The following is a 41,458-nucleotide window of genomic DNA, read 5'->3' on the forward strand; positions in this document are numbered from 1 at the left end:
AAGTTTGTTATTCGATTCAATCTTGCGATTGTATCGGGCAGTTTCGCTCGTTGTTCAGTTTTCAAAGAACAATCTTTTCTTTCGCTCCAACCAAGTTGTCTCGGCCGGAATTAGAATATACCATGACCTCGATAGATTGGTCAAGCCTTTTGCAAAACTTTTTTTCAAAAAGATTAATTAACTCTCCAGCTGCCCCATCTGTTCGATGTCGCATCGGACCGGATATAATAAAAACAACTATATAAAGGTGGTGTGCTTCATGAAGCTTACTGTGATGACTTTCAACCTGAGAGTGAATGTGTCCTTCGACGGGGACAATGCTTGGCCTAACCGCAAGCAGCAAGTCGCCGATACGATCTTGTCGTATAACCCGGCGATCATCGGCACCCAAGAAGGCAGATACGACATGCTCGAGGATCTAGACGGCCTGCTGCCGGCATATACCCGAATCGGCGAAGGCCGAGCAGGCTACAGAAGCGGCGACGAAAGTCTGGACGAATGCTGCGCGATCTATTACGACAAACGCCAGCTCGCCTTGCTTGAAGAAGGACAATTCTGGCTGTCGGAGACACCCGAGCGGCCTTCCGGGAAAGCTTGGGACGCCGATTATCCCCGATTCTGCACCTGGGCTCGGCTGGAATCTGTTCATCATTCCGGACATCAGCTTTATCTCTTTAATACCCACTTCGACCATATCGGCGAGATGGCCCGCGCCCGAAGCGCGCAGCTGATTCTGGACAAGATCGTTGACATCATCCAACCTTCCGAAGCCCCTTGCATCCTGACCGGCGATTTGAATTGTCACCCCAATGATGCCGCTATCCGCTTGTTGGCCGAACAATTAACCGACGCTTATGGCGCCATTACCGAACCCTTAGGACGGACCTTCCACGCATTCGAGGGGGGGACCCCGGGCGAGCCGATCGATTATATTTTTACAAGCCCTAATGTGACGGTAGAGGAGACCAGCATCATAAGAAGCAACATAAACGGTCGATATCCTTCCGACCATTACCCTGTCGTCGCCAAGCTCTCATTGTAATTCATTAGCGAATGCACCCCATTAACAAGGAGGCTCCATTTTTATGAGCAGTACGAACTTACCGCATCAAAGCGAGGAGCTCGAACGACTTCGCGTTTTGTTGCCGGGCTGGGTGAAAACAAGCAAAACGATGTGCCAGGCCGGCAAGGTGGCCTCCTATATCCCGGAGCTGTCCAAAGCTCCGGCGGATGCGCTTGGCATTCATGTCATCGACTTTTCCGGCAATTCCGTAACTGCTGGCGATTGCGGACTGTCCTTTACGATGCAAAGCATATCCAAAGTTTTCACCCTGCTGCTTGCCTTGATCGACCAGGGGCCGGAGATCGTGTTCGACAAGGTGGGGATGGAGCCGACGGGCGACAACTTTAATTCCATGCTGAAGCTCGAGCTGGTACAGCCGAGCATTCCTTTTAATCCGCTTATTAACGCTGGAGCGATTGCCATATCGTCTCTGATCGGGGGTGACGGTCCCGAAGAGAAGTCCGATCGCGTTCTGCGGTTTTTCCGCCGGTTAGCTGGCAACCCGGAACTTGCCTACGATCTCGACGTCTACCGCTCAGAGGCGCTTAGTGCCGATCTAAATCGCTCCATGGCTTATTTCCTCAAAGATAAAGGCGTCTTGAAGGGAAAGGTCGACGACGTCCTCGACGTTTACTTCCGCCATTGCTCCATAGCCGTAACCTGCAGCGATCTGTCCCGAATGGCGTTAGTGCTCGCGAACGACGGAACGGACCCCCTGTCCGGCGAGGTGCTGATCCCACGCAGATACGTCCAGATCGCCAAAACCTTCATGGTGACTTGCGGCATGTACAACGCCTCCGGACAATTCGCGATCGAGGTGGGCCTGCCTGCCAAGAGCGGCGTCGCCGGCGGCATTTTAACCCTCGTTCCGGGTCGATATGGCATTGGCATCGTCGGACCATCGTTAAATCCGAAGGGCAACAGCATCGCGGGCGTCCACCTGCTGGAGACCCTATCCCAGTCCCTTGACTGGAGCCTGTTCTAGAACAAAAAAACCTCTCGCCCAAACAAATCGGGATGAGAGGTTTTTTACATTATTGTTCGAAGATGGCATATACCTTCCAGGAGCCGTCTTCGGTTTTTTTCATGTAATAATGGCCATCGCTTGATACGGTCTCCGCCTGTTGCTGTCCATCGTATGCATACTTGAACAACCAGGAGCCTCCCGTCGACTTCACGATGGCATAACGGTCGGAGGCGGATACCAGCTCGATGCTGCGTTCCCCCGTCTCCTCGACGCTGATGGCAATGCCGTCGCCGACGAGCTCCTTCATGCCCTCAATATATTGCTCCAGCGAGGTGAGCTGGAATGCCGTATATTGTTTCCCCAGCAAGGACGACAGTCCCTCCAGTTCACCTTGATTAATGGCTGCAAGCTCCGCTTCGTCCGCAGTCAGAATAACGGATTCGAGCTGCTCGAAGCTTGGCAGATCGCCGTCCTGCTGATTTAATGCCCTCTGAAGCATGACGACGGCCTCCGCTCGCTTCGCATGTTGAAAGGGCTTGAACTCAAGCTCCGTTATGCCGTTTACGATGCCTGCCCCGCTCGCTGATGCAATGGCATCGGCTGCGAAATAATCGTCGGCGGGAACGTCCTCGAATGGCGCAGCCTCCGATTCCGCTCCATCCTCCGTCTCCGTCACGTCCGGGAAAGCGCGAACGACCATTGCCGCAATTTCGCCGCGTTCAATGAGCTGATCCGGCTTAAATTCTGTCGTTGTTATGCCGTTTACGATGCCCAGCGAGCTCGCGATTTGCACAGAATCGGCGTACCACTCCTCCGACGGAACATCCTGGAAAGCAGCCTGCGCTTTATCGCTCTTTAGTCCCAGCGAGCGTACGAGCAGCGTTACGAATTCCGCTCGGGTGATGCTCTGCTCCGGCCTGATCTCTACCTCGCCTTCGTCCGTGCGATATCCTTTTAGAAGATCGGCCACGACGAAGTTGTCGAGCTCCCGGTAAGCCCAATGGTTCTCTATATCGACGGGAAAATACATTTCAAGGGTATGCTCTGGAGCCGCGCTTGCAGCCGCAGGCAATATCGATGCAGCAATAAGCATCCCTGCCGCCAAAGCGACTGTGCCTTGCTTCATTGATTTTTTCATAACGAAGTCCTCCTTCAACTGCAGGATTGTTGATTCCTTAATTGCGAGTTCAAAAAGTTCGGTTTTCAGCACCGAGAAGATGGAATGAAAGTAGAAACTGAGGAGCGGAGCGTAGTGGAAGCTACGTGAGCACCGGAAGTTTCGCTTGCGTTCCATATTCGATGTCGAGTACGCTTCTTGGCATACTTCGTGATCAAAAGCGGACTTTTTGAACAACCTCTAAAGAAGGATATCAGAATCCGCAAGGTAGGACTACAGGGAAATACAGGTCGTTTATTCCGAATAGAACACTTTGAAAATAATATCCTGATTGTAATTGCCAAAGCCGCTTCCGAATAAAGTAACGCCGCCTACATGCTCGGCATCCGGCTGAACGCCGATACGGAACGTCCATTGGTTCCGATGCAGGGCGATCTCTCCCAGCGTCACGTTCGACATTCGCTGCCCGTCGATGTACGTCCCGTCCTCCTGTATCCGAATCAGCTTTAGCAGTCCGTATTGATTGACGGATTCAGGCCACCAGCTGGGCGAGAACTTCCCTCGTTTGTTCCCATAGTCGCCAGGGCTCGTCCATGTGCCAAGCTCGCATGCATTCAGTTGGAAGCTAATATCGGAAGGCCAATGCTCATTGACGCCCGGCGCCTCGGAGCCGATCTCGAGCATAATCTCAAGTGCCTCCGGCTGTTGGGAGGTCAGCAAATAATTCGGTATTTTGTATTCCACGAAGCCATGTCCGAACCATAAGATGCCCGCGTTCATTCGTTCGGGATCCAGGAAGTATCTTGGATCGTCGAATTGGCCGATAAAGTTCTCTCTCGTGGCGATGCCGCATGTCGGATGAATGTCGCATTCCGTGTAATGGCCGATCGGGATCATGGTCTCATGCGATTTCATCGCTTGATCACGCTTGTGCGGGAGCTCGATTCGAATGTTTTGCTCCGCCAGCTCGCACATCTTGTGGGTGCCGCCATCCTTGCGCACCATGCGCGTATGCAATAATCCGGCAGCCTCGAGCTTCCGGATGTGCATCGTGACAATGGCGCTGCTCAGGCCAAGCGCAGCGGCTATATCTTTGACGTTCATGGCCTCCGCCGAAAGCAAATTCAATATCGCAAGCCGCACTTCGGAAGCCAGCGCTTCGTATAACGGCAGCCACTTCGCATCCGTATTCGCCTGTATCATCTATCCAATCCCATCCTTCCGCATGCTACTATCATACAACAAAAGAGGACGGATAAGCAGCATCCCGGCTCCTTCTCCGTCCCCGTGAGAGTCGTCATTCAATTAGGATTGCAGTTTCAGGCGAATAACGTTCCATGACGCTTTGTTCAAAATGCTCTCCAGCTTGCCGCTTGCTTCCATTGTCGACCGTCCATCGGCATGGGGCCGCACTTGGTCAGGACGATGCTCCGTATTCGTCGCAAGCAGATCGTCGTTCTCGAGGACGATATGCTCTACGATTGATGCCGCGCCGAAGCTTCTCAGATCGATTTCGAACGGAATCGCTTCCTCAAGCGAACGGTTTACGGCGAACACAGTCACTTCGCTCTTTTCTTCGTTGTAGACGGCGACGGATTCTACGTACGGCACATCCGTGAAGTCTGCGCTGTCATACTTCGGCGATTGAATGAGCGGCACAAGCACTTGACCGCGCCCAAACACGCTTGCATGCATGTAAGGATAATAGATCGTCTGCTTCCATGCGGGACCGCCATTACGCGTCATAATAGGCGCGATGACGTTGACGAGCTGCGCCATGCAGGCCATCTTGACGCGATCCGCGCGCTTTAACAGGCTGATCAGCATACAACCGACAACAAGCGCGTCTTCGTGCGTGTAGACATCCTCGAGCTGCGGCGGAGCGATCGACCATGGGTCCAGCTTTCTGTCGTGATCGTGAGAATGGAACCATACATTCCATTCGTCGAAGGAGAGATGAATCTTTTTCTTGCTCCGCTTCTTCGCTTGCACGTAGTCGGCCGTAGAAATGACCGTATGGATGAACTGATCCATGCCGACGGACTGGGCCAGGAAGTTTTTCGCGTCGCCCTTCTGATTGCCGAAGTATTGATGGATCGATAAATAATCGACTGTATCGTAAGTGAGATCCAGTACCGTAGCTTCCCATTCCGGGAACGTCGACATCGTCCGGCTGGAGCTTCCGCAAGCGACCAGCTCGATTCCTGGATCTACAAGCCTCATCGTCTTGCCCGCTTCGCTCGCGAGACGTCCGTATTCTACCACCGTCTTGCTGCCGATCTGCCAAGGTCCGTCCATCTCGTTGCCCAGACACCAGGTCTTTACGGCATGCGGCGTTTCATATCCGTGCGAACGTCTCAGATCGCTCCAGTAAGAACCCGATGCATGGTTGGAGTATTCCACCAGATTGCGGGCATCGTCGATGCCGCGCGTCCCGAGGTTGACCGCCATCATGGCTTCCGTACCCGCCTTGCGGCACCAGTCCATGAACTCGTTGAAGCCTATCCAGTTCGGCTCGATCGTCCTCCATGCCAGCTCCAGCCGTCTAGGACGATCCGCTACGGGACCGACTCCGTCTTCCCAATTGTAGCCTGATACGAAATTGCCTCCCGGATAACGGACGATTGGCACCTGCAGTCCCTTCACCAGCTCAAGCACGTCCTTCCGGAAGCCCTGCTCGTCCGCGTCGGGATGTCCCTCTTCATATATGCCCCCGTATACGGCTCTGCCCAAGTGTTCGATAAACGAACCGTATATCCGATCGTCTACCTGTCCGATTATAAAGTCTTTGTCCACGATCATCTTCGCCCGTTGAGTCATACCTTTTCCCTCTCCTTCGTTCAAGTTCATGTGAGTTGATAGCTCTATTAAACAACATCACATGAATTAATTCAACACCTAATTTTAACTATATTGAATTCATGTTTTAATTAATTCACATGAAAGATAATTGCACATTCTCCTCGCAAAAAAACCATCAACCTTATGGTCAATGGTTATAGGCATAGCGGCAGAACCGATTCAACCGATGATATGATAGCCGGCATCGACGTGAAGAACTTCGCCGGTAACCGCTCTGGACAATGGACTGAGCAAAAACAGGGTGGAATCGCCAACCTCGTCCTGATCGATATTCCGTCTGAGCGGAGCCTTCTGCTGGATCGTCGACATAATATCGTTGAAGCCCGATACCCCCTTGGCTGCGAGCGTTCGAATCGGTCCCGCGGATACCGCGTTCACACGAATGCCGAATTGGCCCAGATCCTCTGCCAAGTAGCGAACGCTGGCTTCCAGCGACGCCTTCGCCACGCCCATGACATTGTAATTGCGCACGACCCGTTCCGCTCCAATATAGGATTGAGTCACGATGCTGCCGCCTTCGCTCATCCACTTCCTCGCTTCGCGGGCCACGGCAACGAGCGAATAAGCGCTGGCGTCCTGGGCAAGAAGGAAACCTTCGCGAGACGTATTGGCATATTCCCCCTTTAACTCATCTTTGTCCGCGAAAGCAATAGAATGCGCGACTCCGTGGATGATCCCAACGCGCGCCCCTATTGCGTCGAAGGCAGCCTGTATGCTGGCGTCCTCCGAAATATCGCAGCTTACGGTCATAAGCGGCTCAATGCCCTCCTCCTCCAGCAGCTGGGACAGCTTCTGAAAGGAACGTTCCTTCCGGTAGGTAAAGATGAGGCTCGCTCCTGCTTTATAAAGCGATCTGGCGATGCCCCATGCGATGCTTCTTTCGTTCGCTACGCCCATAACGACTATATTTTTGCCCGTCATCCAATTGCTCAATGCGATCACCTCGGATAAGTTATATGCTTGAAATTAGTACCTGGATTTAGTACCAGATACCAATTTATAAATATTGAACTTATCTTATCAATCTTTAACGTTTGGTGTCAATCCGCACTTTGTCAACAAACCGGAGGAGGAAGGTGATAGAATAGGTGCATCCATTCATTATTAACAGCTGAGGAGATTGCTCATGAAGATCCATCCGATTACCATTCTGCGCACGACGGGCCTGCTCGACGGGATATCGCTGCTCTTGCTGCTTGCCGTTGCCATGCCATTAAAATATGTATGGGGACATGACGAAGCCGTGACCATCATGGGTAGCGTGCATGGCGGCATATTCGTCTTGTACGGACTCTCTATTTTGTATGCCGCCCTGAAAGTGAGATGGAGCTTGTTATGGCCGCTTGCCGCATTCGCCGCCGCCTTCGTTCCGCTCGGCAACTTTGTATTGGACTGGCAGCTCAAAAAAGCTCAGTCGAAATATGCCGTGGGATCGATCAACGTTACGCTGCTCGTATACAGCATCGTGTTCTTCTCGTTCTTCGACTTGTTTGCGCAGTTGCCCGTCATGAGTACGTTCGCCACTTCGGTAGGAGCCAGCGCCTTCGTGGCCGGCTTCGTCATCGGCTTGTATTCCTTGTCCAATACGATCGGCAACATTCTGTCCGGCTTTTTGACGGACAAGCTCGGCCCCTTCCGAATGCTCATGGTCGGCTTGCTCTTGTCCAGCGGGGCGCTGCTGCTCTACCATATCGTCGACAGTCCTGCTCTGCTCATCGCCGTCCGCATTATACACGGCTTCGTCGCCGGTTTGATCGTCCCTGCCGCCTTTACCTTTTCCGCCAATACGACGGCTGGCAACGAACAAGGCAAGAAGGTCGCTATTACCGGCACCTTCGTCGGCTTGGCGGCCATTGTCGGCCCCGCTTTCAGCGGGATTACGGCAAGCAAGACGTCCGTGCCGTTCGTGTTTGCTTGCGTCGCGGCGCTTGGCCTGCTGCTTGCCGTGCTATCCGCGCTGTTCCTCAACCATTTAAAGGCGGCGCCGAACAAACAAAGCGATGGCGCTCTAACGCGGCAAGCAAGACCGTTTATTAACGCAGGCATCGCGAAGGCTTATGCTGGCGCCTTCTTCCTCATGTTTTCTCAAGGCGTAATCGCCTACCTGCTGCCGCTCCATGTCCAATCGCTGGGGTACGACTCAAGGTTAAGCGGAACGCTGATGAGCGTGTTCGGCATCGTTGCCGTACTCGTGTTTGTCCTGCCAACCAATCGAATCTTCGACCGGGTCTCTCCTGCCATTACGATGGCTGTCGGAGTGGGACTGATGGGCGTCAGCCAACTGCTCATCGGGCCATCCTCTTCTTCGCTTGCCCTGTATGGCGTTATGGCATTGTACGGCATTGGTTTCGGTTTCTTGTTCCCGTCCATTAACACGATGCTGATCCGCTCGACGCCGTCCGGACGAAGAGGAAGAGCCTACGGCTACTTCTACGCCTTTTTCTCGCTCGGCGTCGTGGCGGGCTCCTCTACGCTAGGATGGTTGTCCCTGGGCATACAGCAAGGGTTTTTGCTGACCGGATTTATTTTATTGGCGGTAGCCGTTGTATCAGCCGTTGGCAAACGGAGCGAGCAGGCGCTCGGTTCCTAGAATCGCTTCATAACTTCTCCCCCGTCCACATAAGTATGGTATGAACCGTATTTCGGAATCCGGAGGGATATTTCATGAAACAAGAGGAGATTCGCGAGCTCGAACGAGCCATCGATGAAATAACGGAGATCGCCCAAGGTTTCGGTCTCGATTTTTATCAGATGAGGTACGAGATTTGTCCGGCCGACATCATCTATACGTTCGGAGCGTACGGCATGCCAACCCGCTTTAGCCACTGGAGCTTCGGCAAAACATTTAACAAGATGAAGATGCAATACGATTTTGGTCTTAGCAAAATATACGAGCTCGTCATTAACTCCAATCCTTGCTACGCCTTCCTGTTGGACGGCAACTCTCTCATCCAGAACAAGCTGATCGTCGCCCACGTGCTGGCGCACTGCGATTTCTTCAAGAACAACGCCAGATTCGGAGTCTCCAACCGCAACATGGTCGAAAGCATGTCCGCTACGGCCGATCGAATCCATCAATACGAGATGCAATACGGCTCGGAAGCGGTGGAGAAATTCATCGACGCGATCCTCGCGATTCAAGAGCATGTCGACCCAACCCTTATCAAGCCCTACCAACTGGACAAAAAAAGGTACATCGAGATGAGCAGCAAGGAGTTGGAATCCCCCCCTGCCAAAGCTTCCGCTTCCGCAAGCGGGGGATCCTTCGACGATCTGTGGGACCTCGATACGGAAGCAGTGGCGGCTGCAGCGGCGCAGGCTGAAGCGAGAGCCCTGGAGGCAAAGCGGTTCCCTCCGCGGCCGGAGAAGGACATCGTCTGGTTCATCGAAGAATATTCGACCGTTCTGGAGGATTGGCAGCGCGATATTCTGACCATGCTGAGGGACGAGATGCTGTACTTCTGGCCCCAGCTCGAGACAAAGATCATGAATGAAGGCTGGGCTTCCTACTGGCATCAACGCATCATCCGCGAGATGGATCTGACAAGCGAGGAGACGATCGAATTCGCCAAGCTTAATTCTTCCGTCGTCGTGCCGTCCCGCCATAGCCTGAATCCGTATTATCTCGGCCTGAAAATATTCGAGGACATCGAGCGCCGTTGGGATAATCCAACGAAAGAGGAACAAGAGCGGTTCGGCCGCGTGCCCGGCAGGGGAAGGGAGAAGATGTTCGAGGTGCGCGAGCTCGACTCCGACATCTCCTTTCTGCGCAATTACTTGACCAAGGAACTGGTCGATGAGCTGGACCTGTATATTTTTGAAAAGAAGGGGCCGGAGTGGAAAATTACGGATAAATCCTGGGAAAACATCCGCGAACAGCTCGTTTACTCCAAGGTGAACGGCGGTTTCCCCTCCCTTATGGTGAAAGACGGCGACTTCAACCGCGTCGGAGAATTGTACCTCACTCATCAGTACGAGGGGACGGAGCTGGATCTCAAATACGTGGAGCGCACGCTTCCCTACGTCGTGCAGCTGTGGGGCAAAAACGTTCACTTGGAGACGTTTGTGGAGGATAAAAAAATCGTGTTTAGTTGCGACGGAAAAAAAACGAGCCGAAAATTCGTTTAATGCGAAAGGAGCAGTCTCGCGGGTCTACAATCGACCTTTGAGGCAGCTCCTTTTATTTGCTTTGTCGTCTATTGAACCTCGACCGGCTTTTTTTTCGTAACGTGAAGATCGCCGGTATATAGGTGGACGAACACTTCGTTAATACCCGTACGGGTAAATGTGTAGTCTGTCTTAAAAGTGTTGTCTCCGGCAAACTCGGCATCTACGATTTCGGTTTCATCGCCGACGCGGATCTCGAAGGAAACGGTCGCCGACTTGTCCAGCTCGATGCCCGTGAATTGTCCGGCCAGCTTTACAGCTTCGTTCCCTTTGGCAGGCGCCGGATCCGTCGTGACCGCAACGTCCACCGAGGCGGGATCGACGGAAGATGCCGAGCCTCCCGAAGAACATGCGGTCAGCGCCGCAAACAGCACGAGAGCCAGCAGTACAGGAGTAATTCTAGAGATGGGATTCGATGTCATCATGCACCAGCTTTCCAAATTAAAGTTCTGCTCCTATCTTACCATCCCCGCCGGCCGCTTCGCATGCCTCCTACGGGCTATAGCTATGAACAACGAGTGAACATTGTCCGAATCGCCGCATTATGCCATGGATAAGCAAGGTCCGGCCGCAAATACTTCCCATGGCAGAAGTGCTCCAATCGCGGGATAGCGGCAGCGACTTTCGCCCAAGCTACTCATGAACCAATACTCCCATTTAGAAAGGATGTTTACGTTCATGAAGAAAGCAGGCCTGTTCGCAGCATTATTGACATGTTTCACATTGGCTTTCACGGCGCCGACCGCGGATGCCAATCGTTACGAGGGTATCGAGCCAAGCGGTAACGCCAATATGAACGCCACTCGCTACAATGGCACAGAAACGATCGGGGAAGAAATGCGGGAAGGCTACAACAACATGAAGACAGGCATGCAGCGCGCGACCAACCGGGTTGAATACGACGTCGAACGCGCCGCTAACAGCGTGGGGAACGGCATGAATCGCGCAACCAATCGGGTCGAGAACGGGGTCCGCACCTATGATACACGAAATGACAACGGAACGGTCAACAATCGTTACCGCGCCATGAACACGACAAACAATGGTTACCGCGCTACCGCGACGACGACAAACAATAATCGCGGCTGGAGCTGGGGCTGGCTAGGTCTGCTGGGCTTGTTTGGCCTTGCCGGCATGAGAAGCCGTGATCGGGAACGCGATCGGGCGTAATTAATGAAACGAAAGCCTCCATAACCGCGCAGCCGCGGTTATAGAGGCTTTCTTCCTTCATAATGCGTGCTTGTTACCGCTTGATGTGCTGCGGCTTAATCGTCGTGCGGGCGATTTCGTCGGCGATCGCGGAAATTTCGTCGTTCATTGCGATCGACTGCATCCCGTATTGGCCGCCGTTCCGATTCGCGCTTCGCACCCGTTCCACCAGCGAATCATCCGAGGTTACATAATAATCGTATTCCGGATATTGCCACAACAGCTGGGACATCACCTGCTTTTCGACGATACGGCGCTTGCCGGAATCGTCCACCGATAAGCCGACCACAACCGTGTCGCCATGTAACGCGACGATTGCTCCCTCGACACCCGGCACCTGCTCGGCGATCCGCGTCAATTGTTCGCTCCCAACCCTTGCCGTACCGTTCTGCGATCGTAAGCCAAGCGGACCTATTCCTTTCGTTGCTTCCGGGCTCCTGGCTTCATAGCCGTCTCTCCGCTCCGGCGCCGTATCGCCGCAGCCGCTTTGCAGCGCGAGAATACCGGATAGGAGCAAGACGTACATCCCGTTTCTCCAAGGCATCATGGATTCATCCACCTCCGTCGTATGCTCTTAACATTCGCAGAGAGGGATGGAAATTATACATGACTTTCCTTACATCCAAAACGGCTGTTTCTAATCCGCCCTAAGGCTTTTTAAATCCTGCGTAACTTTATCAACCATATGAACGAAGGAAGCAAGCTCCTCCGACAACGCCGCCTGATTGCGCGCTTGCTCCGAGGTCTGCTCCGACTCCCGCCGGACCTCTTTCAGCTTCTTGTCGATTTCCTCCAGCTTCTGCCCAATCCCCTCCATAGCGTTACGGGATGAAGCGGCCAGCTTGCGAACCTCGTTCGCAACGACTTCGAATCCGCGTCCGTGCTCGCCGGCCCGCGCCGCTTCGATCGCCGCATTTAGACCAAGCAGATGTGTCTGATCCGACAAGCCGCGGATAAGAATCCCCATCTCGCTAATGCCGTCAAGCTCGCCGCGCAGTTCCTCAAGCAAAATATGCGATTTATCTTGAGATTGCGAAGTCGATATCGCGGTCGTCGCAATTTGATTTGCGCCTTCGTCGAGCTCTGTTATCAATGATGCCAGCTCCTGCACGGCTCCCGTAACTGTCGTTAGCATGGAGGCACGGTCGTCTGCAAGATCCTGGATTTTGACCTGCTCGTGCATATTGTAGGCTTCGAGTACGAATTGCGAATCCAGATTGAACATCTTGGTCAGTGCGAACACGACCTGCTGCCACCGATCCGGCAAAGCTTGTCTCAACACATCGGTCGCGATATCCAGATATATCATGTAAGTACCCAAATACCAGTCCGTCGTAAGTCCAATTCGCGAGTGCACGGCTCCGATCCGGATCCGATTTTCAATGTAAGCGTCGTCAATCCCGCCGTCGGCAAGCGACAGCCAATAAACGCGCTGCGTTTCTTTTAATCTATCTACAGTGCTGACCCTTTCGATTATGGCAACCAGTTCCGGCTCTTTCCCAATCCTGTCGTAGAAGCGGTCGACGACTTGCTTGACGACTTCCTCGAAGATTGGCCGACAACCCTTCAACAATTGCAGATCCAACTCCGTAATTCCGGTAAAATCCAATTGTTTGCGACGTACAGCATTTACTTGTATCAATATACACGGCTCCTCTAATGTAGTGCGATCACTCCTATTATATCGGCATCCGGCAAACTTCTGTAGAGAATATTTGAAGATTAAGTTCAACTTTCTTGACGACGGACAGCCTCTACCCTCGCTTATGGAGAAGGTAAAGGCTGCGTATAGGAATATTAAATCGGAGAGGACTACTTATCGATTCAACAGGCTTCCCACATAGCGCAAGAGCTCATTCGCGCAGACCGGGCAATAGGAATGTTCGTCGATAAGCCGCTTCGATACCTCGTTAATGCGCTTAAGCTGGCTTTCATCCGGCGTTTTCGTCGATGTCGTAATCTTTACAATATCCTTCAGATCGGTAAACAGCTTCTTCTCCACCGCTTCGCGGAGACGTTCGTGACTTGTAAAGTCAAACTTCCTTCCCTTTCGGGAATAGGATGAAATACGAATAAGAATTTCCTCGCGGAACGCCTTCTTCGCGTTCTCCGATACGCCGATTTGCTCCTCGATGGAACGCATGAGACGTTCGTCGGGATCAAGCTCCTCTCCCGTAAGGGGATCCTTGATCTTCGCCCAATTGCAATATGCTTCGATATTGTCGAGATAATTCTCGAACAAGGTGCGGGCGGATTCCTCGAACGAATAGACAAACGCCTTCTGAATCTCCTTCTTGGCGAGACCGTCGTATTCCTTGCGCGCGATGGAGATAAAGTTTAAGTAACGCTCGCGTTCTTCCTTCGTTATGGATGGATGCTGATCCAGTCCTTCCTTTAAGGCGCGCAGCACGTCGAGCGCGTTAATGCACTGCATATCCTGCTTGATCAAGGCACTCGATATCCGGTTGATGACATAGCGGGGATCGATGCCCGACATGCCTTCTTCGGCATACTCGTTTTGCATTTCCTTCAAATCCGCTTCCTTAAAACCCTCGACCTCCTGGCCGTCGTACATCCGCATCTTTTTGACGATATCCATTCCCTGCTTCTTCGTTTCCTTCAGCCGCGTCATAATGGAGAAGATCGCGGCCGATTTCAGAGCGTGGGGCGCGATATGGATATGTCTCATGTCGCTCTGCGAGATCAGCTTGTCGTAAATCTTTTCTTCCTCCGACACCTTGAGATTGTAAGGAATCGGCATGACGATCATCCGGGATTGCAGCGCTTCGTTTTTCTTATTGCTGATAAACGCCTTGTACTCCGATTCGTTCGTATGAGCGATGATAAGCTCGTCGGCGCTGATGAGCGCGAAGCGGCCGGCTTTGAAGTTGCCTTCCTGGGTTAGGGAGAGCAGGTTCCACAGAAACTTCTCATCGCATTTCAGCATCTCCTGGAACTCCATCAGGCCCCGGTTCGCTTTGTTAAGCTCGCCGTCGAAACGGTAGGCTCGCGGATCGGATTCCGACCCGTACTCCGTTATGGTGGAGAAGTCGATGCTGCCCGTAAGGTCCGCGATATCCTGCGATTTGGGATCCGATGGGCTAAATGTACCTATACCGACCCGGTTGTCTTCCGATATAAAGACGCGTTCCACCATAACGGTTTCGATATGTCCGCTGTATTCCGTCTGGAGCCTCATTTGGCAGGACGGGCATAGATTGCCTTCGATCCTTACGCCAAGCTCCTTTTCGATCTCCTGCCTCAGCTCATGGGGAATGAGATGAAGCGGATCCTCGTGCATCGGACATCCTTTAATCGCATAGACGGCGCCACGCTGCGTTCTCGAGTAACGTTCCAGACCTTTTTTAAGCATGGTCACGATCGTCGACTTGCCGCCGCTGACCGGTCCCATCAAGAGAAGAATCCGCTTGCGTACATCCAGCCTCCTTGCGGCAGAATGGAAGTACTCCTCCACCAGCTTCTCTACCGCTCGGTCCAGACCGAATATTTCCTGTTCAAAAAATTTATAAGTCTTGCGCCCTCCAGCTTCCTCGACCCCGTACGATTCGATCATTTCATACACGCGCGAATGCGCGGTCATTGCCGGGGAGGGATCCTGCCTGAGAAGTTCAACGTATTCTTTGAAGCTCCCAGTCCATGCCAACCTCTCGCTCTCCGCCTGGTATTCGGATATTCGTTTGAAAATGTCCATGCCGTGTCTCCTCCCATCGCTTCCAATCTCCGCTATTCCTTCTCCGCTCGGGAAACATTTCCGCGCCAGCCGCCTTGTAGTCCATTTTTTTGTGAAGTATTAAATACCTATGCTTATTTCACCTGGAAATTGACCATTATTTTGTTCGCTGCTCCGCAAATAATCGACAAGTTGCCGCAAGCCCCTGTTATAATAAGGAGATACGCAGATGCCGGAGCCTGCCGGAAGGAGTTGGGTAATAATGGCAGTTATAAAGGAAGAGGAATTGTACCCTCCTATTAAACGTTATTACGAAGCGAGAGGTTATACGGTAAAAAGCGAGGTGATGCATTGCGACCTGGTCGCGATTCATCCCGAGCGCGACGACACAGTCATCGTCGAAATGAAAAAGACGTTCAACCTCGCCTTGCTTCTGCAAGGGGTTGAACGTCTTCGGCTCCACGCCGACGTCGTGCTGGCCGTAGAACGCAATCGCAAAAAAAGCGGCGCCGTCAATCAACGATTCGGCGACTTGACGGAGCTGTGCCGGATGCTTGGTCTCGGTCTGATGACCGTCACTTTCTATAAGACAAAAGCTCCCGTCATTGAAATGTTATGCGAGCCTGGCGATCCTCCTGTTCGAGGCGCAAGGCATCGCAAGCGTGATCGGCTGCTCACTGAATTCAGGGAACGCAGCGGCGACTACAACGTTGGCGGTTCCACGGGCCGCAAGCTTGTGACGGCCTACCGCGAGAAAGCTCTTCGCTGCGCATACGTACTGCAAGCGCGAGGTCCGTCGGCGCCGAAGGCCGTAGCCGCCGCGACCGGCTTCAGCCGCAGCGGCCAGCTCATGCGCGAGAATCATTACGGCTGGTTCCGCAAGATCGATCGCGGCGTATACGCCTTGCAGCCGCAAGGAGCGGAAGCGCTGACGCATTATGGCGACGTGCTGTCGCGCTGGATCGCCGAGACTAGCTTCGAACCGTGAATTCCCCGATCGCCTCGACCAGGCGTTCTACCCCTTGAACCGTCCGGGCTCCCTTGTTATGCGTGAAATTCAGCCGCGCCGTATTGCGCTTCGGCTCGCCGGCATAGAAGGAGATGCCCGGCACAAACGCCACGCCTTTCCCTACCGCGCATCGCAGCAAAGCCTCGGCATCCATTCCCTCCGGCAGATCTACCCACAGGAACATGCCGCCCTTCGGTTTTACCCATGTCAGATCAGACAATCCGCTCTGCTCCAACAGCGAGTGCATTTCCAGCATGCGATCGCCGTATTCCCTAGAGATCAGCGCGATGTGCGCGTCGAGATCAAAGCTTCTCAGCAGTTGACTTAGGATTTGCTGATCCATCGTGCTGGAATGCAGATCTGCCGCTTGTTTCGCTTTGGCCATCATCCTGATAACCCGGCTGTCGCCGATTGCCCAGCCCGTCCGAAGCGCCGGTGCTACCGTCTTGGAGAAGGTGCTCGTATAGATGACGGGATTGTTCTCTGCCGGACCTGCGATGGAGAACAACGAAGGATAATTCTCCTCGGACTTGAACTTGATGTCGCCATAAGGGTCGTCTTCAATAACGAGAAGGCCGTATTGCTTGCATAACGCAACCATACGCTTGCGGCGCTCCTCGCTCCAAACTTTGCCTGTAGGATTGCTGAATGTAGGAACAGCATACAGCAGCTTGGGTCCGTACTGCTTGATCAATGCTTCAGCCGCCTCGGGGATGATCCCTTCCTCGTCGGAATCGGCGGCGACAACCTGGAGACCGTGCAGAGCGAACACCTGCAGGCTGGCGAGATAGGTCGGTTTCTCTACTAAAACGATATCTCCCGGTTCCGTCAGTACGCCGATCAACAAATCGATGGCCTGCTGGGATCCCGTCGTCAAAATCATTTCATCAGGCGTAGCCGCCATGCCTTTGGCTGCCATACGGCCGCACAGCTGCTCGCGCAGCGGAAGAAAACCTTCCGTTAGTCCGTACTGAAGCGCCCCCGTTCCTGCCGTAAATACGCGATCAGCAGCTTCTCGAACGGCTTGTACGGGGAACAACTCTTCTGCCGGAAGCCCGCCCGCGAATGAAATCATATCTTTCCCTTGAGTCAGCTTCAGAATGTCGCGAACGGCAGATGATTTTAAGTTCGCTACATTTGTCGAAAATCGGTAATCCATCGATTATGCCCCTCTCCTGCATCTTTCGATAATTTTCTACATTACATTACTCATATCCTCTATGTTAACAATGTGTTCACAACTTTTAAAGTTTTCTTTTTCTCCACACTTGGTTATAATATCTATAGTTAACTGGAGGTGTCGATGGAATGCTTGGATTGAACTTTTGGATCGTTATCACCGTGTTCGTGTTGTTTATAGCCGCAATCTTGACGAGCTCATACAACGACGACAAAACCAGCGGGCTATAATGCGCTTTTTTTCCGCAAGTACGAATGAAGCTTCTGAACCAAGATCAGCTTGGCGCAGAAGCTTCATTTCGTTTGCGGGCATCGGCCGACAAACTTGCCGTTAGCGGCTATCGCTTGAGAAAGCCCATCTCTCCCATGCATCCTCCGCAAACGTATCTTTCCTTAAACTCTTGAACTTCGTTCATGGAACCGCAGAACACGCATTTTGGGCGGTACCGCTCCAGAATGATGTGATCTCCTTGAACGAATATTTCCACCGGATCGCCTTCGTTCATAAGATACCGCTTGCGCAACGACTTCGGAAGAACGATGCGTCCAAGCTGATCTACTTTCCTTACCACTCCTGCTGGTTTCATCAGTTTCACCTCTTTATGCCTGAATTTATAGTTTTGCGAAACTTTTGCGGACCACCACAATTAATTAATACGTTCGCTATTTGTACAGATTCGACGACAGAAACAAATTTCCTTCCCCTCAAATTAAGTTGGAATTTTCGAAAAATTAATCCAAACCAATGAAATTGTTTTGTCGCAAAGCTTCATATATGACAATTGCAACTGAATTTGACAAATTTAGGGATCTCACATGATCGGTCCTCATCGGCATCTTCATGCAAGTTTCCAGGTTTTCGTCGATCAATGATTGAGGCAGACCTTTCGTTTCCTTGCCGAACACAAAGAAGTCGCCATCCCGGTATTCGAAGTCCGTATAAAATCGGGTGGCACGCGTGCTCGCGAAATAGAAACGTCCTTCGGGATACAGCTCTCTAACCTCCTGGAAGGAATCATGGTACATAATTTGTACGGAATGCCAGTAATCAAGCCCAGCGCGCTTTAGCGTTCTGTCGTCCGTATCGAAGCCCAGCGGCCTGACCAGATGGAGGATCGTGCCCGTCGCCGCGCAGGTCCGTGATATATTGCCCGTATTCGCGGGAATTTCCGGTTCAACCAACACAATGTGAAATGCCATATGAATTGTTGCTCCCGTCTTCATACTAATCTGGTTAATTTAACATTCGCTTAACGTACCGTTAATCTTAAGCGAAATGTCGTCTCCCATAATGGTACTATAATTGGTGGCAAAGGAGACAAATTGATGCGAAAAAAAGTATTGGTCGTAGATGACGAACCATCTATCTCCATGTTGATCGAGTTCAACTTAAAACTTGCCGGCTATGACGTCAGATGCGTCGGCGACGGAGAGGCGGTATTCGATTTGCTCAAGCCTTTCCGCCCTGATCTGATCGTATTGGATCTTATGCTGCCCAAGATGGACGGCATTCAGGTATGCAGAGAGCTTCGCAAGCAAAATAACGCCGTACCGATCATAATGTTAACCGCACTGCAGGACGTCACTGACAAAATCGCAGGCCTCGACAACGGAGCCGATGATTATATGACCAAGCCATTTAGCCCTCAGGAGCTTATCTCCCGGATCGGAGCCTTGTTCCGCCGTTTGCAGACGCTGCCTGGAGCAACGGAAGAGACTATCTATTCCATCGGCAGACTTAATGTCCTTGCCGATCAACGCGAAGTGATGCTGGACGGCAAGCCGATCGAGCTGACGCCCAAGGAATTCGAGCTGCTGCTGTTCCTCTGCAAGCACAAGGGGAAAGTGCTCAGTCGCCAACAGCTTCTGCACGGCGTATGGGATTACCATTTCCTCGGCGATACTCGTATCGTAGACGTCCATATCAGCCATCTGCGGGACAAAATCGAGAAAAACGCAAGGACGCCGGAATATATTACGACCGTCCGCAACGTCGGCTACAAGCTCAACGGCCCTGCCATGACCGAAACCTCTTCGCTGGCCTGAACAATGTGCCGCATACGCGCCGAGACAAGGAAGCGCCCTCTCCTCGAACATTCGAGGGAGGGCGTTTCTTATTGTTTTTAGCCGTTGCGCTTCTGGAAGTCGGCCATGAACTGAGCCAGCGCCTGGCAGCTTTCCAACGGTACGGCATTATAAGTCGAAGCACGCAGACCGCCAACATCGCGATGCCCCTTAAGTCCAACGAAACCTTCCGCTTCCGATTGCTTAACGAACAGCTTCTCCAGCTCCTCGCTGCCCAAACGGAACGTAATGTTCATGAACGAACGGCTTCCCGTCTGAGCCGCGCCGCGATAGAAACCGCCGCTTTGGTCGATCGCGTCGTAGATCAGCTTTGTTTTGTCGCGGTTGTATTGCTCCAGTTGGCCAACCCCGCCCATGCCTTTAATCCAATTCAGCACAAGACCTACCATATAAACTGAGAAGGATGGCGGCGTATTGTAGAGCGAGCTTGCCTTGGCATGCGTATTGTATCTGAACATGGCAGGAATATCCTTTGGACTTTGTTCAACGAGATCGTCGCGAATGATGACAACTGTTACGCCCGATGGTCCCAGATTCTTTTGAGCGCCTGCATAGATGACGCCGAATTTGCTGACATCAATCGGCCTGCTCAGGATGTCGCTCGACATATCCGCAATCAGCGGGATATCGCCCGTATCGGGAAATTCATGGAATTGCACGCCGCCGATCGTTTCGTTCGAGGTCAAGTGCAAATAGGAAGCATCACTAGGAACGACAATTTCCGACAAGCTTGGCATTCTCATGTATTTGTCGGCTTCCGTCGAAGCCGCGACGACCGTCTCGCCAATAAGCTGCGCTTCCTTCATGGCCTTGTCCGCCCATGCGCCCGTCTTTACATATGCGGCAGGACGCCCCGCCTTCAACAAGTTCATCGGCAGCATCGCGAATTGCGTGCTTGCGCCGCCTTGCAGGAAGAGCACCTGGTAATTGTCCGGAATGCCGATCAATTCCTTCAACAGTGCCTGCGCTTCGTTGTTGACACCCTCGAACAGCGCGCTCCGGTGGGACATCTCCATAATCGACATTCCCGCGCCTTGGTAGTCAACGAATTGCTCTGCAGCTTGCTGCAGCACCTCCAGCGGAATTGCCGCCGGCCCTGCATTAAAGTTAAATGCTCTTGCCATCTTTCTCTCCACCCTTCAGCTTTGTACACGATATGGCTATAATAGCAAGTTTGAACCGCTCCTTCAAGTAAAAATGTCATGAACGAACCCCAAAGTCGAACAAAAACATTAAAAACGTCAAACATTATTCGGATTTGCACAAAACCTAACACCAAAAAACGAGCCCGCTCGGGCTCGTTTTTGGTGTTGCGAATATTAGCAGCCGAAGTACAGGCTGTACTCGTGTGGATGAACGCGAATAGATACGGATTTTGCTTCTGCGCGTTTTAATGCAACGTAGTTGTCGATGAAGTCTTGGGAGAATACGCCGCTTTCTGTCAGGAAGCCGGAATCGGCTTCAAGCGCGTCAAGCGCTTCGTCCAATGTGCCCGGAACGCTGCGGATTTCTTTTTTCTCTGCTTCTGGCAGATCGTAAATATTTTTGTCAAATGGTCCGTAGCCCAGAGCAACCGGGTCAAGGCCTTTTTTGATGCCGTCCAAACCGGCAAGCAGCATAGCCGCAAACGCGAGGTATGGATTGGCCGTGGAGTCCGGCGTACGGAACTCGATACGGCAGCCTTTAGGCGTTACCGCAGCAATCGGGATACGAACGGCCGCGGAACGGTTTCCTTTGGAGAATACCAGGTTAACCGGCGCTTCATAACCGGGAACCAGACGTTTGAAGGAGTTCGTGCTCGGGTTCGTAATGGCGATCAGAGCCGGAGCGTGGTACAAAACACCTGCGATGTAGCTCATGGCGAGCTTGCTCAGGTTTGCATATTCTTTGTTGTCGTAGAACAGCGGCTCGTCGCCGTTGAAGATCGACGTATGAACGTGCATGCCGCTGCCGTTGTCGCCGAACAGCGGTTTCGGCATGAATGTTGCCACTTTGCCCCACTGGCGGGCTACGTTGTGAACGATATATTTGTATTTCATCAGGTTGTCTGCTGTTTTGGTCAGCGTATCGAAGCGGAAGTTGATCTCGGCTTGGCCGGCAGTAGCAACTTCGTGGTGATGACGCTCAACGCGAAGACCCGTTTCTTGCATCAGGCGAACCATCTCGCTGCGGATATCTTGCTGGGAGTCCACTGGTGCGACAGGAACGTAACCGCCTTTAACAGGAATCTTGAAGCCCAGGTTGCCGCCCTCTTCTTTGCGTGCCGTGTTCCAAGCCCCTTCCTCGGAATCAACCGAGAAGAAGGAAGTGTTCATCGAGCTTTCGTAACGTACATCGTCGAAGATAAAAAATTCGGATTCAGGCGCGAAGAATGCTGTTGTACCGATACCCGTTGTTTGCAGGTATTCTTCAGCTTTCTGAGCGATGCTGCGCGGATCGCGCTCATAACGCTTGCCGTCTGGAGTGTAGATATCGCACATTACATTCAAAGTTGGATGGCTCGTGAATGGATCAACAAATACGGATTCCGGGTCAGGCATCATAACCATATCGGATTCTTCGATACCGCGAAAACCAGGGATCGAGGAACCGTCGAAAGCTACGCCGTTTACGAACGTATCTGCGTCCACCTCTGTAGAAGGCAACGTAATATGATGCGCGCCACCGGCAAGGCTGATAAAGCGGAAATCGACAAACTGGATGTTATTTTCTTTAATTTGATCCAAAACCTTTTGAACTGACATCTAAACTTCCTCCATTTCCGAACATTAACTTGTGTTTTAAAGACGAACGTTCAACAATCGCTCCAAACCATGTCGTAATTATAAAACTACCTTTTCTCTCCGTCAATACTTATGTCAGGTATTTTTTATCGCAATGTGAGGAATACTCACAAGTTTAAATTTCTGTTCACAAAACGGCTTTTAAATGCAAAAAAAGAACGCATGGCCATCTCTGCCATACGTTCCGAATCCTTCTATTTAATCCATTCTACAAAAGCGTCTGCGGGAGCTTTATCCGTTGCGAACTCTTTGCCCACAAGGGGAGCCAGTTGCTCCAGCTCCTTTAACAGCTTCGCGAATTGATCCGGGAACAGCGACTGAACGCCATCGCCCGTCATGGAGTTATCGGGATCCGTGTGCATCTCGATAATAAGCCCGTTCGCTCCCGCGGCAACGGAGGCTTTGGACATCGGCTCTACCAATTCGCGTCGGCCCGTGCCGTGGCTCGGGTCGGAAATGACGGGAAGATGGCTAAGCGATTGCAAGACAGGGATTGCGGACAGATCCAGCGTGTTGCGGGTGTATGTCTCAAACGTTCGGATTCCCCGCTCGCACAACATGACGTTAGGATTGCCGCCGGCAAGAATGTATTCCGCCGCGTTCAGGAACTCGTCGTACGTGGAGCTGAAGCCCCGCTTGAGCAGCACCGGCGTCTGAATCGTGCCCAGCTTGCGAAGCAGATCGAAGTTTTGCATATTGCGCGTGCCAACCTGCAGGATGTCGGCGTATTCTGCGCAGATGTCCACGTATTCCGGCGTCATGACCTCCGTGATCGTCAGGAGACCGTGTTTCTTGCCCGCCTCAGCCATCATGATGAGCCCTTCTACGCCAACGCCCTGGAAGCTGTATGGCCCTGTTCTGGGCTTGAAGGCGCCGCCCCGCAGTACTTGGCCGCCTGCGGCCTTGACCAATCTTGCGATCTCGTCGATCTGCTCCGGCGACTCCACCGCGCACGGACCGCCCATAATGACAAGATTGCTGCCGCCGATCTTGACGCCTTTAATATCGATGACCGTATCGTCCGGATGGAAGTCACGGCTAGCCAGCTTATACGACTTGGAAATTTTGATGACGTTCTCTACGCCCTGCATGGAGCGCAGATGCTCTGCAAGCGTAGGCATCGCATTGCCGATGATTCCGATAACCGTCCGATCCGTCCCTTTGGATACATGAGCCTGAACGCCTGTATTTTCGATATAACGAACGATCTCACCTATTCTTTCGTCCGATACGCTGTTCCTAGTAATAACTATCATCGCCATCTCTCCTTTTTAGAGGAAATTCAAAAATTCCGATTTCCATCACGAAGTTTTTCATGAAGCATATCCGACATCGAATCTTGAATTCAGCCGAACCTTCCGTTTCTCACGTAGCGCTGCTACGCTCCGATACTCAGTTTCTAGCTTCATCCAACCTTCTCGGTGCTGAAAACCAAAATTTTTGAATCTCATTTTAATTTTTATAAACCATCCATGAAACTAACTTAACGCTTTCGCACTTAAAAGCTTTTAGGCTTTTAAGCTTTTATGCTTTTAATCGCTAAAGTAAATATACAGGATGGGACGACGTTTCGTCAACCCCTGTCGTAAATCTTTATTTTAGCAAAGAAAGCGGCAAGCGACACCGTAGTGCCCTCGCCGCCTCTCCACATCCCGTTATTTCGCCACTGAAGCGGATTCCGGGCTGCCGCCGCTTTCGTTACTCGACTTGACGCGCACGTTCGGAAGCAGCTTGTTCATATTCACCGTCCTGTTAATCTCCCACGTGGAAGGATCGCGGTAATCGAACTGCTCCAAATAAGCGATCACTTCCTTCGTAATCGGAGTCGGCGTGGACGCTCCCGAAGTAACGGCTACTCGATCCAGGCCGTCCAGCCATTCGCGCTTGATCTCGCTGACGTCCGATACGCGATAGGCCTTGACGCCCGCGATCTCCTCCGACACTTGCGCAAGACGGTTGGAGTTGTTGCTGCGCGGATCGCCGACGACGATGCATAGCTGGGCTTCGCCCGCCTGTCCGGCCACCGCTTCCTGCCGAACCTGAGTAGCAAGGCAAATCTCGTTATGGATCTCTGCATGGGGATACTTCTCCTGCAGCCTCTTCATAATATGGCGAATATCCCATTGCGACATCGTCGTCTGGTTCGTAATAATGACTTTTCCTTCGGGCACTGCCAACGATTCGATCTCTTCTTCGCGTTCGATGAGATGGACAAGATCCGGCGCGACGCCGATGGCGCCCTCCGGCTCGGGATGGCCCTTCTTGCCGATATAAATAATATGATAACCTTCCGCCGTCTTCGCGCGAATCAAATCATGGGTCCTGGTTACGTCGGGACATGTCGCGTCCACTACGGTCAGCCCTTTCGCTCTCGCGCGCTCGCGTACTTCGGGAGAGACTCCGTGCGCCGTAAAGATGACGGTTCCTTCCTCGATCTTCTCCAATATTTCCAGTCGGTTCGCGCCGTCAAGGGTGATGACGCCCTCCCGCTCGAATGCTTCCGTTACATGCGCATTATGCACGATCATGCCAAGAATATAGATGGGTCTGGGCATTTCCAAATTTTTGACCGTCTGCAAGGCGATGACCATCGCGTCGACGACGCCGTAACAATAGCCGCGAGGCGAGATTTTCACAATTTCCATGCTGCACCTGCTTTCTGCGGACCCCTCTGGCCAACCGTTCACTAGTTTCTGAGGTTAATCCTCATCAAGGTCCGTTCCCCCCATTATAGACGAATTAGACCTTGGGGAAAAGTCTATCGGCAGCCAAATGATAAACGTTGTGCCGGCCTGCTCCAAAGTGGTGACTTCAACGGATCCGCCATGCTCATCGAGAATCCACTTGGCGATCGACAGACCCAGACCCGTGCCGACCGTCACCCCGCGAGATTCGTCTGCACGATAGAAACGATCGAAGATATGCGGTATCTCATCCGGATTCATCCCGATGCCGGTATCGCGAACCATCCAGCCCACATGTCCCTCTCTCCGTACCGAGCTCAGCTCCACATGGCCGGACGGCGTATACTTAAATGCATTCTCGATAAATATAAACAGCAGTTGCTGAACATAATCGTGATTTCCGTATACGGCGACATGATCCAGCTTCGACAGATCGCCGACCTTCCACTCCGCATTGCGAGGCAATAAGGCTGCACGGCGAGCGACATCCTCGGTCAGCGCTCTCAACTGCAGCAATTCCTTTTCCATGACATAACCTGCATCCGCTCTTGCCAGCGCGAGCAGATCATTAACGAGCGTGCTCATGCGCTTAGTCTCCGCAGAGATGTCCGATATGGCCTCGGTAGAGATGCCGAAGTGCTCCGACGAAAGCGGTAGTGCAGAAGCTGCCTCGGCTCCGCTGCCGCTCTCCAGCTTCGCCTGGCTCCACATCTTCTCCAGCAGGTCGATATTGCCGCGAATCGTCGTCAGCGGCGTTCGCAGCTCATGCGACGCATCGGATACGAACCGGCGCTGCACTTTATAGGCGTCGTCAAGCTCGTTGTAAGCCCGCTCCAGACGGGATAACATTTTATTAAGCGTATCTACCAGCGTTCCGATCTCATCCTGAGGGCCGCCTTCCGGTATCCGGACGCTTAGGTCGGAGCCCTTCTCGATCTGGCGAGTGGCCGTAATGACCCGTTCGATCGGCCTCAGCGCCTGTCTGGCGATAAGCAGACCTACGGTGAAGGCGATTAGCACGACGGCAACGGACAGAAAGATCAAAATCGTGCGCAACCCGCTCATTTGTTTGTCTTCGTTGAAGGTGAAGGCTCCTACTTGAAGTAGCCCAAGTAGCTTACCTTTCTCCAATGTCTTTTGATAAGTAATCATTTTATACTTATTCTTTCCAATCGTTACATGAGTCACCACAAACCCGTCCTGCGGACTGGATTGGACCTCTGGATAAGGAATAGATACATTGCCTAGCTGTCTCAGATTGCTTGAACCGGTAATTACGCCTTCCTCATAGTTCACAAGCTGCAGGTACATACTTTTCTCTAAAATGCTAGGCAATTCTGATATAGATTGATAGTTCAAATCCAAAGACAATCTCCCTTGCGTAACCGTTCCGTGAACGCCAAGTCTTTCCGCCGTCGACTTCAACTGACTCTTCACGTCCGCGTAAGTATTCCAATTCATGAACACATACAAGCTGATTCCGAACACAAGCAGCGTCGCCGCCAGAAGTCCCGAATACCATAATGTCAGGCGAAGCCGAATGGACATGCGTTATCCCGCCTCTCCCCTCAGCACGTAGCCCGTGCCCCGAACGGTTTGGATAATTCGTTTCCCTCCGCCTTCCTCCACCTTCTGGCGAAGCATCGCGATATAAACCTCCAACACGTTAGATTCGCCGCTGAAGTCGAAGCCCCATATTTTCTCCATGATGGCATCTCTCGTCAGCACCCTGCGCGGATTCTGCATAAAAAACAACAGCAAGTCGTATTCCTTGCTGGTCAGTTCAATCCGCCGGCCGCCTCGAATAGCCTCGCGCGCGTCCATGTCGAGCACGAGATCCTCGAAGCTGAGTCGGCTGCCGGTATCCTCCAGCTTGTCGGACTTTCTGCGAAGCAACGCACGTACCCGCGCAAGCAGTTCCTCCAGAGCGAACGGCTTCACGAGGTAATCGTCGGCCCCGATGTCCAGCCCCTTCACCCGATCCGTAATATCATCCTTGGCGGTCAACATCAGAATCGGCACGGCGCTGCCGCCCTCCCGCACTCGCCGACAAACTTCCCAGCCGTCAATCTGCGGCATCATTACATCCAGTATTAGCAGATCCGGATCGATGCCGAGCAACGTCTTTAGCCCTTCGGCGCCATTTGCCGCCGTCGTGACCTCATATCCTTCGAATGCCAGGCTTCTGCGCAGCATTGATATAATTCTTTCGTCGTCATCCACAACCATAATATGAGATCGCATCATACTCCAGCTCCCTTCCTAACGCGCGTTTGCAGCAAAAAACGCAGAGTTCTGACTCTCTGCGCTTCTTGCCTGCCATTCAAACCATCGTTGCTGCCGTGGATTACTGCGTAACTCCGAACTTGTTTTTATCGCCAATCGTAATCTCGAGATCCATCTTCTGGCCTTGGCGGATAATATTGAACTGAACCTTCTCGCCAACCTCGCGTTTCTTAATCTCTTCGATGAGCGAGGTAGTCGTCGCATATTTCTTACCTTCAACGCCCACGATCAAATCATATTGCTTCAGATCGCCGAGATAAGCCGGAGAATTGTAATAGACGCTTTGGACCAGCGAACCTTCCGACTCCTCGATCCCCAGTTGTTTTGCATAGTCTTCCGTCATGTCCCTAAGCTCGGCGCCGATGAAAGGAACCGGCTCCTTCGGAATTTCCGTATTGTTTTTCAGGTTATCCAACACTTCATTGATCGTGCTTGTCGGAATCGCGAAGCCGATGCCTTGCGCCTGCGAGCTGACGGCCGTATTGATGCCGATAACCTCGCCCTTTACGTTGAGCAGCGGACCGCCGGAGTTGCCGGGGTTGATCGATGCATCCGTCTGGAGCAAGTGTTTGTAATTGCGTTCGCCCTGCTGGTCTTGAATGTCGATTGGTCTTTCCTTGGCACTAAGCACGCCTACCGTTACCGTATGATCGAAGCCGTAGGGATTGCCGATCGCCACGACCCAATCGCCGATGTTGATGTCGTCGGAACTGCCCATCGGCAGCGTAGGAAACGCTTTGTCGCCTTCAACTTTAATGACGGCAAGATCCAGATCATAGCTGGAGCCTAGCAGCTTCGCCGTAAACGGCTTGTCGTAACCTTGCACCGTAACCCGAATTTCATCCGACTCGCCGATTACATGCTGATTCGTGAGAATGTACCCCGTTGATTCGAAGAAGAAACCCGTACCGATGCCCGTCTGCTGCATCTGGCTGTCTTGTCCGTTCTGCTCCTCCTTTTGCTGCGGCGACGTGTAGTTGTCGCCGAAGAACTGACGGAAGAACGGATCGTCCAGCAGACTGCCGCCGCCTCCGCGCGATTGCACTTTCGTGAACGTCTCGATTTTCACGACCGCCGGACTCGCCGTCTCGAACAATTGCGCGATATTGTCGGGGCGAGCAGCAGCAGTGGAAAGTCCCGAGCCTGCTCCTGCCTGGGCGGACTGGCTCGCGCCGTTGCTCTCCGTCTGTGTCGTCACCACCTCGTTCGACGTAAACCAATTGCGGACGTCGGCCGTATACATCAAGCCTCCGACCAAAATGACACCCGCGAGGAAGGAAGCGAACACCGCCTTGAACGAGGTTCCGGTTTTCTTCTCCTTCTTGGCCTGCCACCCGTTCTTGCCTCCGCCATGGGATGGCGTGAACGGCCTGAGCTGCGTTGGCTGCGGAGGTTGTGCCGCAGCTGGCCCGCTATCCGTTGCGGAACCGTAACGATCGGATGCCGCGCCGCTCTCTCTAGGCTCGTAATCATAAGACGAAGCCGGAGTAGAAGAATCAGAAGCGCCGGGGTCGTTAGACATTGGCCCGTAAGAGTAATAATAGGCCGGCTTTGATTCGCGGGGGCCCTCCGGTTCTACCTTAGGACCGCGATCCGCCCCTATCCCCGAGTCTGAATCGTTTTTGCTATAAGTGTCGCCGGGCTCATCGCTGCGTCCCCGGTTGTCGGAAGAAAAAAACTCATCATACCCTTTTTTGTTTTGATCATCCATTGTCGTTCTCCTCCATCCCGTTACTAGGTACTTGTTATAAAATGAATATTCGTTTTGTTATTTCTATCATGCACATTCTACCTTAAAACAAACTTAAAAACACCTGAATTCTAGATAATTTTCGTTTTGAAAAACCATTATTATTAATGTTTTCGCGAAGGGGAAGCATAGTCGCTAACCCGGATAATCCCTGTAATCGAGGTTGAAATAGAAAAAACTCCCTATCGACTCGATAGAGAGCTCTGCTTTAGAAGGGAATAGCGCCCTCCACCTCGCGCATGACAGCTTCGCCGCGTTCCACCCAGCGAGGCTCGATATCGGCATCCGGGTCGATCGGCGATTGGAATTGGTCGAATACCGCCCCTACGACGCGTACGGATGCTTCCGGATCATTGCCTTCATTGTAGAGATGCCTCAAGACGTAAGGCTGTTGAAACTGTATCTGCGCGTTGTTCTCCGACAGCTCGCTGTCGATATTTCCATCGATCACCTGGAAAGGGATTCGCAGCCAGACCTTATTCTCACCGTCGAGAGCGCGGTCGAACGAGCCATGATCGTAGTCCCAGTTGCCGCCGAGCGTAAATTGTCTATCCGTAAGCAGCGCCTGAATTTCCGTAAATTTTTTCTCCTGGCCTTCTACGGTGGAAGAGATTGGTATCATGACATTACCCTCCATCATTTGGTTCCTGCTTGTGGGTAGTATGTCCAAGCATGCTTGCCGTTATGTGTTTTTGGCCCAGCCTTTGCGATGGGCGAGGACGGCAAGCTGCGTCCGATCCTCCAGCTCGCATTTCATCAGCAGATTGCTGACATGGGTTTTCACCGTCTTGATGCTGATATGAAGCTCTTCTGCAATCTCCTTGTTGGATTGCCCATCCGCTATAAGAAGCAGCACTTCTTTTTCGCGCTCCGTCAGCTCCTCGTCGCCAGTCTGCGCATTGCGTTGGCGAAGTCCTCTTGTCAGCGCCTGGGAGACGTCCGCGGTCATGACCGGCATTCCTTTAAACGCTCCGTTAATGGCGTAGATCAGCTCTTCGGCGGATACCGTTTTGAGCACATAACTGACCGCTCCCGCTTCGATGGCTCCATATACCTTGTCATCCTCCAGGAAGCTGGTAAGCATGACGATCTTCATAGAAGGGTAAGTCGCCATAATGCTCCTAGTCGCTTCTATTCCATCCATCTCCGGCATCATGAGGTCCATTAAAATAATATGAGGGCGATCTTCTTCGCTCATGCTCTTGAGCTGGTTAATAGCCCCAACGCCGCTTCCCGCCTCAGCAATCACTTCAAACTTCGGCTCCAGCATCAAATACGTGCGAAGGCCGATTCGAACCATATCGTGGTCGTCTACAATCATAACTTTAATGTTTTCCGCCGCGCTCATCGAATTTGCTCACCTCGGTATATTTTCGGTATCGTAACCCGGACTCTTGTTCCGCTTCCCAGCTTGCTGATGATTTCCGCCGCTCCGCCGAGCTTCTGCGCACGTTCTTGCATAGTAGAGAGGCCGTAAGAGCCTCGCCTTACTTCATCCGCCTTAAAGCCGGCGCCGTCGTCGGATAACATCATGACGACCTGCCGCTCCGTATCGCTTAGCGTCAATGTGCAATTATTCGCCTTGGCATGTTTGACGACATTGGCCATCGCTTCTTGCACAATAAGGAACAACTGATGCTCCTTCGCCTCGCTAAGCTGATCGTTGAGCCTCCATTCCAGCAAGCCTTGCAGCTTGTTCTGCCTGCAATAGTCGGGAAACCACTTATCGAGCGCCTCTTGCAGCGTCTTGCCTTCCAGCTCCATAGGGCGAAGCTGAGCGATGAAGTTGCGCATCTGCTTCTGGGCAAGATTAGACATCTCGATCAATTGCTCCAGCACGGACGCCGCCCGCGCAGCATCCGCCTCCAACAGCTTGGGCAGAGAGGAGGCGCACATATGGATGGCAAACAGCTGCTGGCTGACCGTATCGTGAAGATCTCGCGCCATCCGCTTCCGCTCTTCCAATACGGCCGCCTCGTTGGAAGCCGATTCCGTCAATACCTTTTCTTCGCCAAGCTGTTGAAGCAGCTTCATCTTTTCTTCCATATTTTTGGAAAGTTCATTAAACTCTCTGTACAGTTGGACGAAGGAGTTCGATCCATTTTCGGGTATGCGAACCTCGTAATTGCCGTTGACCGCTTGCTTGATCGCGAGGAATAATATATCCAGACGCCCGCCGAAGCGCTGCGCGGCCCAATAGCCAAACGCAGCGCTCACAAGAATGACGATGATGATTGCCCCGATCTTCAGCTCCGCATGACCAAAATAATCTCCCATGAGATTCCAGAATAGAACAGCCGCCAGCAACGAAACGGAGGAAGCCAGGACGAACATGCCGACCAGCTCCCACTTCCCGCTTCGCAAAAATCGAACCATCATCTCGTTGTCGTCACCCCACCTTAATAACGCGGGTATCGCCGATGAAAGTGCTGACGACCAGCTTAATCTTTTTGTCCGACTCGGAATATTTAGGGGATTTCACGTTCACGTTCGTGAACAAGCCGCCTTCCTTCTGTCCAAGCACCTTTACGTCACCGATGAATGCAGAGGAGACAACCTGAATGCCAAGCTCGTAATCATTGGGCACGTATACCTTTACATCGCCGATAAAGGAAGAAATGTTGACTTTCGTCTCGCCGTAAGGAATATCAGCCTTCGTCAGATCCAGTACCGTGTCGCCGATAAAGTGGGAAATATTGAGCGGCTTGAGCTCCCAATAATCCTGGCCCATATGGATGTCGCCGATGAAACCGGATCGATTCATCACATTGGGGTCGCTGTGATTCCACCACTCCACATGATCCCGCTGTCCTTGATTCCAGCAATCCTTCTTTCTGCCCTTCTTATTGTCATATCCGTCGTATTGGCTATGACGCTCGCCATCGCGATAGCAGCCCGAAGCGCGTTGCTCGCGAGCATGCTCGCCATGGTGCGGAACACTCTGATCTTCCGACGGACGAAATCCCTTCTCCTCCGCTTTGGGCGGGGGAACGACCGTTGGATCGGGATGCAGCGGGGGCGCAGGCGGGACATCCTCCGGATTTTTGCCGTATGGACGAAAAGAGGTCCAGTCGCTCTCGGGAGGAGCCTTCCGCTTCGGCTTTTCCGGCTTCCAGATCATACGGAAACCTACGATGATGACGATGATGGGAACCAGGAACGGCACAATGTCGCCAATCGACCAAGTGAACCATTGCAGGTTGTTGCCCAGGAAGACGAATCCGATGAGCAGCATGACCGCCCCCCACCAGCCGGAGCCTCCGTGGAAGCGGCCGCTAAGCAGTTGGGCCACCCCGAAATACATCAAGATGCAAGGCCAATAAGTAGAAAACAGCTCGCCTATACTAATACTCTCGAAAGGGGCTACCCCCAGTTGGCGAAGCAGGAAGAACAATCCAACCGCAACTACGATCAAGCCGGTAAACAGCCGGCCGGCGAAATTACCGTTCATTCCGCACAACTCCTTATGCATGTAACATAGTTTAATCATTTGTAAACCCAGTATAACGTATCCTCCGACGATCAAGTAGGGACGACCGGTTGAATTTCATCTCCGTCTCCAGACCGAGGGACTGTCACACAATGGGAAAGAACCGTTATACGGGGAGACAGCCGCCGGAGCACATAGGCTTCGGCGGCTGCAATAAATGAAGCTTGAGTTAGATGAGTTATAGCTACCGGACCGACATATCCGCGCCGATCACGCCGACAACTTGTCCGCTGCCATCGCGGATCGGCACGGCTACCGTCACGCACAACTGCTTGGATATAGCGGAGACATAAACTTCGGAATGGAACGGCTGACCGGCTATCGCCCGCCTCCACCATTCTCTGTTTTTCGCGTTAAGCAGTCCAGCCTCAGGAAGCGAGAAAATAAAGGAGCCATCCCCGCGGTTGGACCAGATGGCCTCGACGTCTGTTCGCGAAGCCAGCATCGCGGTCAGCTTGCGTTCATGCGCTGCTTCGTCCAGCGCGGCGAGCTCCGGATCCGCCGCCGCACCGCTTAGCCATTGCTGTACGCCCGATATATTAACAGCTTCCGTGCTCCCGGAGCGCTTGATACCGATCCTTTCCACGGCTGTCGACAGGGCGGCGGAAGAGCGGCCGAGATTTACCCTCACCCGATCGAGCTTGCGCACCTGCTCTCGCTGTTTGTTCGCAAGCGCCAGCGTCTCGTCGACGCTGTTAATCGTTTCATTGACGGAGTTCACAACGTCCTTAAGCATTGCGGTAGAGCCGTTCATATGTATGGTCTGCTCGCTGCTGGCGGTGGCTGTTCGGCTAACCAGCTCGTCCACTTCCGTAATCTTCATAAAGATGGCGTCCATCCGCTGCTTGTTGACAGCCATCTCCGAGACGCTGCGCTCCACGGACTGCTTCTCGCGGTCGACGGCTTCGACGACCTGCTTGACCCCGCCTTCGATCTGCTCCACCATGCCGGTGGACCGTTTGACGGCATCCGCGCTTTGTTCGGCCAGCTTCTTGATCTGTGAGGCAACAACCGAGAAACCTCTGCCGTACTCCCCGGCATGAGCGGCTTCGATGGAGGCGTTAAGGGCTAGCAGGGAGGTCTGGGACACGATCTCGTGTATGAGGGCATTGATCTCGTTAATCTGTGACGTATGCTGAATAAGCTCCAGGATATGTTGCCCCATCGTTGCATTTTGTCGCTTAAGTTCATTCATGGCTTCATCGGTGTCAAGCAACGAGCGGCAAACGTCCAGCACAACTTCCTTCGTCTCCTTGCTCTTTTCGTTTAGATGCAAGGAAGCGCCGCTGATCTGCCCTGCTGCGGAAGCGACCTCCTGCAAGGAGGTGAACGCCTCCTCAATCCTGCTCATCGCGACGGAACTGGATAATCTGAGCTTTTGCTCCTGCGATTGCGAAGCGTCGGCAATAGACGTTAGTTGATCGATTGCGCCGTCTACCTCGTCAACCGCTGCCGTCAGTTGATCGGATATGACTACCGATTCATGGAGCAATATTTTCATTTGGTCCTGCTTGGCGTCTTGGGAGTTAACGGTTGAACCCTTGGTGAACCAGCTTGCCGTTCGCATCCTTCTTCACCGCGCTTTCGTCGAATTATTGGATAGAGAATTAACCGATGTAAGATTTCCCTACATTATATCCCTGTTTTCGACAATTGAAAAGAAAAAAGAGGCGCCGCAGGGGCTCCTCTTTCGTTTCTTTCATCATGTGCGCGGCCGGTAACGGCCTATCGCATGTTATTGGTTTTGTTGATTTTGCTGATTTTGTTGATTTACTTTTTGGTTTGCTGCTTTGCTGTTGGCAGCTTTAGCCTGATTTAACTCTTCAGCGAATTCAGCATCGAACTGATTGTTTTGAACTTGACCTTGACCTTGAGCGGCATTATTGTTTTTGTTTTTAGCCATTGTATTCACCTCCCCGTCCAAGTTTAGTATGGCTTCGCCACCGCAAACTATGCAGTCGTTAAGACTCCAAATACGCTTGCGGAATCGGCTTGCCGACTTGAACGGCTTGATTGATGCTGTGCAGCCAGGACTCCGTCAACTTGCCATTGCCCCGTCTCAGCACCTGTACGCTGACACTCCGCTTCCCCCACTGTTCGTACACTTCCTTGATGGTCTCGAAATACAGATCGATACGCTTGCCCTTGATTGCCGAGCCCGTATCCGCCACGACGCCGTAGCCGTAGCCCGGAATATAAAGCAGCGTGCCAATCGGGAACAGTTTGGGATCCGCCGCGATGGTAGATACCTGGTCCCTTCGCACCTTCACGCCTGAATATGTGATGCCATAGCCGGGGTGTCCCGGACGTTTGCCCGTCGATTCCACGCCTGCCGTGTAGCCTGTCGCAACCACTTCGATCTCGGCCGGCGCCGCGCTTGCCGGTAGAGCAGCAATGGTTGAGGACCAGACAACAACGACGGCAAGCCATACGAGAACGCTCCTGCGAGCCCATCTTAACCATAACAAAAAGCTTGTAGCCATCGGGATACTTTCCTCCTCAGAGGTAAGATTGCCCCAATGGCACAAGCTTTATTCGCTAATGTTTGGTTACTCCTTGGACGAAATTTGTCCTTTTAGCAAAGCGACGAGCTCAGATGTCGGCATCGACCCGATATCGCCTTCTCCGCGTTTCCGCACCGATACGGCTTCGGCTTGCATTTCGTTATCGCCTACAACGAGCATATAAGGAATTTTCTCCAGCTGCGCTTCCCGAATTTTGTAGCCCAGCTTCTCGTTGCGCAGATCGCTTTCGACGCGAATGCCGCCAAGTTGAAGCTGTTCTTCCACCTTGCGCGCATACGCCTCGTAAGCCTGCGATACCGGGATCACCTTCGCTTGAACAGGCGACAGCCAAAGCGGCAGCGCGCCAGCGAAGTTCTCGAGCAGGAACGCTGTCATACGCTCCATCGTACTGATAATGCCCCGGTGAATAACGACCGGACGGTGTTTCTTGCCGTCATCGCCGACGTATTCCAGCTCGAACCGCTCAGGCAGCAGGAAGTCCAGCTGCGCCGTGGACAGCGTCTCTTCCTTGCCCAGCGCCGTCTTGATCTGAACGTCAAGCTTCGGACCATAAAACGCCGCTTCGCCTTCCGCCTCAAAGAACGGAAGCTCAAGCTCTTCTACTACCTCGCGCAGCATACGCTGAGACATCTCCCACATTTCGTCGTTCTGGAAGTACTTCTCGGTATCTTGAGGATCGCGGTAAGAGAGACGGAAGCGGTATTCTTTGATGCCGAAGTCCTCGTACACCTTGCGGATCAAACCGACAACGCGCGCGAACTCTTCCTTGATTTGGTCGGGTCTGCAGAAGATGTGGGCGTCGTTAAGCGTCATCGCGCGAACGCGGTGCAGGCCAGTCAAAGCGCCCGACATCTCGTAGCGATGCATCGTGCCCATCTCGGCGATCCGGATCGGCAGATCGCGGTAGCTGCGCATGTCGCTTTTAAAGACCATCATATGATGCGGACAGTTCATAGGGCGAAGGACCAGTTCCTCGTTGTCCAGCGCCATCAGCGGGAACATGTCCTCGCTGTAGTGCTCCCAGTGACCGGAGATCTTGTACAATTCCACGTTGGCAAGGACAGGCGTGTACACATGCTGGTAGCCCAAGCTTTCCTCGAGATCGACGATATACCGCTCCATCGTTCTGCGTACCTTGGCGCCATTAGGTAGCCACAGCGGCAAGCCTTGACCTACTTCGCGAGAAAACGTGAACATCTTCAACTCGCGGCCCAGCTTGCGGTGATCGCGTTTTTTCGCTTCCTCCAGGAAATGGAGATGCTCGTCAAGCTGAGCTTTCTTAGGGAACGCCGTTCCGTAGATACGCTGCAGCATCTTGTTCTTGGAGTCGCCGCGCCAGTAAGCGCCTGCGATGCTCAGCAGCTTGAACGCCTTGATGCGTCCTGTAGACGGCAGGTGCGGACCACGGCACAAGTCGAAAAATTCGCCCTGATCATACAGCGTAATCTCGGCCTCCTCCGGCAAGTCGCGGATCAGTTCCAGCTTCAGATTATCTTCCAGTTTTGTAAAGATCGCCAGCGCTTCCTCGCGGCTGACGACACGGCGGCGGATATCCAGGTTTTCGTTTGCGATTTTGTTCATTTCCTTCTCGATACCAGCCAGATCCTCCGACGACAGAGTCTGCTCCATGTCGATATCGTAGTAGAAGCCGTCCTCGATCACCGGTCCGATGCCAAGCTTCACGGCTTTCTCGCCGTAGATGCGCTTTAACGCTTGCGCCAGGAGATGCGCCGTGCTGTGACGGTACACTTCAAGGCCGTCCGCGCCGTCAAGCGTCACGATCTCAATCGCAGCATCCTGCTCCAACTTCGTATAGATGTCGACGACTTTGCCGTCGAGCTTGCCGGCTACGGCGTTTTTCTTCAGTCCAGGGCTAATGGAGCCCGCGATGTCTTCGATGGAGGAGCCTGCTTCGTATTCGCGCACGGCCCCGTCCGGGAACGTTACTTTAATGCTCATGTTCAACTTCCTTCCGGATTCTGATAGGTATCAAGCATGGCAGTACGCCGACGCGCACAAAAAAAGCACCGCATCCCGCATAAGGGACGAGTGCTTGCGCTCGTGGTTCCACCCTACTTCGACCATTCGGCTCCGCGCTGCAAGATGCAGGCGGACGGACAGTCCTCGTATGATCTGGTAACGGAGATGTCCGGTACGGCTTACTGGCCACAAGGGCGGTTCAACCGTACAGCTATAGATGGGGTATATCCGACCGCGTCAGGAAGAAGCTTGCAGCCCAGGGCTTCTCTCTCTGCACAGGCGCCATGACGGATACTTGTCATCTGTCGTCGCTGTTAGACGTAACTATATGTCGTCATTATAGAACGTGCAGTCGGTCCCGGTCAAGCGGACAATTCAAATCGAAGTAATATTCGACGTCGAATACGCTTCTTTGAATTACTTCGTCATGGAAAGCGGACAATTCAAATGGAAGTTTAAAAAGTCCGGTTTTCAGGACCGAGAAGATTGGACGAAGCTAGAAACTGAGGAGCGGAGCATAGCAGCGCTATGTGAGCACCGGAAGGTTCGGCTGAGTTCAATATTCGACGTCGAATACGCTTCTTTGAATTGCTTCGTCATGGAAAGCGGACAATTCAAATCGAAGTTTAAAAAGTCTGGTTTTCAGGACCGATAAGATTGGACGAAGCTAGAAACTGAGGAGCGGAGCATAGCAGCGCTATGTGAGCACCGGAAGGTTCGGCTGAGTTCAATATTCGACGTCGAATACGCTTCTTTGAATTGCTTCGTCATGGAAAGCGGACAATTCAAATCGAAGTTTAAAAAGTCTGGTTTTCAGGACCGATAAGATTGGACGAAGCTAGAAACTGAGGAGCGGAGCATAGCAGCGCTATGTGAGCACCGGAAGGTTCGGCTGAGTTCAATATTCGACGTCGAATACGCTTCTTTGAATTGCTTCGTCATGGAAAGCGGACAATTCAAATCGAAGTTTAAAAAGTCTGGTTTTCAGGACCGATAAGATTGGACGAAGCTAGAAACTGAGGAGCGGAGCATAGCAGCGCTATGTGAGCACCGGAAGGTTCGGCTGAGTTCAATATTCGACGTCGAATACGCTTCTCGAGATGCTTCGTCATGGAAAGCGGACTTTTTAAACATCCTTTTAAGGCTGGATCCATTCGTCGAGGGTGCTGGCGCAGGAAGAACATTGCACGCATACGTTGACCTTGCCGTCGAAGATCGTCTCGATCGTGCGGATGACCTGCAGCTCCGGATGCCTCGTATGGACCGTAATCTTTTTGGGAGACACGGAGATAAGCGAGCTGATCACCATGTCCTCGATGTTCATCTCGGTCTCCAGCATCTCAGCGACGATGCGGTCGGCCGGCGGCTTATGTTCCAGCGTCCGAAAGCTTTCGTCGTACATCGAGAAATCGTGACCGCCCTTATGCAGCAGATGAACAAGCGGCACTTTGGAGTCCTGCATCTGGACAAAATACTTCAGAAGCGAGATAAACTCCTGATATTGTTTGTCGAGCACATATTCGTCCAGAGCGTATTCCGCGATCTCGGCCAGCTCCGTACGATACGCATGCAATCGGAACGTCGTGAAGCCCTGAAGTTGAAGCAGCGTCTGATCCTGCAAATAAAGCTCCAGTTCCTCCGCTATTTTGCCTCTCCGGCGCAGTCTGTCGGCTTCGTGAAACTTTCCGCCGAGCCCGTCCCAATCTTTCCCTTGCAGGAGCTCATGGCAATACCGTTCGATGATGGCCGTGTCCATGGCTGGATTGTTGCGATGCTTGTGTCCTATAATGTCCGAGAGCATAGCAGGCTCCAACTGCTCGATAATGTAATCCGCAATGGCCCGAGAGGCGGATCTGTAGACGAATTGTCCGTGCAGCTTTAATTGAAACGCAGGCAGCACAGCCCGGCAGGTAATAATGCCTTCATCCAGCTCATATCGGGCAATTCCTCCCGACGCAGGATCTGCTTCCGTGTAATTATGTAATTCATCGTTCGTATGCTCCGTCATCAAGTCCAGCAACCGCTCGGCGGAATTATGCAGACTTGCCGGCAATGCCACTGTGAACAAGTCCATTCGCGCTCACCCCTTTCCTTCCGTTACAGTATATGGTCCCGAGAGTCCGTATATACAAAGAAGAGATTGGCAGCCTGGATCAATCGCAAATCTTGATTGGCATTCGGACTAATATTTTGTTATATTCATTAGTAAGTGATCAACCACTTATTAATGAACGAGGTGAAACATCGATGGCGAGACCACGCGAATATAGCGACGAACGAATACTGGGAGGCATATACTCCGCTTTAGGCAAGTATGGGTACGCCAAGCTGACGCTTGACAATATCGCCAAGGAAATCGAGATTTCCCCAGCAGCGCTTTCCAAGCGATTCGGATCCAAAAAATCAATGATCTTGTTTTATCTCGAGGCCGTTAATGAAGGGATGTCTGCAAAGTTCGCCGAATTACGCCATTCGCGGAACGGCAGCCTTCAGTCGCTGCGAACGATGTTCGAGGACGCCGTCATGAAAGTGGACGATCCCGTCATGCTCGCTAACTTGACATCCGTCTATATTGAAAGCGTGTCGGATCCCGAACTGCTGGACCGTTCGAGGCGGAGGCTGCGGATTATCGACGAGACGGTCCAATATTTTATCGGTCAAGCGTTGGATCGCGGCGAATTGCGATCGGATAATCCGGAGGCGCTGGCAAGAGTTTTGCAATCGGCTATTGCGGGCTCGCTCTTGATTAGACTTAACGACGATACGCAGCCGCTTAAAAATTGGGTGGAAGAATGTTTCGCTGTGGTGCTGAAGTCCACACCCGCTGCCGCTCCCACCGGAAAGGAGGATCCGCATGCCCGTTAGCCGCATTAACGGTACCGATATCTATTACGAAGTGGCAGGCACAGGGACGCCGATCGTGTTCACGCATGGGCACTCCATGTATCGCAAGCAATGGGAGCCTCAAGTAGCGGCCTTATCGTCCCGCTATCAGACGATTGTCTGGGATGTGCGCGGCCATGGCGACTCCGGCTTGCCGCCTGGAGAGGTCGACCCGGAGGATTTCAGCCGGGACCTAAAGGGACTGCTTGATCACCTGGAGCTCCGATCCGCCGTCCTGTGCGGCTTATCCATGGGCGGACATATTTCGCTGCAAACAGCCGTACGATATCCGGATTACGTGCAGGGACTTATTCTCATCGGTACGCCATTCACCAATACATTTAACCGTTTCGAACGATATGCCGCTCCGTTCAGCCAGTTTTCTCTTCGTTACCTCCCCTTCGGACAAACGGCGAAATGGACGGCAAGCGCCATGTCTAGCCATAATCCATCCAATCGCGACTTCGTGCTTGAGTCTTTCGGCAAGATGACGAAGGATGGATTCCTGCGGCATTGGAGCGGCAATTTGCGCATGGAAAGCAGGGACGATCTTCATCGAGTAGCTTGCCTGACATTGATTCTGCATGGAGAGCATGACAACATGGTCGGCAGGCAGCAGCCTTATTTGCGGGAGCACATACGCAGGGCCGTCTTTCATTCGATTCCGAACGCCCACCATCTGACGAATCGGGATAATCCCGAAGCCGTCAATCGTCACATCGAAGAGTTTATGATGCGGCTAACGCAAGTCTAATGAAATATCCAAGCACACAAAGGGCTTGTCCGAGATGTGAACTTTTAAGGTAGCCCCGTTGTCCTTATGGCTCAAAAATATGAGTAGGCTTGAATATAAAAATCAACAAAAGTAGTTTCACCGGGGTACGTGTGTATGAAAATGCATACACAATCAACCAAATAGGCCGGCGTCTGGCCAAACGTGTATGAAAATTCATACACAATCAACCAAACAGGCCGGCACCTGGAATAATGGCTATCCAAAAAGTCAGTGAAATCGGAATGCCGGACGCCCCGTTTTGGTTTAATGGTAAGTGGCAGGCATCCGACTCGCCACTTTCCTGAAAAAGCAGGTACACAAAAAAGTTGGACGGAAGATTTTTCCGCCCAACTTTTTATTTTGGAGACTTATTGGACAGCCCCGTTCGTATTATTAGGTCAGCCAGATATTACTGGTTGGCCTATTCTTTATGGTCATTCTATGATGGCGGTAGCCGGGAGAACGTGACAGCCCCTGGGGGACAACCCCGTACACAAAACTGTTCTCCTACTACCACCGACCATCACGATTGAGCTGGTTGAGGCGTTGACCTCGTATCACAAGCGAAGCTGTGGAGTTGGAACCATTGTGGGAATGACCGGCTAATTTTTTTGAAAGGAGAACTGGATGAAACCTGTTATTGGAATTGATGTAGCAAAGGGAAAGTCTGTCGTGCAGTGTTTTTTAAAACGTAACCGACCCGTGGGACGAGCAGAAACCATTTTGCATACGCCTAAAGGATTTGAGCGACTCAAGTCCTTGCTTATTGAATTAGAGCAGCAGAGCGGCTTTAAGCCGCAAATCATTCTTGAGCCTACGGGACATTATCATCGTGTGCTTGTTCAGTATTTACAGCGTGAAGCCTTTGAAGTCATCCTGGTAAATCCTTTGCAGGCGCAGCGAGCTAGAAGAACGGGCTTGCGCAAAGTAAAAACCGATGAATCGGATGCCTG

General features: G+C 52.4%; 37 protein-coding genes and 2 pseudogenes. 11 read left to right on the forward strand and 28 right to left on the reverse strand.

The window, feature by feature from the left end; genetic code table 11:
- The first annotated feature begins 259 nt into the window (after positions 1–259).
- Together B1748_RS33905 and glsA are read left to right on the forward strand one after the other, a co-directional pair.
- Complete coding sequence (locus B1748_RS33905; RefSeq protein ID WP_087572397.1) at positions 260–1,042, forward strand: endonuclease/exonuclease/phosphatase family protein; 783 nt, start codon at positions 260–262, stop codon at positions 1,040–1,042.
- A 43-nt stretch (positions 1,043–1,085) separates the two neighbouring features.
- Positions 1,086–2,048 (forward strand): glutaminase A, encoded by a 963-nt coding sequence (gene glsA / locus B1748_RS33910; protein ID WP_087572398.1) that lies wholly within the window; start codon positions 1,086–1,088, stop codon positions 2,046–2,048.
- A gap of 49 nt (positions 2,049–2,097) precedes the next feature.
- Here glsA and B1748_RS33915 read toward each other — a convergent pair whose 3' ends face one another.
- The 4 genes from B1748_RS33915 to fabI all read right to left on the reverse strand — a co-directional run bounded on the left by B1748_RS33915 (position 2,098) and on the right by fabI (position 6,930).
- Positions 2,098–3,168, reverse strand: a complete 1,071-nt coding sequence (locus B1748_RS33915) for an S-layer homology domain-containing protein (RefSeq protein WP_179215968.1) — start codon at positions 3,166–3,168, stop codon at positions 2,098–2,100.
- 273 nt (positions 3,169–3,441) lie between these two features.
- Positions 3,442–4,350: an ArsR/SmtB family transcription factor gene (locus tag B1748_RS33920; RefSeq protein WP_087572400.1), complete on the reverse strand. Its 909-nt coding sequence runs from the start codon at positions 4,348–4,350 to the stop codon at positions 3,442–3,444.
- A gap of 102 nt (positions 4,351–4,452) precedes the next feature.
- Positions 4,453–5,967 carry an arabinosylfuranosidase ArfA gene (gene arfA / locus B1748_RS33925; RefSeq protein WP_087572401.1) on the reverse strand — a complete coding sequence of 505 codons (1,515 nt, stop codon included), beginning with the start codon at positions 5,965–5,967 and terminating at the stop codon, positions 4,453–4,455.
- A gap of 201 nt (positions 5,968–6,168) precedes the next feature.
- Entirely contained in the window at positions 6,169–6,930 is a 762-nt protein-coding gene (gene fabI / locus B1748_RS33930) for an enoyl-ACP reductase FabI (RefSeq protein WP_179215973.1), read from the reverse strand.
- 205 nt (positions 6,931–7,135) lie between these two features.
- Between fabI and B1748_RS33935 the strand changes: the two genes are divergently transcribed.
- Positions 7,136–8,599, forward strand: coding sequence for an MFS transporter (locus B1748_RS33935; protein WP_087572403.1), 1,464 nt, complete (start codon positions 7,136–7,138; stop codon positions 8,597–8,599).
- 74 nt (positions 8,600–8,673) lie between these two features.
- Entirely contained in the window at positions 8,674–10,137 is a 1,464-nt protein-coding gene (locus B1748_RS33940) for a SpoVR family protein (RefSeq protein ID WP_087572404.1), read from the forward strand.
- Positions 10,138–10,205: 68 nt separating this feature from the next.
- On the opposite strand, the gene B1748_RS33945 is transcribed toward B1748_RS33940, so the two are convergent.
- Entirely contained in the window at positions 10,206–10,601 is a 396-nt protein-coding gene (locus tag B1748_RS33945) for a hypothetical protein (RefSeq protein WP_143810447.1), read from the reverse strand.
- Positions 10,602–10,854: 253 nt separating this feature from the next.
- On the opposite strand from B1748_RS33945, the gene B1748_RS33950 reads away from it, so the two are divergent.
- Positions 10,855–11,346 carry a WGxxGxxG-CTERM domain-containing protein gene (locus tag B1748_RS33950; protein ID WP_087572406.1) on the forward strand — a complete coding sequence of 164 codons (492 nt, stop codon included), beginning with the start codon at positions 10,855–10,857 and terminating at the stop codon, positions 11,344–11,346.
- A 73-nt stretch (positions 11,347–11,419) separates the two neighbouring features.
- Here B1748_RS33950 and B1748_RS33955 read toward each other — a convergent pair whose 3' ends face one another.
- The 4 genes and pseudogenes from B1748_RS33955 to B1748_RS33965 form a co-directional block, all read right to left on the reverse strand.
- On the reverse strand, positions 11,420–11,932 hold the full coding sequence (locus B1748_RS33955) for a YhcN/YlaJ family sporulation lipoprotein (protein WP_087572407.1): 513 nt from the start codon (positions 11,930–11,932) through the stop codon (positions 11,420–11,422).
- Positions 11,933–12,022: 90 nt separating this feature from the next.
- Positions 12,023–12,331 (reverse strand): annotated as a pseudogene (locus tag B1748_RS38195) (methyl-accepting chemotaxis protein); the annotation flags it as partial.
- Between the two features lie 249 nt (positions 12,332–12,580).
- Positions 12,581–13,117: pseudogene (locus B1748_RS38200) on the reverse strand (protoglobin domain-containing protein); the annotation flags it as partial.
- An 84-nt stretch (positions 13,118–13,201) separates the two neighbouring features.
- Positions 13,202–15,097 carry a PrkA family serine protein kinase gene (locus B1748_RS33965; RefSeq protein ID WP_087572409.1) on the reverse strand — a complete coding sequence of 632 codons (1,896 nt, stop codon included), beginning with the start codon at positions 15,095–15,097 and terminating at the stop codon, positions 13,202–13,204.
- 241 nt (positions 15,098–15,338) lie between these two features.
- Between B1748_RS33965 and B1748_RS33970 the strand changes: the two genes are divergently transcribed.
- Positions 15,339–16,064, forward strand: coding sequence for a DUF2161 domain-containing phosphodiesterase (locus tag B1748_RS33970; RefSeq protein WP_087572430.1), 726 nt, complete (start codon positions 15,339–15,341; stop codon positions 16,062–16,064).
- On the opposite strand, the gene B1748_RS33975 is transcribed toward B1748_RS33970, so the two are convergent.
- From B1748_RS33975 to trmL, 3 genes are all read right to left on the reverse strand, one after another.
- Positions 16,048–17,244 carry an aminotransferase-like domain-containing protein gene (locus B1748_RS33975; protein WP_087572410.1) on the reverse strand — a complete coding sequence of 399 codons (1,197 nt, stop codon included), beginning with the start codon at positions 17,242–17,244 and terminating at the stop codon, positions 16,048–16,050. The two genes, B1748_RS33970 and B1748_RS33975, sit on opposite strands and share 17 nt — an antisense overlap.
- A 358-nt stretch (positions 17,245–17,602) precedes the next feature.
- Entirely contained in the window at positions 17,603–17,851 is a 249-nt protein-coding gene (locus B1748_RS33980) for an AbrB/MazE/SpoVT family DNA-binding domain-containing protein (protein ID WP_179215969.1), read from the reverse strand.
- A gap of 145 nt (positions 17,852–17,996) precedes the next feature.
- Positions 17,997–18,464 (reverse strand): tRNA (uridine(34)/cytosine(34)/5-carboxymethylaminomethyluridine(34)-2'-O)-methyltransferase TrmL, encoded by a 468-nt coding sequence (gene trmL, locus B1748_RS33985; RefSeq protein ID WP_087572411.1) that lies wholly within the window; start codon positions 18,462–18,464, stop codon positions 17,997–17,999.
- Positions 18,465–18,590: 126 nt separating this feature from the next.
- Here trmL and B1748_RS33990 point away from each other — a divergent pair, with 126 nt between their 5' ends.
- Complete coding sequence (locus B1748_RS33990; protein WP_087572412.1) at positions 18,591–19,310, forward strand: response regulator transcription factor; 720 nt, start codon at positions 18,591–18,593, stop codon at positions 19,308–19,310.
- A gap of 77 nt (positions 19,311–19,387) precedes the next feature.
- Here the strand turns inward: B1748_RS33990 and serC are convergent, their stop codons facing one another.
- The 15 genes from serC to thrS all read right to left on the reverse strand — a co-directional run bounded on the left by serC (position 19,388) and on the right by thrS (position 36,826).
- Positions 19,388–20,473, reverse strand: coding sequence for a 3-phosphoserine/phosphohydroxythreonine transaminase (serC, locus tag B1748_RS33995; protein ID WP_087572413.1), 1,086 nt, complete (start codon positions 20,471–20,473; stop codon positions 19,388–19,390).
- A 195-nt stretch (positions 20,474–20,668) separates the two neighbouring features.
- Complete coding sequence (gene glnA / locus B1748_RS34000; RefSeq protein WP_087572414.1) at positions 20,669–22,093, reverse strand: type I glutamate--ammonia ligase; 1,425 nt, start codon at positions 22,091–22,093, stop codon at positions 20,669–20,671.
- A gap of 233 nt (positions 22,094–22,326) precedes the next feature.
- Entirely contained in the window at positions 22,327–23,388 is a 1,062-nt protein-coding gene (gene aroF, locus B1748_RS34005) for a 3-deoxy-7-phosphoheptulonate synthase (RefSeq protein WP_087572415.1), read from the reverse strand.
- Between the two features lie 399 nt (positions 23,389–23,787).
- Entirely contained in the window at positions 23,788–24,777 is a 990-nt protein-coding gene (locus B1748_RS34010) for a 4-hydroxy-3-methylbut-2-enyl diphosphate reductase (RefSeq protein ID WP_087572416.1), read from the reverse strand.
- 54 nt (positions 24,778–24,831) lie between these two features.
- Positions 24,832–26,364: a sensor histidine kinase gene (locus tag B1748_RS34015; RefSeq protein ID WP_087572417.1), complete on the reverse strand. Its 1,533-nt coding sequence runs from the start codon at positions 26,362–26,364 to the stop codon at positions 24,832–24,834.
- Between the two features lie 3 nt (positions 26,365–26,367).
- Positions 26,368–27,060, reverse strand: coding sequence for a response regulator transcription factor (locus B1748_RS34020; protein ID WP_087572432.1), 693 nt, complete (start codon positions 27,058–27,060; stop codon positions 26,368–26,370).
- Between the two features lie 103 nt (positions 27,061–27,163).
- Positions 27,164–28,813 carry a trypsin-like peptidase domain-containing protein gene (locus tag B1748_RS34025; protein ID WP_087572418.1) on the reverse strand — a complete coding sequence of 550 codons (1,650 nt, stop codon included), beginning with the start codon at positions 28,811–28,813 and terminating at the stop codon, positions 27,164–27,166.
- Between the two features lie 247 nt (positions 28,814–29,060).
- A complete protein-coding gene (locus B1748_RS34030; RefSeq protein WP_087572419.1) occupies positions 29,061–29,474 on the reverse strand; it encodes a YugN family protein in 414 nt (137 codons plus the stop codon).
- A 60-nt stretch (positions 29,475–29,534) separates the two neighbouring features.
- A complete protein-coding gene (locus tag B1748_RS34035) occupies positions 29,535–30,200 on the reverse strand; it encodes a response regulator (RefSeq protein WP_087572420.1) in 666 nt (221 codons plus the stop codon).
- Positions 30,197–31,231, reverse strand: a complete 1,035-nt coding sequence (locus B1748_RS34040) for a sensor histidine kinase (RefSeq protein ID WP_087572421.1) — start codon at positions 31,229–31,231, stop codon at positions 30,197–30,199. Before B1748_RS34040 ends, B1748_RS34035 begins: the two co-directional genes overlap by 4 nt.
- 10 nt (positions 31,232–31,241) lie before the next feature.
- Complete coding sequence (liaF, locus tag B1748_RS34045) at positions 31,242–32,303, reverse strand: cell wall-active antibiotics response protein LiaF (protein ID WP_179215970.1); 1,062 nt, start codon at positions 32,301–32,303, stop codon at positions 31,242–31,244.
- A 223-nt stretch (positions 32,304–32,526) separates the two neighbouring features.
- On the reverse strand, positions 32,527–33,909 hold the full coding sequence (locus B1748_RS34050; protein WP_087572423.1) for a methyl-accepting chemotaxis protein: 1,383 nt from the start codon (positions 33,907–33,909) through the stop codon (positions 32,527–32,529).
- Between the two features lie 168 nt (positions 33,910–34,077).
- Positions 34,078–34,245: a hypothetical protein gene (locus B1748_RS37120; RefSeq protein ID WP_179215971.1), complete on the reverse strand. Its 168-nt coding sequence runs from the start codon at positions 34,243–34,245 to the stop codon at positions 34,078–34,080.
- Between the two features lie 58 nt (positions 34,246–34,303).
- Entirely contained in the window at positions 34,304–34,825 is a 522-nt protein-coding gene (locus B1748_RS34055; protein WP_087572424.1) for a 3D domain-containing protein, read from the reverse strand.
- 66 nt (positions 34,826–34,891) lie between these two features.
- Positions 34,892–36,826 (reverse strand): threonine--tRNA ligase, encoded by a 1,935-nt coding sequence (gene thrS, locus B1748_RS34060; protein WP_087572425.1) that lies wholly within the window; start codon positions 36,824–36,826, stop codon positions 34,892–34,894.
- A gap of 36 nt (positions 36,827–36,862) precedes the next feature.
- Between thrS and B1748_RS36635 the strand changes: the two genes are divergently transcribed.
- A complete protein-coding gene (locus B1748_RS36635; RefSeq protein ID WP_143810449.1) occupies positions 36,863–37,135 on the forward strand; it encodes a hypothetical protein in 273 nt (90 codons plus the stop codon).
- 850 nt (positions 37,136–37,985) lie between these two features.
- Here the strand turns inward: B1748_RS36635 and B1748_RS34070 are convergent.
- Positions 37,986–38,921, reverse strand: coding sequence for a putative sporulation protein YtxC (locus tag B1748_RS34070; RefSeq protein ID WP_087572427.1), 936 nt, complete (start codon positions 38,919–38,921; stop codon positions 37,986–37,988).
- Positions 38,922–39,094: 173 nt separating this feature from the next.
- On the opposite strand from B1748_RS34070, the gene B1748_RS34075 reads away from it, so the two are divergent.
- The 3 genes from B1748_RS34075 to B1748_RS34085 all read left to right on the forward strand — a co-directional run.
- Positions 39,095–39,712, forward strand: coding sequence for a TetR/AcrR family transcriptional regulator (locus B1748_RS34075; RefSeq protein WP_179215972.1), 618 nt, complete (start codon positions 39,095–39,097; stop codon positions 39,710–39,712).
- Positions 39,702–40,484 (forward strand): alpha/beta fold hydrolase, encoded by a 783-nt coding sequence (locus B1748_RS34080; RefSeq protein WP_087572429.1) that lies wholly within the window; start codon positions 39,702–39,704, stop codon positions 40,482–40,484. The genes B1748_RS34075 and B1748_RS34080 overlap by 11 nt, the downstream gene beginning before the upstream one ends.
- A 648-nt stretch (positions 40,485–41,132) precedes the next feature.
- Positions 41,133–41,458: IS110 family transposase (locus B1748_RS34085; RefSeq protein ID WP_143810451.1), on the forward strand; the 326-nt coding region annotated here is incomplete at its 3' end.

The sequence above is a fragment of the Paenibacillus sp. MY03 genome, assembly GCF_002165585.1.
Lineage (GTDB): Bacteria > Bacillota > Bacilli > Paenibacillales > Paenibacillaceae > Pristimantibacillus > Pristimantibacillus agaridevorans.

Excerpts from the sequence above, each read along its gene's own strand:
- B1748_RS33905 (WP_087572397.1), top strand. The coding sequence starts at position 260 with ATGAAGCTTACTGTGATGACTTTCAACCTGAGAGTGAATGTGTCCTTC.
- glsA (WP_087572398.1), top strand. The coding sequence starts at position 1,086 with ATGAGCAGTACGAACTTACCGCATCAAAGCGAGGAGCTCGAACGACTT.
- B1748_RS33915 (WP_179215968.1), bottom strand. The coding sequence starts at position 3,168 with ATGAAAAAATCAATGAAGCAAGGCACAGTCGCTTTGGCGGCAGGGATG.
- B1748_RS33920 (WP_087572400.1), bottom strand. The coding sequence starts at position 4,350 with ATGATACAGGCGAATACGGATGCGAAGTGGCTGCCGTTATACGAAGCG.
- arfA (WP_087572401.1), bottom strand. The coding sequence starts at position 5,967 with ATGACTCAACGGGCGAAGATGATCGTGGACAAAGACTTTATAATCGGA.
- fabI (WP_179215973.1), bottom strand. The coding sequence starts at position 6,930 with ATGACGGGCAAAAATATAGTCGTTATGGGCGTAGCGAACGAAAGAAGC.
- B1748_RS33935 (WP_087572403.1), top strand. The coding sequence starts at position 7,136 with ATGAAGATCCATCCGATTACCATTCTGCGCACGACGGGCCTGCTCGAC.
- B1748_RS33940 (WP_087572404.1), top strand. The coding sequence starts at position 8,674 with ATGAAACAAGAGGAGATTCGCGAGCTCGAACGAGCCATCGATGAAATA.
- B1748_RS33945 (WP_143810447.1), bottom strand. The coding sequence starts at position 10,601 with ATGATGACATCGAATCCCATCTCTAGAATTACTCCTGTACTGCTGGCT.
- B1748_RS33950 (WP_087572406.1), top strand. The coding sequence starts at position 10,855 with ATGAAGAAAGCAGGCCTGTTCGCAGCATTATTGACATGTTTCACATTG.
- B1748_RS33955 (WP_087572407.1), bottom strand. The coding sequence starts at position 11,932 with ATGATGCCTTGGAGAAACGGGATGTACGTCTTGCTCCTATCCGGTATT.
- B1748_RS33965 (WP_087572409.1), bottom strand. The coding sequence starts at position 15,097 with ATGGACATTTTCAAACGAATATCCGAATACCAGGCGGAGAGCGAGAGG.
- B1748_RS33970 (WP_087572430.1), top strand. The coding sequence starts at position 15,339 with ATGGCAGTTATAAAGGAAGAGGAATTGTACCCTCCTATTAAACGTTAT.
- B1748_RS33975 (WP_087572410.1), bottom strand. The coding sequence starts at position 17,244 with ATGGATTACCGATTTTCGACAAATGTAGCGAACTTAAAATCATCTGCC.
- B1748_RS33980 (WP_179215969.1), bottom strand. The coding sequence starts at position 17,851 with ATGAAACCAGCAGGAGTGGTAAGGAAAGTAGATCAGCTTGGACGCATC.
- trmL (WP_087572411.1), bottom strand. The coding sequence starts at position 18,464 with ATGGCATTTCACATTGTGTTGGTTGAACCGGAAATTCCCGCGAATACG.
- B1748_RS33990 (WP_087572412.1), top strand. The coding sequence starts at position 18,591 with ATGCGAAAAAAAGTATTGGTCGTAGATGACGAACCATCTATCTCCATG.
- serC (WP_087572413.1), bottom strand. The coding sequence starts at position 20,473 with ATGGCAAGAGCATTTAACTTTAATGCAGGGCCGGCGGCAATTCCGCTG.
- glnA (WP_087572414.1), bottom strand. The coding sequence starts at position 22,093 with ATGTCAGTTCAAAAGGTTTTGGATCAAATTAAAGAAAATAACATCCAG.
- aroF (WP_087572415.1), bottom strand. The coding sequence starts at position 23,388 with ATGATAGTTATTACTAGGAACAGCGTATCGGACGAAAGAATAGGTGAG.
- B1748_RS34010 (WP_087572416.1), bottom strand. The coding sequence starts at position 24,777 with ATGGAAATTGTGAAAATCTCGCCTCGCGGCTATTGTTACGGCGTCGTC.
- B1748_RS34015 (WP_087572417.1), bottom strand. The coding sequence starts at position 26,364 with ATGTCCATTCGGCTTCGCCTGACATTATGGTATTCGGGACTTCTGGCG.
- B1748_RS34020 (WP_087572432.1), bottom strand. The coding sequence starts at position 27,060 with ATGCGATCTCATATTATGGTTGTGGATGACGACGAAAGAATTATATCA.
- B1748_RS34025 (WP_087572418.1), bottom strand. The coding sequence starts at position 28,813 with ATGGATGATCAAAACAAAAAAGGGTATGATGAGTTTTTTTCTTCCGAC.
- B1748_RS34030 (WP_087572419.1), bottom strand. The coding sequence starts at position 29,474 with ATGATACCAATCTCTTCCACCGTAGAAGGCCAGGAGAAAAAATTTACG.
- B1748_RS34035 (WP_087572420.1), bottom strand. The coding sequence starts at position 30,200 with ATGAGCGCGGCGGAAAACATTAAAGTTATGATTGTAGACGACCACGAT.
- B1748_RS34040 (WP_087572421.1), bottom strand. The coding sequence starts at position 31,231 with ATGATGGTTCGATTTTTGCGAAGCGGGAAGTGGGAGCTGGTCGGCATG.
- liaF (WP_179215970.1), bottom strand. The coding sequence starts at position 32,303 with ATGAACGGTAATTTCGCCGGCCGGCTGTTTACCGGCTTGATCGTAGTT.
- B1748_RS34050 (WP_087572423.1), bottom strand. The coding sequence starts at position 33,909 with ATGCGAACGGCAAGCTGGTTCACCAAGGGTTCAACCGTTAACTCCCAA.
- B1748_RS37120 (WP_179215971.1), bottom strand. The coding sequence starts at position 34,245 with ATGGCTAAAAACAAAAACAATAATGCCGCTCAAGGTCAAGGTCAAGTT.
- B1748_RS34055 (WP_087572424.1), bottom strand. The coding sequence starts at position 34,825 with ATGGCTACAAGCTTTTTGTTATGGTTAAGATGGGCTCGCAGGAGCGTT.
- thrS (WP_087572425.1), bottom strand. The coding sequence starts at position 36,826 with ATGAGCATTAAAGTAACGTTCCCGGACGGGGCCGTGCGCGAATACGAA.
- B1748_RS36635 (WP_143810449.1), top strand. The coding sequence starts at position 36,863 with ATGGCAGTACGCCGACGCGCACAAAAAAAGCACCGCATCCCGCATAAG.
- B1748_RS34070 (WP_087572427.1), bottom strand. The coding sequence starts at position 38,921 with ATGGACTTGTTCACAGTGGCATTGCCGGCAAGTCTGCATAATTCCGCC.
- B1748_RS34075 (WP_179215972.1), top strand. The coding sequence starts at position 39,095 with ATGGCGAGACCACGCGAATATAGCGACGAACGAATACTGGGAGGCATA.
- B1748_RS34080 (WP_087572429.1), top strand. The coding sequence starts at position 39,702 with ATGCCCGTTAGCCGCATTAACGGTACCGATATCTATTACGAAGTGGCA.